Raw genomic sequence first — 46381 nt, 5'->3', positions numbered from 1 at the left:
GTTGGTCTGGCGCTGAACTTACGGGCTTACGACTTCGTGTCGCAGGAAATCCGAGCAGCGGAAGACCCCGAGTTTGAGACGTTCTACACCAAGAACATTCTGCTGAATGAGGGTATCCGTGCTTGGATGGCTCCTCAAGATCAGCCCCACGAAGGCTTCGCCTTCCCTGAAGAAGTGCTGCCTCGCGGTAACGCGCTGTAAGAGATTTCTAATCTCGACTTTTAGGGATTGCAATTCATTAGAAGTCGGTGACTCTAGCCCCTGCCATTTGGTAGGGGCTTTTTCATGGAAGGGACTTTTTTACATTAGACTTCCTGAGGACTTACGCAAGTCCGCTATATCTGGAGCATTTATGGCCCTGATTTCCCTCCCACAACCACCCATCCCATATCTGGAACACAAGCAATAAATCTCCCTTTAGAGGCTTCTTGAGGCGGCTTTAAAAACTTGAGGAGAGACAAGCATCTTTCCGGAAGTTGAGGACGTTTCTGGAAAAGGGTAGCGATGAGGGAGCTTAATCTTGACAGGTAAGCTCCGGTACGGGATTTGGAACTTTCCAGAACCCTATTTATTGTGTGCCTGAACCTATGAGAACGGCTCTTTGCGTAGAGGATTTGCAGGGTTTACAGGAAACCTTGAGGGGTCTGTTGGAAGGGCTACCCCTGGAATTTCAGTGTAGTGCTCAAGAAGGAGCACTGATGATCCTGGGGAAGCATTCCGCTGATTTGGGGCTAGAACCTCAAGACATTTTCCGTCGCTTGGAGCGACATATCCAGGCATTACAGTTGCACTTTGTGCAGCAGGCACGCCTGTATTTACAGATTGCGGGAGAATCTCAGCCCTACGCCTATCGTTTTTTTTTAATTCAGCCGCCACCACCGCCCCGTCCCACCACTCGACATCCTTTGGCTGTCGGGGCAACGCCTGTGGAGGAAGCCTGGGGTTTACTGGATGAAGAATTCGCCAGAATTGCTACACCGACAGCAACGCCGTTGGGGGAGGAAGAACCCTGGGAGCTATCGGACGAAGAACTAGACGGTTGGATACATGAGCTAGTGGGCGTAGCAGCATCTGATGCAAGGGTATTTGCTCCCGATGTGGAGGATTCGACAGACGAGCCAGAAAAGCTTGCTGAAGAAACCGTGAGCCTGATTCCCTGGAAAGACCCCGAGGATCGGTTGGCGGAACGCGAAGTGGGATTGCCGTTAGTATCTGACACCCCTTTATTGACTCCGTTGCCGCCACGAGAGTTTCCGCTGAATTCTCGGTGGATGGTGGCTGGAGGGGCGATCGCCCTCGGTATTGCAGGCGGCACTTATGGCCTCAGCCGGCCCTGTGTGTTAGATACCTGCCCAGAATTGCAGAGTGTTCAGCAGTGGAACCAGGAGGCCATCCAGCGAGCCGAGCAGGCTACAGATGCGGAAGATATTGAGGAAGCCAAAGCGACGATGCAACGGGCGATCGCTACCCTGGAAACCATCCCTACCTGGTCACGATTCTCTGGAGAAGCCCATACCCTGCGGCAGAGCTACGGAGAGCAGCAGCAAACTCTGGAGTACCTGAGCCAAATTGCCGAAATGGCGCAAACTGCGAGCGATCGCAGCCAGAAAGGCCCCCATAACTCTGAAACCTGGCAGGAAATTACAGCTCTCTGGCACGATGCCATTAATCGTCTGGATGCTATTCCTCCGGAGAACCCTTTCTATCGCACAGCTCAACGGCAAAAACAGCAGTATGAGGAAAATCTGGAGCGCCATCGCCAGAGTTTAACGTCAGAGGAAGCGGCCCAAGCTTTTCTCAACATGGCCAAGCAGGCGATTCAGATAGCCGAAGCTCGGCAGCAAATTGCCCAATCGTTGGACCAATGGCAGTTGGTTCGCGTGACCTGGCAGGTGGTAGTCAACCGTTTGCGAGAAGTGCCCGCCGGAACCTATGCGGCTATGGATGCTCAGCGTTTATTAGAGAGTTACCAACCCCGATTGATAGCCGCGATCGCCCAGGTAGACCAGGAGCAAAAAGCAACCGGGCTGTTGCAGCAGGCAACCCAGGCAGCGCAAGCCGCTCAACAGGCAAGCCAGCAGTCAAACTGGCAGGGAGCGATCGCCGCCTGGACTGATGCCTTGCGCTATACAGAGCAAATTCCTCCCAATACGGCTTCATCCGTTCAAGGTCAAGAGTTAACTCGCACCTACACGACATCGATGGAGCAGGCTAAAGCCCAGTTGGAGACCTCTATGGCGATCTCCCTGGACGTGGATCGAGCTTGCCATCAGGAACTCCAGAAATGCCGTCTCTTAATAGCGGGTAATGCCATTCAGCTGCAGCTCAGCCCTGAGTACATGAGCGCGATTACAACAGCTCGTGCATCGGGTAACCGTAGCCTGCAAGCCGTGGTAGCTGAGCATCAGCTCGCTCTGCGCCATACTCTAGAGAGCCTAGCTGCGCGATTTCGGCGTCCTGTAGAAGTGTATGACGACCAAAATGCGCTACTGGATCGTCATTTACCGCCATCTGCAAGTGCAACAGGTGCAGTAACCCCCTTATTACCATCGGCAGCGATGACCCCCTCACCGCCACCGGCGGCGACGAGCGCAATGGCCCCCTCGCCGTCTACAGAACCAACGCCTTCACCGTCATCTGCAACGGCGACGAGCACACCTCTTCCTTCATCCACAGAACCGGCACCTTCACCGTTATCTACGGCAGGAACGGGCACACCACTTCCTTCACCCCCATCAGCAAGGGCAGCAGGTGCAACGGTTCCTTTTGGGCTGTAGGGCGATTGTCGCTTACACCGGTGCCTACGGTCAGTGTAGGGTGTAGGGTGTTGCCTGTTTAGAGGATGATGCCTTGCTGCAAAATGATGGCTCGCCTGGATTAGATATTCGCGTTTATAGCCAGTTGCAGTCTGGGTTGGCATGGCTTGCTCAATGTCAGGGACAGCGGGCACAGTTTGCCTGTGTGTTGGGATTTACAGAGACGGGAGTGCTCCCTGGTATTTCGGCAGCAGGCGCAACGCCAGCCGATCGAGAATTTACAGCGATCGCCGATGCAGAATTCCTCGTTCAGGGAGTACAACCTAATCCCCAATTTCCATTGCCTCCTCTGGTAGCAGGGGCATCTCCCGCCCTCATTTCACGGGCAGTGGTTGCAGGTTTAAACCTGCCCCTAACGTTATTCAATGCTGGCCTGCGTCATGCTCCTACCGTTCCATGTATTGATTTGGGAGGAGAGGTCGCTTGCTGTGTGAGTACGGGGCGATCGCTTTCGCGCCACACTGTAGCCCACCTGTTTCAGCAGGGGTTGTACTGGGGCGAAACCCTGGCTCGGCAATTTCCTCAGCATGTACTTGTGCTGGGGGAATGTGTGGTTGGCGGGACGACAACTGCGTTGGGCGTGCTGACGGGCCTCGGTTGGGAAGTACAGGGCAAGGTCAATAGTAGCCATCCTACCTGTAACCATCAACAGAAGTGGGAGTTGGTGCAACAGGGCCTGGAAAAAGCCGGGCTGTTGCCAAATTCAGAACCTTTTGAGGTGGTAGCGGCGATGGGAGATCCAATGCAGCCTGTCGTAGCGGGAGCGGCGATCGCCGCCAGCCATCATGCTCCTGTGCTGCTAGCAGGGGGAACCCAAATGCTAGCAATCTACGCGCTAATGCAGGCGCTACGCCCGGTTTATCCCTGGACATCGGAACAGGTAGTGGTGGGCACAACCCGGTGGGTGGCAGAGGATGCAACGGGTGACACGGTGGGATTGGCTGATCTGCTAGGGGCTCCTTTGTTGGCAACCCAACTCAACTTTACAGGTTCCTCTCTGGAACCCTTGCGGGCCTATGAGCGGGGCTTTGTCAAGGAAGGGGTTGGAGCGGGAGGATGCGCGATCGCCGCTCATCTTCAGGGGTGGGATGCTTTAACCCTGATGGCTCAAGTTGAGGCCCTGCTTCAGGCGCGCTACTGTGTGGAGCAAGCAACGGCAATGTCGTAGCGATCGCAAATTCGTTTGCTATAAGTCCTGAGAAGATTCATAGAGAAGGACGGATGCTTAGCATCCGTCCTTCTCTATGAAAACAACTACACATAGGTCAGCTCAAACGATTCCACGAGCGAACCCTTCATTGAAAGGGTTGCTGGCAGATGTGACTCATAACTTGTGCTAAATGATAGAAACTAACCCATGCTTGGAGTGAGGAAATGCGTAGCATCTCTCACTTTCAACCACAGGCAAGCTCAAATTGTCGAGTACAAGCCAGCAGCGTTAATGGCTAACACGCCTGGCTAGAAGCTGTTCTTCTAATGCGGCAATGCGATTGTATGCAGCCGTTAATTGAGCAGTTAAGCGTTGAATTTGTAAGTCGGGGGATAGAGTTTGATGATCGCCCGAATGCGTTTCGCTATCGACCAGATCAACATCTGCCAAAATATCTTTGTGATCGAACTCTGATTCAAGAGCACTTTGATGACGGAGAGATTGGTAACCTACCATACCGTCCTGAACCGCTGTGCGGTGAGAACCGCCTCCAGGAACCCACCGATCGCCTGAACCTGTAGACAAAAGCTTACTGCTCAGCTGCTCAATCAATTGCTGAAGTGCGTCAATTTTTGTGCTTAGGTTTGCTATCTGCGTATGGAGTGAATCCATGTTGACGCTTGACTCCCTAGATTGTGTTAATTCCATCTTAGGAACTCTTCTTAGATACCCTGGGTTTGTTCTGAATCATTTAACGTTCTAATGATTCGAAGCGATCGCGTTGATCCGCGAAAGTCATTTACCGTCTGGGATTAACAGAATCGTCTGGAAAGCAAGCTCATGAGCTTATAGCTATAGCCTTGCGCCTGCCTATACTACCAAGAAAGCAAGGAATCCTCAGTGACGATCGTGCTTTTAAGAAACGAGCTTAAGTTGTTGGATAGGCTTATTGTACCCATCGATTTGCACCAACTTGAGATTCAAAAGTTAAATAAAACTAAAGCTCTAATTAATAATGTTTCATTTGGTTACTTATTTTACCTTCTGTTGGAACATTTTTAGGTTTCCTAAAACGTGAAACTACTGAATCTTTGATAGCTTAACGCAAGGCCAAAATAGGCTAGAAACCTTCTATTCCGGTACGTTTATCTATGAAAATAGAACCCCTATCGCATATTAACCCCTTAAAAATGAGAGGAGGCTGAATGTTATAGGTTCTCTCATCGTCATGGAATTGTGAGACAAAGAATTAGCCTGGATTGGCGTTTTATGAAAATAATTTTTTTGATAATTCTGATTAGAAAATTAACCGACAGGAAACATTTCAGTAATTCTCATCGCTTGTATCTGAGAATTTGTTAAAAAGGTTAATTTCTGCGTACGAATTCTAGAAGAAGCTTAGCTCCTCCATTTGCTTTTACAGTTGACGCACTTTTTGTGGGATGTAATGTCTGAAACACCCTATAACCGGCAAAGTACGTAACCCTGAGCGACAGGTTGAAAAGTTACGAAATGGATTTATTTTCTATGCCAGAAGGGTTAAGAAACGAACCTATTCAAAGGAGTTTTGAGCTTCTTCAATAAAAAATAGGCAGGAACAGCACCGCTTAACCGGATCGAAAGCTGTATCGCCTGCGAGAATGGAGAGGACGCATGGGTTTGGGTGAACAGGTTATGAAACGGCGATCGCTGCTTATCGGTTCAGGTGGGCTTATGCTGGCCGCCGCATTGGGGGGCTGCCAATCGCAAACCACCGGGTTGCGGGTTGACCTGCTACAAGAATCCATCCCAACCGCTGTGCTGACAGATTTGCAACAGCAAATTCGACCCACTGCCTTGCAAGTGCGCTCGGTAAGGAGTCTGGATGCTCTTTACCAGGCCCTCAGAACGTACCACCAAGTCGAGGCAACGGAGGGTGATCCCCCTAAACCGTCGCAGCGAGCAGATATTCTTTCCCTGGCGGATGGTTGGCTGACGTCGGCCATTCGCGAATCCCTGATTCAACCGTTGACGCTTCAGCAGGTGAGCGGCTGGGATCGCCTACCGGAGCCCTGGCGCAAGCTCGTGTTACGCAACTCTCAGGGGCTACCAGATACCAAAGGCTCGATCTGGGCGGCTCCTTATCGGTGGGGGAGTTTGGCGATCGCCTATCGCAAAGACAAGTTGAAACAGCCCCCGACGGATTGGAGTGATCTTTGGCAACCAGAATTGACCGGGCGCATTTCCCTGCCCGACCAGGCACGTGCGGTGTTGGGGTTGACCTTGAAATACTTGGGGCATTCCGTCAACACGACAGATTTGGGGGCGATCGCAGATCTCCCGGATGCCCTGGCGGCTCTCAACAAACAGGCCCGTTTCTACAGCTCGACCACTTACCTTGAGCCCCTCATTTTGGGCGACACCTCAGTCGCTGTTGGCTGGTCAATGGATATAGTGCCGTTGCTAAAGAAAAATCCGCGATTGGGCGCAGTGGTGCCCCAGTCAGGCACAATCCTCACATCGGATTTATGGGTGTTACCTGCTGCTCCCAAGACTGCATCCTCAGAAACCACAACGGTACAAAGCCTCATTGACACCTGGGTGCAGTACTATTGGCGGCCTGAGGTAGCAACCCGTCTGACGCTTCTGGGTAGTGGAGCATCCCCAGTTCTACTCGATGGCCGCACTGAACTTCCCAGTAGCTTAAAGAACGCCTTTATTCTGCCGGATGCGACGATCGTGAAGCGTAGCGAATTTTTGGAACCTCTCTCAGCATCTACTGCTGAAACCTACCGTCGCCTCTGGACGGCGATGCGAGAGGCGTAGAGCGGCCCATCATGCCATTATTGCCCTGAAAATCGAGAAGAATTTGGCATCGGTCGTTGACCTGGATTTCGGCGCTGGCGATGTCACTAAAGTCGCACACATAGGCCGAGAGTGGGTTTCCGGCGCGATCAAAGACGCGGGTGATATAGCCGTATTCCTCAGCTTCAGAGCCGAGGCGGTTCACGAAAGTATATCGCTCAATGTAGTTGTAGATGTCCCAAACTTGCTCATTCACCACCAGATCAACTCGGCGGGGCAGCCCGTCTCCTGCGGGGAAAGCCGCCCAATTTTCGAGGAGTCGTCCACCATAGAGCTGCTGTGCCCACCACAGGCTTGGAATCGTGAGCCCCACCTCTGAAACATTCATAGATGTGACGATATTGGGATCGTCTGATTGGTAATCCAACGCAAACATATCCATATCCGGTGGATTGCTGAGTAGTTGATTCCAATAATCGTCTCTGGGTTGAGCAGAAGCTGCCCCTGTCCACCCCATTAAGGCGATCGCCAAGCTCACTGCGCCTATTTTCCAGCTCCAGCAGCCCATACCCGACTCCCTAGCTTTCTGAAAGATACCTATGACAGTCTTAACCCCTGTCTCTTCATCCTGACAATCCGTTTCAAAAACTGCAATGGCAACGACCAATATTTCACCCGGTCGAACTCAGTAGGGCGCCTAGTAGGCTACGGCCTAAGTCCGTAACCTATTTTTCTGTGGGGGTGCTTCGCACCCCCACAGAAAAATAGGTTATATATTTACGCCTCAGCGTACTAGTACCAGGGCCTGGCTTCAAAGGTTGTTTTTTGTGCTGCCTATATACAAAACCTTTATACAAAACCTTTAAAGAGGCTCCCACTAGTTGTTGTTTGAGCCAGGCTCAGCGAAATTCGAGCGGCAAAAGCCGAGAAGGATCCCTCTAGAAGGCACAATATAAATCAGGAATTTAACCCCCCTCCGATGCTATGGCTTCTGTACTGCATAATGCCTTTGATTTGCTGAGCGATCGCATCCAACGCTATAAGGCCAGGGTCGATTACCTGGCCATCCGTCTAGAGGAATCTGAGGGAACGGACATACTATTGCGGCGAGGGCAGGTGGAAACCCTCAGCGAAGGCGTTTCCATTGGGGGGCAGGTGCGAGCTTGCTTCCGAGGTGGGTGGGGGTTTGCTAGCTTCAATCAGCTTGACCAGCTAACCGAGCGGATTGAGGAGGCGATCGCTGCTGCTCGGATGGTGGGTGAAGAGGAAACCCTGCTGGCTCCCATTCCCATCATTCAAGACAGCCGGCCCCTGCAACTGTTTGGTTCCGATCCTCGCAAGGTTCCCCTGGCTGAGAAAAAGGCTTTGTGTAGCCACTATGCCGATATTCTTCGCAGCGTGAACGATTGCATCACCACCACATCGGTGCGTTACGGGGACAGCACTCAGCACATCATTATTGCTACCTCGGAAGGTACGCTGATTGAGCAGTCCTGGGTGGATATGGAAATGCGCTTTGCCGCTACCGCCCGTAATAGCGAAACGGTGCAAACAGGTCGCGAAACCACTGGCTCCCGTCGTGCTTACGAGGATTTGATGAATCTGGACGATCTGGTGCAGAGTGCAGCCCGGAGGGCGGTGAATGCTTTGGAACTGCCTCCTGTGAAAGGCAATACCTATACCGTTGTGATCGATCCCATCCTCACCGGGCTGTTCGTTCATGAAGCTTTCGGGCATCTCTCCGAGTCGGACATGATTTACGAAAACCCCGACTTGATGGAGGTGATGACCCTGGGCCGTAGCTTTGGTCCCAGTGAATTACAAATCCTCGATGGAGCGGCCCCAGAGGGACATCGGGGCAGCTATGCCTACGATGACGAAGGGGTGCCTGCAACGACGACACAGTTAATTAAGGATGGGGTGTTGGTGGGACGTCTGCACTCCCGTGAGACGGCTGGCAAGCTGGAGGAGCCCGTGACGGGGAATGCTCGCTGTTTGAATTACCACTACTCCCCCATCGTGCGCATGACCAATACCTGGATTGAACCGGGTACAACGCCTGTGGAAGATTTGTTCGAAGGGATCCAGGAAGGGGTCTACGCCAAGAACTGGATTGGTGGCATGACCAACGGCGAAATGTTCACCTTTACTGCTGGGGAGGCCTGGATGATTCGCAATGGTAAGGTGGCGGAGCCGGTGCGGGATGTGTCGCTATCGGGGAATGTGTTTACGACTCTGGAGGATATTGAGGCGATCGGCAATGATTTCTTCTGGGATGAGTCGGGTGGCTGTGGCAAAGGGGGCCAGAGTGGTTTGCCTGTCGGGTGTGGTGGCCCTAGTCTACGCATTCGCAACGTAGTTGTAGGTGGCGAAACCGACGAGGATAGCGGCGACACCTGGCGCGAGTAAGCCTATGCCACTGACCCGCTGTGCCTGGGTTACGTCTGACCCGCTTTATCTTGACTATCACGACCACGAATGGGGTGTTCCTGTTCACGACGACACCCGTCTGTTTGAATTCCTAATTCTGGAAGGAGCGCAGGCGGGGCTGAGCTGGTTGACGGTGCTGCGGAAACGGGAGGCCTATCGAGAGGCGTTTGATGGGTTTGATGTAGAGGCGATCGCCCACTACGACGACGCAAAAATTGCCACGCTCCTGACCAACGCCAGCATCATCCGCAATCGCCTCAAGGTAGAAGCGGCGGTACGCAATGCCCGTGCTGTGCTGAAAATCCGCCAGGAATTTGGGAGCCTCGATCGCTATCTCTGGCAGTTCGTCGATGGCCAACCGATCGTGAATGCCTGGAAATCGATAGCCGAAGTCCCAGCAGAAACGCCTGAATCTCGTGCCATGAGCAAGGATTTACGGAAACGAGGCTGCAATTTTGTGGGGCCGACGATTTGCTATGCCTTGATGCAGGCCTGTGGGTTTGTGAATGATCACACGACGGACTGTTTCCGCTACTTGGAAATGAAAAGCTGAATAGGAAGGTGGACGAAGTACACCTTCCTATTCATTCCAGTAGCGCTGAGATTATTGGCTGGCTTGGCTTAGAGCTGCAATAAGCTCGTCTTTTTTCATTTTGCTATAGCCATAAATTTTCTGTTTCTTGGCTAACTCCTTCAACTTGGCGGCTGTCATGCTTTGAAGAGAGATGGTATCGCCAGTGGCTTTTAAATTGCCTTCTAGTTTGTCTTCTGGTTCAGGTTCTGGCTGTGGTTCTGATTTGAGCTGTGGAGTTAGATAGAAGACTTGCTTGAGTACATCTAGCTTCTTCCCTTTTGTAATCCCGCACTTTAAGGTGACAACTGGATCGAGTGTCTTCCAAAATTGTCGGGGAGCTTCATCGATACGATTGGTGGCTACGGCTAACTTAATGGTTTTGAGAGGGCTGCCGGGTTGTTCCATGACATATTCCAGAGCTGCCATAATTTCATCTCTCGATGCTTTCGAGAGATTTACTTTTGGTATCTCTTCACCCGCTAATACGCGAGTAACTTCGGCGGTGTTATCGCTGTCGTCAGCAATAATGCACCAAACTCGTTCTAAGCCTGCTTCTTCTGCAACGGCATAGACAAAGGTGTTGCCAATGACCTCGTAGCGATCGCCTCCTACTTCTCTCACAATTAACGGAACCCAATTTCGCCTACCCTTTTCGTTCAGCAAATGAGCAGAAGCCTGAATGAGAAATTGAGGAGTATTCGTTCCTTTACCCGGATCAATTTCATCGAGATAAAGGTGCATTAAATTTCCAATATCTTTTGGATTCGCCATTATAGAAAATACTCCTTCACTAAGTTCTTGTAGTACTCAAGGGCTGATTTATCTCGAAAAACGGCAGGAACACGAAAGAACGCTGAACTCGAAATACTTGCATGGCCGGGTACACAGAGAACATGCGTGTCTTCTCCAGCACGGCGTCTCTTAGGAAAGAAATAAGGAGCTAAATCAAATCCATCGTTCCTTTTAGCCGCCTGAATCATGCTCTCCATAACTTTTTCTACGGCAGCTTTCTGAGGCTCCGTCATTCTTTCGCCATTAAAGAAAATGGGTAAAGCAATTGGACTGCCATCACTCTTTTCCTGTTGTATTTCAGGAATAAAATCCTTAATTGCAGTAACAGCATTTTCTAAAGAGAACAAGTTGTTGTGTTTTGTCGGAAGTAGAACAACATCTGCTGCATAAACTGCTAGTTTGCTGAAAAGACGCCAATTAGGAGGCGCGTCTATCAAAATATAATCGTATTCGTTTCTTAGAGATTTCAGTTTGCGATGAAGTAAGCCATTGCCTGGCTTATAACCATGTATCTTCAGCTCATTTTCGGCTTCAGAAACTAGCCTTTTATCTGATGGGATGACATCAAATCTGGTTTCCAGTTTTTTACTTCTAAATAAGAACTTATAAGGACGGATAGCAGTTTTTAACTCTGTATCGCGATTGATGAGAGCTGTGAAGAGAGCGTCTTCACTCAGTGGTAATCCTAATGCACTTGTTAAATCCTGTTGGTTGGGATCAAAGTCAATGACCAAGATCTTTTTTCCAAGCAGTGTAAGAATACCCGCAAGATTGACTGTAGTCGTTGTTTTTCCTACGCCACCCTTGTTATTGTATAGAGCTATTGTTAGGGCCCTGGAGGGAGACTCGATTTTCTCTCGAATTGTAGCTGTAATATCCTCGATATTATCCTTGTTAATGGGATGGCACGGAGTTGCAGGAAAAACGACCTTTCCATGTTTTCGGAAAAGTTGTATATGGCATGAATTGGTAATGATTCCCCATGCCGCTGAATGACATTCAGGAGCTAGCAAATACCGTTTCAACTGTTGAACAGTATTCTTATAGGGTTGGCTTCCTTCTGTCAGATTGACGTCCCTACCTTTTAGTTCGACTAAAAGATAGGGATTCTTTTTAGTGTTAATAAAAATGTCATCCCCAACATTCTTCCGGGCCGCTATATCGACAGCCATTCTGCGAATGGGATACTCAGGGTAAATTTCCTCAGCCTGAAAGCCTAAAGCTTCTAATAACTTGGTTGCAAACTGTCGATTAACAATCGCTTCCAGAGCATTTTCGGGCAAGCTTTGTAGTGCAGAGCGAAGGCTGATAGGTGTCATGCTTATAATCCGGGAGACTGCCAGGCATGTTTTTATATGTGCCCAGTTGGGGACAATTCTCCTTTCTAATAACCAATTCCCTATCAGGAAGCCCAAGTAAGCTTCATATGTTATTTATGAAATCGCAGCTGCACTTTAAGTGATCTACGCACACAACTGAAAGTCTTTTATGGTTCTTGTCAGCTTCTGCGGGCTTTGCACCATTTGCAGCTGCCCTGTCCAAGATTGACGCCGCAGGTGTTGCAGAAGGGGATCGATGGTTCTTTGGGTTTGTACTTTTCGGGGTCGAGGGCTTGTTTAGCGCGGCAGCGTTTGCAGCGACCGTAGCCGAGAGGGCGATCGCACGTCCGGCACCAGAATGCTTCACTAACGGGCTCAAAACGTACGGGTTTTCCTTTGGGAGTTTCAGTCGGATGAATCGTTAAATCATCATCGTGAATTCTTTGGCGTGCCTGTTCCAGAGCCGCGACCACTTTCTGTCGTTTGGGTTCTTTCCGTAAATAGAGCGGAAGCCGTTCATACCAACGCTGAATTAAAGACCGATCGATCTTTTCAAGAGACCGATCTAAGCGCGGAATGATGGAACTGGGATGAATTTTCTGCCTGTAGTATTCAAGCACCTGTTCAAGTTGCTCTATGGAATCAAATTTGAACGTGAATCCACAAACTTCAACGAAGTAATTCCATACAGGTTGCAAGGTTGAATGTTGGGTTCGGCGTTCTAAATTCTCCTCCTTCCAAACCTTTACCATCTTGCAGACCTTTTCAAAAATATCTTCGTAGAACAGGAGTATTAGAATAAGTAGTGCATTTAGAAGGCACAATTCTTACTAAAAGTTTCCAATAATATTTTCATTTCTCCAATACTCAGGGCTGGTGATTGATGGTGAATCATAGCATGACAGTTTGGGCAGACAGGGCGTAGATCTTTAACTGGATCAACTTCATACTCTTCTCCTATTTCCGCAATAGGACGCAAGTGATGGATATGAATAAAACCTTCGCCCAGGGGGCCAAAAATCTTACCAAAATTGAAACCACACACTACACAGCTTGAGCCGTAGTGATCGATACATCTCTGTCGAGCTTTAGGATCTCGCTCGTAAGTGTTGACTAGAACCTGCTTCACTGCCCCTTCACGGAATGCCTGTGTTGTGTCTACTTCGTCTGGGAAATGATGAGATGAGGGTTCAGTTTTTGGAGTTTGGTGCTTGCTTTGCCAGCGCCAAAAGCGCTCTGTATAGTCTCTAAAACAATCATCTTTTCCATTCAATACATTGGCTGCGGCACGGAAGATAGGAAAAAGCACTATAAAGTCGTGAAGTGCTGGAAGAATTCTGTCAACATTTTTAACCGGAAGATGAATAGGAGTTCCGCTAATGTAAGTGCCCTTCCATTCCCTTTCGGGAACCAACTGTAGTCTACTGATCAATTCAATAAAGTTTATACTCTGATCTTCATTAGGAGATTCAATTGTCTCCGAATAGAGTTCATATTCACCATATTCTAATAGTCGAATGGCTTCGCTCGGATACTTTTTAAGCACCTGAATGATCGGATTACCCTCTAACCCTCTTAACCCAAAAAAGTTGACATAAAGCCTGTCTTGGGCGCACTCAAACCTTTGCTGAAAAAACCATGCTTGGCCTTCTATCGCTAAACCAGCAGTTGCGACTTCAAACGGTTTAGTTTGTTTTGCGTTTGGACGGTGAGCCGGAGTTGTTGTTGTTCTGCACGATGAGAGTGTATGTTCGCCATAAATTTCATTAATCAAGCTGCAAGCCTTTGTAAGAAGGGTTTTAAGTTTTGGAACTAGTTGTTCTTGCAGTTGATCAGCACGTTTACGGGTGTCTTCAATAGTAAAAAGTAGCTGTTCGCGATCGCTAATTAACGGTAAGTCGCTAGAGGACAATGATCCTATTGCTCTGGCTAAATTCATGATTCCCCTTTTTGAAACAATATGTTTGGCAAAAAATCAATAGCTGTTTATGTTCTGTAAATTCATAAGGACTATGCTCACTCAGTAATTGTTGAGCAAACATTTATTTGAATGCACCTTAAACTTATTTAAGAGAAGTATTTAGAAGCTAGCTTCTCTAGGACGTCATAATATAAGACTGGAAAGCCTTGTTCTAAGGTAGCTTTCGCAAAGTTGAAACAACCTGCTCTTTACAAAAAGTTTAATTTTCTGAAAACTCTTCTCTGAATTCTGTAAATACTATCAATGAAGGCTTATTAAAGCCAAAAAATCGATTGGTTTGTGCTGTCAATGAATGAGTGTGTGACCACAAGAGTACTAGTGGTAGATACCTCTGGGATGTGTTTTAACTGAAATACCATTAACCGAGAGACAAATTCTCCTACTGTTTTATAGGGAAACACCCATGAGCCAGAATACGCAAGCTGAAGCGATCATCCGTACCCATGTGTTGTGGGCGATGGGTGGTGGATTGATTCCGATTCCTCTGGTAGATTTTGCGGCGGTTACGGCAATTCAACTGGAAATGCTTCAGCAATTGGCCCAGCTTTATGGCGTGGATTATTCCAAAAGCAATGGCAAAGCGTTTGTCTCGGCATTGACGGGAACAAGCCTGGCGCGGCTGGGAGCCAGCTTCCTCAAAGCCCTTCCTGGCGTTGGAACGCTGGTGGGTGGGGCTTCGATGGCGCTGACCTCCGGAGCATCAACCTATGCCGTGGGGCAGGTCGCTGTTAACCATTTCTCAAATTCGGGTACGCTGAACAACTTTGTAGAAGACCAGCTCAAAACGATTTACGATTCAGCCTTCGAGCGCGGAAAAACCTACGTATCTGATTTAGAGAATGATAAGGGCGATGATGCCGCCAAGATTTTTCAGACGCTAGAGCAGCTCGGCAAGTTGAAGGAACAGGGCGTGCTGACGGAGGAAGAGTTTCAGGCGAAAAAGCAGGAGTTGCTGTCTCGGCTTTAGAAAAGCTTGGCTGAAGTTGTAGAGGTTAGGAGATTTCCAACAATGAAATTACCCCCAGGATGTTGGTGCTTTGCCCGCGAAGCGGGCAAAGCACCAACATCCTGGGTAGATTCTTATGCAGAAACCTCCTTAGACACCGGGTGTTTTGAGAAACACTTGGTGTCTGAGTTTTGGGGTGAGTGAGCGGCGATCGCCCCACTTTACACAACTTCACAAAAAACCGTTACGCTACAAAATGGATTCCTAACTCACCATTTCCTATGAGTACCGTATCGGATATTGCTGTAAACACCATCACTGGCACTTCCAAGACATTGGGTGACTATGCCGGAAATGTTCTTCTCATTGTCAATGTAGCTTCCTATTGTGGCTACACTCCACAGTACGAAGGGCTGGAAGAACTGAACCAGAAATACAAAGACCAGGGCTTGCGAGTGCTGGGTTTCCCCTGCAACGACTTCGGGGCACAGGAACCCGGCAGCAACGAGGAAATCCAACAGTTTTGCTCGACCCGCTACGGTGCCAGCTTTGAGATGTTTGACAAGGTGCATGCCAAAGGAGCTGACCAGCATCCCCTATACGCGACTCTGACCCAGTCTTCCAATCCCCCTGGAGATGTTGCCTGGAACTTTGAGAAGTTTCTCATTAGCAAAACGGGGGAAGTGGTGGGCCGTTTTCCCAGTCGGGTTGCCCCAAATTCGCCTGAGCTGATTTCGGCGATCGAGGCAGAATTGGCGAAGTAGCGCGATCGCCCCACCAGATTCCTTTCGCTTTTCATTAGACCTTCTGCATGCATCGTTTTTGAGGACGTGAATCGTTGCGCAGCTTTGTTGCGCAACGATTCATGCAAGAAGTCTATTCTTTAGCTTGCCCCATGCCTGATGCTGATACAACCAGAGTATTCAGTCCGCTGGTTACCGGAGATGAGCTTGGCGAGCGCCCTGCTGACTCTACATTGCTGCCTCATTTCAAGCAGCGGTGATTCGGGTGTTGGGCGATCGCCTCACCTCTGCCTACAAGGAAATCGCTGATCTATTGAGAGCTTGATAAGAGGTGAGGCGAAATACAAAGGACCATAAAAGTCTCTAAAAAAAGCCCCTAAAAAGTATTGCTACTAATCAGAGACAAGGAATAATTCATCGGTCAAGTATAAGCCACTATTTATAGCTTTAGGGAATGTAATTCCGTAGGATTAAGGTTTACAAATAGTTGGAAAGCTGCCTTGACCGCCCTCTTCAGTAACCCAGAAATTCTCATTTTGAATTAAGCCAAGAATACAGTCTGCCGAAGCGGGCTGTTTCTTAGCTTAAAGGTGAGAGTTCATGCCCTACGGGTACAAACTCTTACCTTTTAAGCCCATAACAAGAATTACTGTCAGCGTTATCTTAAGGACCCTTTCAGTGATTTTTTGTGGTAAATTATGGCTTAATTTGTTGAGAGCTTGAATCGGGTTTTTGTCGCTTTACTATCTTTCATACCTTTTGTGCGATCGCCACACAGTACTCTCGGTGAGGGGTTGTTTGATTGAACGCTAGAAACGGTAGTTTTTGATAAAGAAGCTGTGTAAGAATCAGCCTTTCAAGCATTCCCTGACCCAATATTTAAGGACAAGCAGAGTTATATGAGCGGCAACGAGTCACGCTTCACCGCCATTTGTCAGATTACCGATCGCGAAAAAGTACCCGCCAAGCTTCCCACTCGTTTGGAAGAGTTGTGGGCAACCGATGTCTTCACTCTGAACAAAATGCAGGCGTGTCTGCCTAAAGATGTCTTCAAAGCGATTCAGAAAACAGTAAAAACGGGCGGCAAACTAGACGTCTCGGTGGCGGGGGTGGTCGCTGCCGCCATGAAGGATTGGGCCATTTCCAAGGGGGCGCTCTACTATGCCCACGTCTTCTACCCGATGACCAACATCACCGCTGAGAAGCACGATGGCTTCGTCTCAGTGCAAAGTGACGGCTCCGTAATTACAGAATTTACCGGCAAAGTGTTAGTGCAGGGCGAGCCGGATGGCTCCTCGTTCCCCAATGGCGGCATCCGCTCCACTTTCGAGGCACGCGGTTACACAGCGTGGGATGTCACCAGCCCCGCCTACATCATGCAAACGGATAACGGGGCAACTCTCTGTATCCCAACGGTTTTCATCTCCTGGACAGGTGAAGCCCTTGATAAAAAAACTCCGCTCCTCCGCTCCAATGCTGTCATGAGCAAAGCGGCTACACGGCTGCTCAAGCTGTTGGGTCATACCGACGTCGCTCCCGTCAACTCAAGCTGCGGAGCTGAGCAAGAGTATTTCCTGGTGGATACTCATTTCGCCAACAGTCGCCCTGACCTGCTCCTCACGGGGCGGACGCTGTTTGGTAGACCCGCCGCTAAGGGTCAGCAGTTTGACGATCACTACTTCGGCGCTATCCCCGAGCGGGTGCAAATCTTCATGCAAGACGTGGAAGAGCGCATGTATCGGTTGGGCATCCCGGCCAAAACCCGCCATAACGAAGTAGCTCCTGGCCAATTTGAAATCGCGCCTGTCTTTGAAGCGGCCAACGTTGCCAGTGACCACCAGCAGATGACCATGACGATTCTGCGGAACACGGCCAAGAAGCACGGCTTTGTCTGCCTGCTCCATGAAAAGCCGTTTGCAGGCATCAACGGTTCTGGCAAACACGTCAATTGGTCAGTGGGCAATGCCACCCAGGGCAACCTGCTCGATCCGGGCGACACTCCCCACGCCAACCTGCAATTTTTGCTGTTCTGCGGCGCGGTCATTCGTGGCGTTCACAAGTATGGGCCACTCCTACGGGCGGTGGTCGCATCCGCCAGCAATGACCATCGTCTGGGGGCCAACGAAGCACCTCCCGCCATCATCTCGGTATATCTGGGTTCCCAACTGGAGGATGTGTTCGAGCAAATTAAACAGGGGGATGTCAAAGCCTCGTCCCATCCTGGGGTGATGAGTCTGGGTGTGGATACTCTGCCAGAGTTTCCGAGGGATCCGGGCGATCGCAACCGCACCTCCCCCTTCGCCTTCACGGGCAACCGCTTTGAATTCCGTGCCGTGGGCTCCAACCAGGCGGTATCTGGCCCCCTCGTGGCCATGAATACAATCCTGTCCGACTCCCTCACCTGGGTTGCTGACGAGCTGGAAGCCGAGTTAGCGAAAGGGGCTGACTTGAATCAGGCCGCTTATACCGTGCTGAAAAAGGTTATGGAGCTTCATAGTGCGGTCATCTTCGGAGGCAATGGCTACTCCGAGGAATGGCACAAGATGGCAGTAGAGCGGGGGCTAAAAAATCTCCCGACCAGCGCCGATGCGTTGCCCGTCTTGAAGCAGCCTGACGTTGAAGAACTGTTCGAACGGACGGGTGTGTTGACAGCCAAGGAGCTAGAAAGCCGCTTTGAGGTCTATGGCGAGCAATACATTCAAGTCATTGCTATGGAGGCCAAGCTGGTTATCAGCCTCGCCAAAACGGTGATTTACCCGGCAGCGTTCCGCTATCTGACAGAACTCTCTAGCAGCATTGCCAGCTTGAAGGCGATCGGCATTGAATTGGAAAAAGAAAGCGCTGAGAAGGTGGCTGCGCTAACCAAATTGATGATGGATACCGTCAGCAAATTGGAAAGTGCCCTGGATAACCATGATTTCTCCAGCACTGAGGAGCACATGCAATATTCCGCCACAACCCTCCGTCCGCTAATGGATAAGGTGCGCGAGTATGCTGATGCCCTGGAGGGCGAAGTTGCAGATGATCTGTGGCCGTTGCCCAAGTATCAGGAAATGCTCTTCATTAAGTAGGGTGGTGGGCGATCGCCCTCATTCTAAAAGGCCAGACACCGGGTGTTTCCAAAAACACCTGGTGTTTTTTTGCCCTGAAGCCTTCAACAGGACTTACGTGTTTGTGTTGGGTGTGGTGTGCGAAGCACACCACACCCAACACAAACACGTAAGTCCTAAACAAAAAGGGATACCGATTCGGTATCCCCTCAACGTTGTTGAATCAAGTCTCAATTACTCAGGTCATCCCTTTATTTTTCCGGGTGCGAAACACCCGGAAAACTAGAAACAAACCTTAGGCATCAAGTCATCCCTTTAGTTTTTGAGGTGCGAAGCACCTCAAAAACTAGAAACAAACCTTAGGCATCATTCAGTGCTGAGATACCGGGAAGGACTTTGCCTTCCAGCAGTTCGAGGCTAGCACCGCCACCCGTGGAGATGTGGCTCATCTTCTCGGCAACACCCACTTTCTCAACCGCCGCTACGGAGTCGCCACCGCCGATGATGGTGGTGGTGCCGGTGCCGGTGAGTTCAGCCAGGGTGTGGGCGATCGCCTCAGTACCCTGTGCAAACTTGTCAAACTCAAACACACCCATGGGGCCGTTCCAGACGACGGACTTGCACTGCTTCAGGGCATCCTGGAACACCTTCACCGAGTCGGGCCCGATATCCAGACCCATCCAGCCATCCGGAATTGACTCAACGCTAACAGTTTGAGCGTTGGCATCGGGAGAGAAGTTATCCGCCACAACCACATCGGTGGGCAGCAACAGATCAACGCCCTTCTCCTTGGCTTTGGCTTCCAGGGTCTTCGCCAGTTCCAGAAACTCGTCTTCTACCAGAGACTTACCGACGCTCAGGCCACGAGCTTTGTAGAAGGTGAAGATCATACCGCCGCCGATCAGCAGCTTGTCGACTTTCTCAAGCAGCGCTTCGATAACGGTAATTTTGCTGGATACTTTGGAGCCACCGATGATGGCAGCTAGGGGACGCTGGGGATTGTCGATCGCATTCTGGAGGTACTCCAGCTCTTTCTCGATCAGGAAGCCAGCAACCGAGGTGGAGAGGTACTTGGTCACACCTTCTGTGGAGGCGTGGGCGCGGTGGGCTGTACCGAACGCATCGTTAACGTATAGGTCCGCAACAGAGGCCAACTGCTTGGCGAATTCAGGGTCGTTCTTTTCTTCTTCGGGGTGGAAACGCACGTTTTCCAGCAGAATGACCTGACCAGGCTTCATAGCGGCAACAACGCTGGCGACTTCATCCCCAATACAGTCAGAAGGCTTGATCACCTCTTGCTCCAGCAGCTCCGACAGGCGCTTAGCAACGGGGGTGAGGCGGAACTTGTCGGTCACGCGGCTGGCGAAATCATCCCCTTTGGGACGGCCGAAGTGGCTGCTGAGGATTACCTTCGCACCATTCTTGGTGAGGTAATTAATGGTCGGCAGCGCCGCACGAATGCGGGTGTCATCGGTAATGTTGCCCGCGTCATCGAGGGGAACGTTGAAGTCGTTCCGCACTAAAACACGTTTGTCTTGCAGGTCAGCCGCCGTCAGGCTGGAAACGGATTTCTTAGACACCTCTCTAACCCCCTAGGTGAGTGTTTATACCTATTATTATTGTAAAACGTAACGGTCTTATCTGAAATCCTTTACAAAAAAAGGGTAAGAATTGGGGATCGCACCCCGCTCTGTCTTTTTTGCTTCAGTCGCCAGACTGTGCCGTATTGGGGAGTTTATGGGTTTGGTGCCGACTTTGGGAATCGCTACTGTGGGGGGAACCGCCCCTACCCAAGCCATTACCATCCCAATAACGTTCTACACTCGTAGTGGGTGCGGCACCACCGTTCGGTAGGCTGTCAACACCCACGCCCCATTCAAAACTCTACAGGAATCTGGAACCCTGGCGAGGTAAAGCCATGTTTAAGACCGTTTTATTTCCGATCGATCACAGTCGCGAATCTCAGGAGGCTGCTGAGGTTGTTACCGATGTTGTAAAAAATTATAAAAGCCGTCTGGTGCTGCTCTCTGTCGTTGAAGAGCCTGATGATGCCACTACGGTGGAGGCCGATATGGTGTCACCCGAGGCGATCGCCGCACTTCTCCAAAACGCTCAAGAACTCTTTGCCAATGAAGGCATCAAAGCCGAAGTTATCGAACGGACAGGCAAGCCTGCCTTTGTCATCTGCGATGTAGCCGACGAACTCAATGCCAACCTCATTATTATGGGGTCCCGGGGTACGGGCCTGACGGATGAGGGCGCAGCTCATAGCGTTACAAACCGGGTGATTAACCTGTCGCCCTGTCCTGTGTTGGTGGTTCCTTAGCCACTATTTCGAGGCCAAGGCAGAAGCTAGTAGGCTGCGGCCTAAGTTCGCAACCTATGTTTTGTGTGGGGTGCTTCGCACCTCACACAAAACATAGGTGATGGATTTCTGCCTCAGCGTACTAGTACTCGACAGTTTAAGTCTGCCCATGTTTAAAGGTGGAGGGTGCCCGGTATCCCCCACCTTTAAACATGGGTTGATTTTGCCGCAAGGCTAAACCAGTTCCATTAAGTCCTTCACGTCGTGTACTAGCTCATCGATGCGTTCGCGTGTGCTACTCCACGAGCAGAGGAACCGCGCTCCACCTACGCCAATGAAGGTGTAGAACAGCCAGCCGCGATCGCGCAATCCCTTAACCACTCTCTCCGGTAACGTGACAAATACCGCATTGGCCTGCTGCGGAAACATCAACTCAACTCCTTCAATTCGAGTGAGCTCGTGAGCCATATATGCAGCACACTCGTTAGCATGTTGTGCGTTGCGTAGCCAGGCACCCGTTTCCAGTAAGCCTAACCAGGGGGCAGCAATGAAGCGCATTTTGGAGGCGAGTTGACCCGCTTGCTTACAACGGTAGGCGAAATCTTCTGCCAGATCCCGTTTGAAAAAGATGATGGCTTCCCCAACGGCCATACCATTTTTGGTGCCGCAGAAGCACAGTACATCGACCCCCACTTTCCATGTGAGTTCGGCGGGAGTGACATTGAGAGCAGCGATCGCATTGGCAAAGCGTGCTCCGTCCATGTGGATCTTCAGGTGATAGCGATCGGCTATGTTCCGGATAGCACGTAATTCTTCAATGCTGTAGAGAGTGCCCAGTTCGGTGGTCTGGGTGAGGCTGATGACCTTAGGTTTGGGGTAATGGATGTCGGTGCGGCGGGTGGCGATCGCGGCGATCGACTCTGGCGTTAGTTTCCCGTTTTCCCCCCGCCCCAGGAGTAACTTTGACCCATTGGACGCGAACTCGGGCGCACCACATTCATCCGTCTCGATGTGAGCTAACTCATGGCAAATAACGCTGTGATAGGACTGACACAAGCTGGCTAGAGACAGGGAATTGGCGGCGGTGCCATTGAAAACGAAAAACACTTCACAATCGATCTCAAACAACTCCCGAAAGCGATCGGTGGCTTGTTGTGTCCACTCGTCGTTGCCATAGGCTGGAGCGCTGCCTAAATTGGCGCGGTGGGTGTAGTCCATTGCTTCCGGGCAGATGCCGGAGTAGTTGTCGCTGGCAAATTGTTCAGGGAGTATGGAGAGCATAGGATTTGCGTGCGAGGTCAAAATCTATTGTTAGAGTGTCAAATTTCTGCAGATTCTAACGCTACAGCAAAAGCTAATTCGCCAATGTAAGAACAATAGCGCTGCTGGAAGACCTTCTGTATTCCACAACGCGATACTGTGTTCTAGGCGGGGGGTGAAAAGGGCACGAAGTACCTCTTCCACCCCCCCTATCCACTGTTCAAACTCTGCCTAGAGTGACCGCCTCAGAACCCCCACTGGTCAGCCACTTCATTCAGGATGCGCGTCAAATGCCTCCCTGCGGCCTGGTCTGAGAAGTATTCCTGGGCATAGCGTTGGGCGGCTTGCCCAAGGCGTTGCCGTAGGGCCGTATCGTTCCAGAGGGTGTCGATCGCCTCCAACATGCTCTCCGTAGAGTTGGGCTCGACCAACCAGCCGGTTTCGCCGTGAATAATATAGTCTTCAACCCCATTACAACGGGTGGCAATCAACGGCCGGCCCATAAACATGGCTTCTACGATGGTGACCTGCCCCGCCGCTGTAATGCCGTCCTTGGGTTGTAGAGGCACGACATTAATGCGGCCCTGCTGCGCTAACCGGAAACACTCAGTACGAGCAATTCCCAGAGGCGTTTGTACGTTCGCAGGAATTTGCAGCCCGGCCAGGGCTGATTTACCCGAAGCCACAATAGTTGGAATGTTTAGTCGCTTAACCGCCTCAAATAAGGTAGGAAAGTCGCGATGGGCTGACCCCAGGGATGCCACGAAGGGATGCTCCATTTCCTCCTCATAGGTCACGGAAATAGGAGCGCTCTGGTAGGGCACAAATTCAAATCGTTCGATTGGCAAATTCAACCAATCGCTATAAATTTGCCGTTCTCGCCGGGTGTGAACGACGAAGCGGTCAATATGCCGTAAGCTTGCGCGGGCCATCCATTTCCGCAACCCATCGGAGCAAGTACCGACGTTAAAAAGCCAGGCTACAACAGGCTTCCCATGCTGCCGTGATAGGTTTTGCTGGATGCCAACGGCTGAGGCCAGTTGAGGAAATACGGTGATGACCCCATCGGCACCCTCCTGTAGAGCTCGTTTTGCCTGATCTAAATAGACGAGCCACTCATCAAGGGAGGTAAATTTGCTTTTGCGATCGTGCCATTTTTCCAGGGGTTTTCTACGGGGAACATGGCGTAGAGTATGGCGATCGCTCTCCATAAACAGCTCTAGCCATTGGCTCTGAGCAACGTTGTCGTAGTGAACAAAGGGTGCAGCAATTGTCCATTCCATTGGGCAGGTCTCTCAAAATGCGGTTTCGGTAGGCAGCCAAAGGTAACGGCGTCTCTGGGTAAAATGTAAAACTTCATGACCGAGCCCGGCCATAGGAGGTAGCCCCGCTCCTATCTCTCAATCGAGAGTGAATAATTTGCCTGAGTTCTGGGCTTTGAGTGGCTTAGAGCATCTTTTAGGGGTCAAGTGAATGGCGCACTCAACTGCATCTACGCACTGGGCTTTCTGCAGCCATAGAGTTTGAGAACGATAGGGTTTGTACGTTAGGTGGACGAACCATGCCTCGTTTCGAGATTTTTTAGTCATCCTCCACGAGCTGATACCCCTGTTTTGCACCCATAAATTCAAAAGAAAACTCGTAAAGTTCTGCATGCACTCCTAACCCAATATATGCAGAGTAATGAGTCAAAAACTAAGGGGATCTACGGAACCGTCATAGTAATTAGAAGTTTAAACACATTAAATCACCCATTTTTTTATCATGACTACTAAAAGAACCCCTGGTTTTTTCGTAGAGCTTATCCATTTCTTTAAATACTCATCAATTTCTACATTTGTATACCCGTAAATTTAAGGAAACTTCAGCGAAAGAATAGAATTCCAGAGCTTTAAGTTCTGTACACATGAAGGGTGCAAAAAATCAACTTTTTGAATGCCTGTGAGAGCCAAAAACTGTGGCGATCACTTAACGAATGGCACAGCTTTTGGCTCTCATGCTTAACTGGGCAGAGCCGCTGATAGGATTTTGGAAAACGGTAGGGCGATCGCCTCTTCTCAATTCAATCAATCAGCATTGATAAAACGCTGTCCTACATAAAGCGGTAATTTTGTCTAGAAAAAATGCTGCAATCTGTACAAAACTCAGTTTTGAGAATCGCAAATTTTAGATAGCACCCTGTACAAGTCTGGAATCTCTAAATGCCTAGTACGCTGAGGCGGAAATCCATCACCTATGTTTTGTGTGGGGTGCGAAGCACCCCACACAAAACATAGGTTGTGAACTTAGGCCGCAGCCTACTAGTGAAGTGTCAGAGCATGAAACCCTGATGCTTGAACTGCAAGATGATGTCAAAAAATAATGTCTTTACCTTCTGGTCAATAGCTCAACTTAATTAAGCACAAAGCTAAAATACTGTGCGATCGCTCATATGCGACACAACGTGGCAAATCTATCTGCCTGGCAGCGAGGTCTACGGTAATCCCGTTTTCAATCAAGTTGGGGGGCTGAACCGTAGCAATTCTCATTTTGGAATGAAGTCCCGCAGCTCATTGAAGGTGGGCTACGGCGGTTTAAGCCTGGAGTTCGTGCCCTATGGGCGCGAACTCCAGGCTTAAACCTCATAATGAGAATCGCTGGCTGAACCGTACAGAAGCACCCTAGAATAGCATTGCCCCATCCAGGCGGAAGTTTGGATTTTGATGTAAATCCAACGTTCCCGATAATTGTGTTATGACCTCTCCTCCAATTCAGTGGTATCCCGGCCATATTGCAAAGGCTGAGCGGCAACTGCTGGAAAATTTGAAAAAAGTTGATGTCGTGCTAGAAGTGCGCGATGCCCGCATTCCGCTAGCGACCCAACATCCCCAGCTGAGCCAATGGATTGGCGAAAAAGAGCGGGTGCTGGTCTTGAACCGAGTGGATATGATCCCGGCCGTGTTTCGTACTGAGTGGGAGCGTTGGTTTCAGCAACAGGGGGAAGCCCCTGTCTTTACCAATGCCAATCAAGGAACGGGGGTGAATGGGGTCGCGAAAGCAGCTCAAGTGGTTGGCGATCGCTTGAACCAACGCCGCCACAACCGGGGTATGCTGCCTCGTCCAGTGCGGGCCGTTGTGATTGGTTTCCCCAATGTTGGTAAATCAGCGCTCATCAATCGCCTTCTCAAACGTCGGGCTGTAGAGAGTGCCCGTCGGGCTGGGGTCACGCGACAACTCCGGTGGGTGCGCATTTCCGATCAAATGGAATTGCTCGATGCTCCTGGTGTTCTACCTTCCCGCCTCGCTAACCAGGAGGCTGCTCTTAAGCTGGCCATTTGTGATGACATTGGCGAAGCGGCCTACGATAATCAGCGCATTACGTCTGCCCTGATTGATCTTTTAAAGGGGTTGCAGGAACACGCTCCCATGGGTGTGGAAGGATTGCGATCGCGCTACACTCTAGATCCCGAAACCATGACAGGCGAAAGCTATCTGGCCTCTCTGGCTGAGCAACGCCACAATGGCGATCAAGAACGTACGGCCCGCGAGATCCTCAACGATTTCCGCAAAGGTTTACTGGGTGCGATTCCCCTCGAAGTCCCTCCGATCAGCTAACTGCTGCAAGTAGGTTTGGTGACGTAGAGAATCCGAGCCCTAATTTTGCCGCTGTGAAGCGACGGCAAAATTAGGGTTTTGGCAAGATATTGATTTATACTCCTGGCCATTTTTGTTAGGACATTTGGCGAGAGTGAGTGCTCCGTACTCGCTCTCGCCGAATGTCTTAGCGAAAATGGCTGTAGCTACGAATAGAGGGAGCAGTTTGCGCTCCCCTATTCGTAGCTATGAGTGTGATGGAGATGATCTCGATAATGTATTAATGAAGGCAATCATAAATAGAGTCTAAAGATAAGCGCTCGTCGGCATTTTCGTGGGATAGTTCTAGGACTGAAAATGGAGCGATCGCCCTAAAATTGATGGCTACTTTCCACAGTTATAAACTGTAATCCTCCTCTCGGACTGTACTCTGTTCTGGAAGCAGGCAGTATAATCGACAAGACTTTGAGCGTTCCTAAGTAACAGGATTGTTGCCCTTAGATGCGGCTTCGTAATGGAATGAAATCAATTCTTCAACGATTTCTTTGATTTCATAACCTAAGGAACTGCAAGAAGTATAAATACCTTTTTTGATCCCTTCTTTTAATACTAGTTTTTAATTCGGTTTTTGGTTGATCCCTCACCTTATTGCGTGATCCCCGGTCAACATTGTCCACCGTTCTTCTGATCTCTATGACCTCCTCACACTTTTCCGATTCCATAACTGATCACGCGTCAAGTTCTGCCTCTCTGGCTACCCAGCCTGCTTCGACACGGGGGGGTGCCACGGCAACAGGTGTCTACGTTACGGTTCATGGGCACTTTTACCAGCCCCCTCGTGAGAACCCCTACCTGAATGCCATTGAGCGGCAACCCAGCGCGGCTCCCTATCACAACTGGAATGAGCGGATCCATCACGAGTGTTATCGTCCCAACGCCTTCGCTCGGGTGCTCAATGATCATGGAGAGTTACTGGGGGTCGTCAATAACTTTGAATACCTTAGCTTTAATATCGGCCCGACGCTGATGAGCTGGCTGGAGCAGGCCGATCCGGAGGTCTACCAACAAATTCTAGAGGCTGACCGCCGCAGTTGTGAGCGGTTAGGTGGGCATGGAAATGCGATCGCCCAGGTCTACAACCACATCATCATGCCCTTAGCCAATGAGCGCGACAAGTATACTCAAATTCGCTGGGGTAAGGCTGATTTTCGCGCCCGGTTTGGTCGTGAGCCCGAAGGCATGTGGCTGGCAGAAACCGCTGTCGATTACCCAACGCTCAAAGCTTTAGTGGATGAGGGAATTCGCTTCATTATCCTGGCTCCCTCTCAGGCTCAGCGGTGCCGCCCTCTGCCCACGAATGAGCATCCTCAGCCTAACTGGACTGAAGTTGGCGGTAGCCAAATTGATCCCAGCCGCCCCTACCGCTGCTATCTGAATGAGCCCTCGGGCGATCGCTACATCGATATCTTCTTTTATGACGGCCCTATTTCCCGTGACATGGGCTTTGGTGAAGTGATGAACAGCTCTCAGCACTTCGCTGCCCGTTTAGGACAGGCGGTGCGGGGAGATCATCGAACGGCGCAGTTGGTTTCGGTAGCCACTGATGGCGAGACCTTTGGCCATCACAAAGGCGGCAGTGAAAAGGCCCTTGCCTATGCCTTTACCCGCGAGTTTCCCGCTCGGGGCTGGATGGTGACAAACTTCGCTCATTACCTGAGTCTGCATCCGCCTACCTGGGAGGTTGTGCTAAAGCCTGTAACGGCTTGGAGTTGCTCCCATGGTGTGGATCGCTGGCAGGAGGACTGTGGCTGCGGCGGTGGTGGTTTGTGGAACCAGCAATGGCGGCGGCCTCTACGGAGTACGCTCAATTGGTTGCGCGATCGCCTCATCGATATCTATGAAACGGAAGGGCGGCGCTTCTTCCTTGATCCCTGGGTGGCGCGGGATGAATATATTGCGGTGGTGGGCGATCGCTCTTCCACGAACATCAGTCATTTCCTGACTCGTCATCAAACCCACCGCCTCAACCATGCGGAACGGGTAGATGCCCTGCGGCTCCTTGAAATGCAGCGCCATGCCCTGCTGATGTTCACCAGTTGCGGCTGGTTCTTTGAGGAAGTGTCGCGGCCTGAAGGCACGCAAATCCTGCGCTACGCTGCCCGCGCGTTGGAATTGGCTGAAGAAGTGACCGGGACGCAACTGGAACGGGAGTTTATCCAACGACTGGGAACGATTCCCAGCAACGTGGATCTCTTTAGTTCGGGTGCCGACATTTATCATCAACTGGTCTCCCCCAGCCGCATCAACATGAAACAGGTTGCGGCCCACTACGCCATCAGTTCCCTCTTCCAGACCTACCCGCAGGAATCCCGCATCTACGCCTACCGCACCCAACAGTACGATTACCAGTTACGGCGTATGGGGGCGATGACCCTGGCAGTAGGCCAGCTACAACTGACGTCCGAGATCACCAACGAAACGGCTTATCTCGTTTTTGCCGTACTGCATCTGGGCGGGTGGGATTTCTATTGCTGCATCCAGCCCTTCGCAGGTCGTCGCCTGTTTACCCAGCTGAAGGATGAACTGTTTGAGGCTTTTCAACTGGCTAGTGCGGCTCAAACCATCCAGGTCATGAACCGTACTTTTGGGGATCAGTCCTATAATCTCCAACACCTATTTGTAGAGGATCGCCACCGGATTATGCGGCAACTCAGTCAGGCTACCCTGACCCGGTTAGATCAGCTCTATACCCAGGTGTATCGCGATAACTTTGGGGTGTTGATGGCCTTCCATCGGGATGGTCTGGACGTGCCTCAGGAACTTCAGGTTGCTGCCGAAATTGCCATCAGCCATCGAGCGATGGTGTCGCTGCAAGCCCTGGAGCGAGAAACCAGTGATTGGCCCCTGACGAATTTGCAAATGTGCCACAGCCACTTAGGTGAGTTGGAGGCGATCGCAAATGAAGCACGCCAACTCCGCTGCCAAATTCGCACGGCTGAAATGCGTACCATTCTGGAGCGCGTTATTCTTCGTGCCCTCTGGCACTTGCTCTATGAGCTGGATCTGGAGACAGCGATCGAAGAAATCACTATTCTGGAACGGCTACTAATAGTTGGGCGGGAGGTCTGTGCTGGGCTATCGTGCGATCGCGCCCAGGAACTCTACCTGCGCCGTCTACAGGCAACCATCCTACCCCTATTACAGGGAGATGAGCGGCAGCGGGCGATCGCCCAACGCCTGATTCACCTGGGCCAATGCCTCTCAGTCGATGTAACTTCCTGGCAAGTACCAGATGCACTGCGTACCTCCAGCCCGAACTCAATGTCGCTATCCTAGGGGTTATCTTGGGGTTGCTTTTACACGCGTAAAGTGCTGAAAAAGTGATCTTAAGCCGCTGAGCATTTGCCATTTTGCTTCGGACATCGGAAGAGGCTTGGTGTAAAGCACCAAGCCTCTCTCCATTGCAAAGATAAGAGGCTGCTGTGCATTGCACAGCAGCCTCTTATCCTGATGAGTCAAACGTATTATGCGTGGGATTGCAGTGCCAGGATGACTCCATCCAGGTAGGGGCGAATGATAGAGCTGCTCGCTGGAATGCGGGCATCGATCATTTCCTGAAGGAAACGGTAGGAGCTGGCGCAGTGGTCATTGCGTTTGTAGGCCAACAACACCGTATCCAACCAGGACATCATCATTTCTTTGAAGAACACTTCGTCGTTCCGCAGGATGGACAGCGCAATATAGCGCAATACCTGGCTCATGTCATACAAACACCGGGGGCGATGCTTCTGAATCACCTCCGGGTGGAGCTGGGCCATCTTGTCCAGAGCGTCATTAACGAGCTGAGTGCTATGTTCCCGTAGAGCATTGTACGCTTCCAAACGGGTTGTGTAGCTCTGGGCAAATTGCTCCAGAGTTTGCAGTCCTCGCGCATCCAGGTAGGCCCCATCGGCATCCAGGAAGCATTCGTCCATGTCGTGATTGAGCGTGTGCATAGTGTTAGTCGGTATTGGGTTGATGTAGGTTGGTCGGGTTCATTCCCTTACAGGAAGGCAACGTGAGAATTCAAAACCCTTCAAGATGGACACAACGTTGAACAAATCCATAGCGGATGATCGCGCCAGCATCTCAACCATTGGAGAGTTAGATGGGCAGATGCGGTGTGGCTCTTAGCCTCTAATTTCAGACTGCCCTAGCCTGTGAAGTGATACAACATCCTTGATTCATTTCTTAACTTTCGGGAAACGGTAATTCGTGAAGTCATACCAAATCAATGGGAAGCTGCACAGCATGAGAGTGGCGGCGCAGCTTCATAAAAAACGGTATCAGTAGGAGAGTTCTTGGTTTTACTACAAAGATTTGACGGCCAATAGTACGATACGGGCAGTCGGCTTAGGTGTTGGTGTGGATGTATTTATCCAGGCGTATCAATATGCCTTCAACAATTTAGATACCCTTTTGAAGGAGTTGCAGCAGCATCTCTTGCTGGTATCCGTGCCGTTGGCCTGTGGTTTACTCCTGGGGTTACCCCTGGGGTTATGGAGTGCGCGATCGCGCTCTGCTTCCACTGTCCTGATCAACGGCTTTAATGCCTTGCGAGTCATTCCCAGTTTGGCGGTGTTATTCCTGCTGATCCCTTACTCGGGTTTGGGGTTTCAGTCGGCGGCGATCGCTCTCACGCTCCTCGCCATGCCCCCTATTCTGATTAGTACTGACGTCGCTTTCCGTACCATTGATCCGATGATCCGCGAAGCTGCCTTCGGTATGGGTATGGATGCCCGTCAGGTACTGCGTCTGGTCGAAGTTCCTCTCGCGTTGCCAGTGATTATTGCAGGCATCAAGACGGCAACGGTAGAGGTTATTGCCAGTGCAACCTTGGCGGCGTTCATTGGTGCTGGAGGGCTCGGCAGCTTTATCGTGCTGGGCTTCTCGCTATACGACAACGCCATTTTGCTGGTTGGGGCGATTCCCGTAGCGATTCTGGCTCTGGTGGCTGAGGTGATGTTGAGCCGCCTTCAAAAATCTCTTCAACCGCCCCTTCGCTAGTTGAAGGCGAGGTCGTACCGGAAGGCAGGATCAAGCATAAGGAAATTAGAGGGGCGTGAAGTGGGCGATCGCCGAAAGTTCCCTCACCTTCTGGTCATAAACGTCATTGCTAAGAACAGGCATACATCCAGCCGCTCCTGCTTCCATGGGGGGCAACGGTAGTTTTAACCAGGACTTGCACCCACCATAGGCTGGTTGATCCTCTAACTCCAGCCCCTGTTCCAGTCGATAAACTCGTAACAGAACGCCGTAGAGAGGCTGTTGAGGTTTCCACGTCAGCCGCTTGCTGACTAACTCTGGGCTCCACACATGGAAGGGATATAGAGCTTCGGCCACGTCCTCAGTGGTGATTTGGGCTGTGTGAGTGACTTCTGCCCAACTGGCAACGACATGGGGTGGCGGTACAGGAGTTCCTGTTGGTGGAGCAGCAGGGGCAGTTTGAAGCAGGTGCCCATATTCTGGCTTCAACCACTGGGCTTTCTGATGTTCATAAGTTGGAAACAACCAGAACTGGGGCTCCTGAATTGCAAAAGTCCCTCCTGTTTCCCGAATGCCGCCTTTTCGAAGTAGCAAAATCGTGTGGCCATATTCTAATGCTGCAACGACCACGGCCCATTCTTTCAAAGTTGGCTGAGTCATAGCTTGGGCAGGGGCAAGAGAAGACATACTTAATCTCCGTCTACGCAAACGGGTGTTTTTGACTTCAAACTGACTCAGGAATGCGTTTGATCCAGAATCTACGTGTACAGCAGCGGCTTGTCTTTGGGTAAGAGGCTCGTACAGATTCTCAACCTTCGACGTGAAAGCCGTCAGGCTCTGCTACTTCCAGAGCCTGACGGCTTAAGAGATTGAGCAAAGGTGCTCGTTAATTGGACAGCCGATCGCCCAGGATCTGCTCTTTCAAGCCGTTGAAATCGCTGACTAGCTCGCTCCGGGTGGAAGCTTTGAGCAGATAACGATAGACAAACCAGGCAGAATAGCCAATCCCGATCAGCTCGAAGCTGGGGGACAGCAACGGAATATCATTGATGGACTTGAGAATCGCCAGGGTCAGGCGAACTGCAATAATCGCCCCAATGACAAGGCCGATGGTGACAATAGGACGACGGTATTGACCAAAGAAGGTCGTTAGGTAATCGGGCAAATCGCCTAAGAGCGCTGTCGCTTTGTCGATGATTTGCTGATATTGCTGACCAGTGCTGTCCTCGGTGGCTGGAGGCAGTTCTCCCACAATCTCATCGGTCGTTGTCCCTGAAATGAGGACATCATCTTGTTTGACTTCAGGCTCCATAGCAGTACCTTAAACGACAATAAACAGTTGAGAGTGCAATGAGTGCTTGTCAGATGTTGAGCGCAAAAACCGAGCGCAAAACTCAAATTTACATATTAAGGACAAATCTTCAGGATTATCCCATTGTTTTCCAGATATTTGCTAAATTTACCCGGACACCAGGGCAGAGTTCGTAGAATTTCAAGGGGGATCAGCCAGGAGCTGAGCCAATTTTCTCAAGGCATTGGTTTTACTTACGCCTCACCCTCTGCAAAATCAATGCCTCTAGGAAACTGGTGAGTACGCAGACAAAAAGAAAAAAGCCACACCGAGAGTGTAGCTTTCCAAGGAGCATGGCTAAATCTAGCTGTGGGTAGTAGGTCAGTAAATGTGGCGAGCTAATCTACCACGTTGAGTAGGCCATGGCGCATGCCATAGAAAATGCGCTGAATGGCAGCTTGTAAGTCTTCATCCATGGCGATACTGCCGGACAAGGCACTAACCAGACGATGCTCTTCGTCACGAGTGATGCTGTGAGAGTTGAGAATTTGTTCGATCAACTCTTCCAGGGGCATGGAATGGGTAGGTGTGCCAGACTGCATAACGTCCTGCAATAACTCCAGTAGGTAAAAGTATGGAGTGAATTGCGTGATTTCTCTGTGATGTGTATCAATCGCAATTGTGATCATGGGACAGGTTGTGAGGTGATCCACATCACATTAGGTGCGATTCTTGCGTTGAAGCCAATGTCGAAATGCAGTGCTGTTCTAAACGTGCGGTTGTTGTGGGAGAGACGTTTAGCTCCTCTCACAACCACTACTAAATATCAGCTTCCATAAGAAAAGCGATCGCCCGAAAGCGATCGCCGATTCCACAAGTGGCTAAATCAGTGCGCCAGGATAACCCTTAGGGAGCCAGAGCATTACCTCTCAGCAGGCTACCAATGGTTTTGGCGGTAATCTTGAGCTGAGTCAGGGGGTTCGCGGGAACCACCGTCTTGTACAGGTAGCTGTCAAAGGTGAGCTTCTGTACATCGATGTCATCGCACATTTCCACAAAGGCTTCGCGCGTCGCATCGGAGCGATAGAACACGCGTTGCAGCAGATCGAGTACCAGATAAGTAGCTCCGTAGGTACGATCCCACTTCTTCAGATACTGCTTCAGGTCTGCTTCGGTTGGAATGCGAGCGCCATTCTTGGATAGTTCCACAATGGTTTCAGCACACATCCGGCCCGACTTGGCTGCGAAATAAATGCCTTCGCCAGAGGACTTGGTCACATAGCCAGCAGCATCTCCTACCAGCGCTACCCGACCGACCACACGGCGTGGTCTGGGATGCTCAGGGATGGGGTGAGCTTCGACTTTGATGATTTCGCCGCCTTCCAGCTTAAGAGCTGCACGAGCACGAATGCCCGCTTGTAAATCTTTGATCTTGGCTTTGTTGATCTTCATCGTGCCGGTACCGACCGCCACGTGATCATATTTGGGGAAGACCCAGGCGTAAAAGTCGGGGGAAACATCGTTACCCACGTACATTTCGGCCAGTTCTTCGTAGTAAGCCATCTTGTCCTGAGGCAACCGGATGCGCTCCTGGAAGGCGATCGCATAGTTGTAATCCCCAGCGTCAATAGCCTTCGCTACGCGGGAGTTGGCGCCATCTGCACCAATGACCAGATCCACCTGAAGAGACTTCATGGTGCCTTCCACACCACCATCCGAGTGATCGGCGTAGTGGAGGGTGTAGGGTTCAGAGCTGGTTTTGGGTAGATCCATGCCGTACATGGTGCCGTTGATAAGCTTCGCCCCGTGTTTGGCGGCGCGATCGCGCAGGAAGCCATCGAGCACTTCCCGGCGGCACATCCCAATGTACTCGTCGTTCTTGAGGGTGCTACCAATGTTGACCTCGACATTGGATGGCGAGATCATTTTCATTTTCCGCACCCGCCGATCGATGATCTCGGGGGGGAGCTGAAATTCGTCCACCATGCAGAGAGGGATGGCTCCACCGCAGGGCTTAGCGTTGTCTAACTTACGTTCGATTAAATAGGTTTCGATACCCGCTTTTGCTAACGTCTCGGCAGCGGAGGAACCTGCCGGACCTGATCCAACTACAGCTACCCGCAGTGTCAAAGGTCGTCTCCCAAATTCAGAAGGCATTACGAAACGAATCCTATCACGGAGGTTTGAACCAATTTGCGCCACTTCCAAGGATGTGATCGAAATGAAACAGAGCTTAATGTACCGTTACAATTTTTGCGCTAAGGAAGCTAAAACCTTGATTTTCTCCGGGGTTGAAATAGAAAACATTTCGTGAACTTTCCATCACACAACCAAAGCAATTCCGATTTCGAGAGCGATCGCCTCAACTCAACATAGAAGCGGGTTTTGCCCTTAGCCCAACGACCCAACCCAAGATCGTCACTCAAGCCCGCCTTCTAAATAATTGCGATCGCAAGGGCGAGTTTTATCGTCAAAGAAACCTCATAAGCAATGGGATGCACCCTAAACAATGTGGGTAGCGGAAACAATGTGGGTAGCGGAGAAAAGCCGCTACCCACAACATGCATTAGATCCAGGGGGTATTACCCGCAGGGGGAAGCTTTGGTGGTGCTGGCGCTACGGGCGGTATCTCTTCCGGTTCTGTAGGAACGACAGGTTGCGGTTCGCTAGGCAGATGCTCGGGTGTGATGTCAGGTGGGGGCAGAATAGGCTGCTGTGCTTCTGGCGTAGCTTCTACAGATGGTTTTGCAGATGGATTAGCTCCTTTCGTGCGTTCTTTTAGGGTTTCTTGTAAGCGCGATCGCATCCTCTGAAAACGCTCCTGCAACTTTTGAGCCGGTTTTTGCTTTTGAGGTGTAGCCGGAATTGGAGTCTCTTCAGGGCTTACTTCCGGAGCCGGTTCAGGGGTAGATGGTGCCACCAGAACCTCAGGCACATCCTCATCCGTTACGGCGGGTTCCTCTATTGCTTCTGGCTCTGTTTCCGTAGGTGCTTCCTCTAGCTCTGCCGCTTCTGGTTCGGTTGAGGGCTTCGTGTCTTGAGGCACTTCTACTGGAGCCGGTTCCTCTACAGGTGCTGCCTCCGGTTCCGAAATCACGGGGGGTAGTACTGGCTCAACCTCAGGCTCTTGCTCCTTGTCCTCGGGCTCGGCCTGCTCTTCAGTCGCCTTATCTTCTAAATCCGATTCGGGTAAAACGTCCGAAGATTCATCAAGAGGTGTGGCTTCGATATCTTCGGGTTCTTCGCTCGGTTCTAAGGGCGGTGCAATTTCCTCGGGAATGGCAGAGTCGAATGGCTCTCCATCATCTTCCCTCAGTTCTTCTTCCGGCTCCTGTTCCTCCTCGGGTGCCGGCTCTTCGACACTCGGTTGAGGTGCTTCGATTTGGGATTCCGGGCTCGGCTCAAGGGGCGCTATCACCTCATCTTCGGGTGGTGCGATCGGTTCGGGCTCAGGTGGAGCAGGGACAACATAGTTAGGGTCAGTGATGGCAAGAGCCTCAGCGATCGCCACTTCCCCTCGCACTAACCGAGATAAACTATCCGTTCCACCCGGCTCATAGATGATTAATCGAGCCGTGTTATTAAAAGCATTCTCGGTTGGCAGACCGTCTTCATCCAGCAGTTCTAACTGAACCCAATTTTTCCCAGGCTTCAGCCCCTTTAAATAAATGGGCCGCCATTCATCAAAGACGAAGCTCTCGCCATTGACCGTGCAACGGATCCGCCAATCTTTAATGTCGTCTTCCGTGCTTTCCTGGGCAATCAGGTGTAGGGGGGCGTTGGTCAGGTGGAAATCCAACATGACAGGCTCAGCTCCAACGGTGCCTTGAGGGCGGCTGTAAGTGAGCAGGGGACGAGTCGGATCAGGGTTATTTTTAGGGGTTTTGGTAAAGCTATGGAAGATGACTTCGGCAAAGGCTCCCTCATTCTTATAGGTTTCGTGCCAGGGACGGGCAGCGATCGCCCGAATCGTATGGGTTCCTGGCATTAATCCCTGAAAAATGAGGGTTTGGTTTGCGTCATAAACCGCCTGGGAGGGCTGATCATCCAAATAAACTTGCAGGTAAGGCCCAAGACCCAGATCCTCATCCCTAAAGACCGGTAGATCCCGAACCTGGAGTTGGACTGTTACCTGGTCATCGTCGATCACTACCCCGTTACGGGGGCTGAGAATGGTCACTTGAGGCTGGTAACTATCCAAATCTCGGCGTAGGGCTTGGAAGATTTCCGGCGGTGATACTTCCGAGACTTTCCGTGTCTGAGTTGGCTGGAAGCGGGGTGACGATGATTTAGAAACATTAGGCGGGCCATCGTTACAACCCCATAGCCCAGCCCCCAGGAAAAGCAGGAGCGTTCCTAAAACCACACTTCGTCTCATGATCTGACTGCCAAAGCTGCGCACGCCGCCTTACTCCTCAGTGTTGCGATCGCCAAAGAGCCCGATGCTTTTCCACACCGATGCTCCATGGGAACTATATCGGAAAAGAGTGGGTCAGCAGACAGCCATCGCAGTAATTTCCAAATTGGGATGAGCAGGGATTGATTTTTTCTAGGTAAAACCTAGAAAAAATCAATCCCTATTCAATACCGGGGTTGTAACAAAACGTTTGAATCACTAAAAGTGTCGATAAATATGGTACCGAGCCTTGCTCAGTCAGTAAGCCGCCCTCATCAGACAAAGATATCTATATTATGGCGGTGTCCTTAAAGAGCTGGATCATCAATGACTTGGCCCTCTATCTATAGAATTACTGGGTGGGAAAGCTTAGCGGAAGTCTTATTATTTGTGCCGAGGATTGTTCAGATATTTACACTCCTTAATGATCGCAATACTTTTTGCGAACAATTAAGCCGTGGAAGGTCGATCAGATCTCGGTTTGCACAATTTGAATTATTGTTAATCCTCTTTAAACTCCGGTAGTCTACCCCTTTATAATTTCAGGGAACCCACCCCAGGTTCCGTCGGGATCACTAATTTGGTTACGGCCAAAGGATGACTCTGACATTCAGAGATTCCAATCGAATCTCTCTCGGGAGTCTATTCCAAGTTTGCCTTCGGGTTAGCTATGGGTGGACGAACGCTCCCCCTTAGGTCTTATGCGCCTTCGTAAATTCGCTAGTAGATAGCACACGAGGGAGACCACGATTGTAACGACTGTATTAGCTTGGGGCTGGGATGCAATCCTTCGTTTCCTTGTCTAGAGAGAGGAGAGTCTCTAATGACAACTACCCCACGGGAGCGAGAGGCGAAAGCTAAAGTGGTGGTTGACAAGGATCCGGTACCTACTTCTTTCGAGTTGTGGAGCAAGCCGGGTCATTTCGACCGCACTCTGGCCAGAGGACCCAAAACCACTGCTTGGATTTGGAACCTTCACGCCGATGCTCACGATTTTGATAGCCATACCAGCGACCTGGAGGACATCTCCCGTAAAATTTTCAGCGCACATTTTGGTCACCTTGCCGTGATCTTTATCTGGCTGAGCGGGATGTATTTCCACGGAGCTCGCTTTTCAAACTATGAAGCCTGGCTCAGCAACCCAACTGGCATCAAGCCCAGTGCTCAGGTTGTTTGGCCCATTGTCGGTCAAGAAATTTTGAATGCAGATGTCGGTGGCGGCTTCCACGGGATCCAGATTACCTCTGGCCTGTTCCAGCTTTGGCGTGCTGCTGGCTTTACAAACAGTTATCAGCTCTATGTGACAGCTATCGGTGGTCTGGTTATGGCCGGCCTGATGCTGTTCGCCGGTTGGTTCCACTACCACAAGGCTGCTCCCAAACTGGAATGGTTCCAGAATACGGAGTCCATGCTGAACCACCACTTGGCTGGTCTGCTGGGTCTGGGTTCCTTGAGCTGGGCCGGTCACCAAATTCACGTGGCTCTGCCCGTTAACGCGCTGCTGGATTCCGGTGTTGCTCCTAAGGACATCCCTCTGCCTCATGAGTTCATCCTGAATAAGGACCTCATCACAGATATCTACCCCAGCTTTGCTCAAGGGCTGACCCCCTTCTTTACCCTCAACTGGGGTGTGTATTCTGATTTCCTCACCTTCAAGGGTGGCCTGAACCCGGTTACTGGTGGTCTGTGGCTGTCTGATTCGGCGCACCACCACCTGGCGATCGCCGTTCTGTTCATCATTGCTGGCCACATGTACCGTACCAACTGGGGTATTGGTCACAGCATCAAGGAAATCCTGGAAGCTCACAAAGGTCCCTTCACTGGCGAAGGCCACAAGGGTCTGTATGAGATTCTGACCACCTCCTGGCACGCGCAACTGGCTATCAACCTGGCCATGCTCGGTTCTCTGAGCATCATCGTTGCCCAGCACATGTACTCGATGCCGCCCTATCCTTACCTGGCGACCGACTACCCCACTCAGCTGTCCATCTTCACCCACCACATGTGGATTGGTGGCTTCCTGATTGTGGGTGCTGCAGCTCACGGTGCCATCTTTATGGTGCGTGACTACGATCCCGTAGTGAATCAGAACAACCTGCTCGATCGGGTTCTGCGCCACCGGGATGCCATCATCTCTCACCTCAACTGGGTTTGTATTTTCCTCGGCTTCCATAGCTTCGGTCTGTACATTCACAACGACACCATGCGGGCTCTGGGCCGTCCGCAGGACATGTTCTCCGACACGGCGATTCAACTTCAGCCTGTGTTTGCCCAATGGATTCAAAACATCCACACGCTCGCTCCTGGTAACACCGCTCCCAATGCTCTGGCGCAAGCCAGCTTGGCCTTCGGTGGCGACCCTGTAGCGGTAGGTGGCAAGATCGCCATGATGCCGATCGCTCTCGGTACGGCAGACTTCATGGTGCACCACATCCACGCCTTCACCATCCACGTGACGGTGCTGATCCTCCTGAAAGGTGTGCTGTTTGCCCGTAGCTCTCGTCTGATTCCAGACAAGGCGAACCTGGGCTTCCGCTTCCCTTGCGACGGCCCCGGCCGTGGCGGCACCTGCCAAGTATCTGGTTGGGACCATGTGTTCCTGGGTCTGTTCTGGATGTATAACTCCCTGTCCGTTGCGATTTTCCACTTCAGCTGGAAGATGCAGTCTGACGTATGGGGGACCGTTGCTCCAGATGGTTCCATCTCGCACATCACCAACGGCAACTTTGCTCAAAGTGCGATCACCATCAATGGTTGGCTGCGTGACTTCCTGTGGGCTCAAGCTGGTCAGGTTATCGGTTCCTACGGTTCCGCTCTGTCTGCCTACGGCTTGCTCTTCTTGGGCGCTCACTTTGTTTGGGCCTTCAGCTTGATGTTCCTGTTCAGTGGCCGTGGCTACTGGCAAGAATTGATCGAGTCGATTGTTTGGGCACACAATAAGTTGAAAGTTGCCCCCGCTATCCAGCCTCGCGCTCTGAGCATCATTCAGGGCCGTGCTGTAGGGGTAGCTCACTACCTCCTGGGCGGAATTGCCACTACCTGGGCATTCTTCCTGGCTCGGATTATTTCTGTCGGATGAGCACGAGGAGATTTCGTTAAGTCATGGCAACTAAATTCCCAAAATTTAGCCAAGCCTTGGCGCAGGACCCGACAACTCGTCGGATCTGGTACGGGATTGCCACCGCCCACGACTTTGAAAGCCACGATGGCATGACTGAGGAGAAGCTCTATCAAAAGATCTTCGCCTCCCACTTCGGTCATCTAGCAATCATCTTCCTGTGGACTTCGGGCAGCCTGTTCCACGTCGCCTGGCAAGGTAACTTTGAGCAGTGGCTCAAAGATCCTCTAACTGTTCGTCCCATTGCCCACGCAATTTGGGATCCTCACTTTGGTAAGGCCGCCGTTGATGCGTTTACGCAGGCTGGCGCGTCGAACCCTGTCAACATTGCTTACTCCGGCGTGTACCACTGGTGGTACACCATCGGGATGCGGACCAACGGCGACCTGTATCAGGGTGCTGTGTTCCTCCTTCTGCTGGCCGCTGTGATGCTGTTCGCTGGCTGGTTGCACCTGCAGCCCAAGTTCAGCCCCTCCCTCTCCTGGTTTAAGAATGCTGAGTCCCGTCTGAACCACCACCTGGCTGGTCTGTTCGGTGTTAGCTCCTTGGCCTGGGCTGGTCACCTGATCCACGTGGCAATTCCTGAGTCCCGTGGTCAGCATGTGGGTTGGGATAACTTCCTGTCGGTTGCGCCTCACCCCGCTGGTCTGAAGCCTTTCTTCACTGGCAACTGGGGCGTGTATGCTCAGAACCCCGACACTGTGAACCATGTGTTCAACAGCAGCGACGGTGCTGGCTCTGCCATCTTGACTTTCCTGGGCGGCTTCCACCCTCAGACTGAGTCTCTGTGGCTGACCGACATGGCGCACCACCACTTGGCGATCGCCGTTCTGTTCATCATTGCGGGCCACATGTACCGCACCAACTTTGGTATCGGCCACAGCATCAAAGAGATGCTCGATTCCAAAGCCGGTCTGTTCAGCAAGTCCTCGGAAGGTCAGTTCAACCTGCCTCACCAGGGTCTGTATGAGACCTACAACAACTCGCTGCACTTCCAGTTGGGGATTCACCTGGCTGCTCTGGGTGTCATCACCTCTCTGGTTGCTCAGCACATGTACTCGCTGCCTCCCTATGCCTTCATGGCTCGGGATTACACGACCCAAGCGGCGTTGTACACCCACCACCAGTACATTGCTGGTTTCTTGATGGTTGGTGCGTTCGCTCACGGCGCTATCTTCTGGGTTCGGGACTATGATCCCGCTCAGAATAAGGGCAACGTGCTCGATCGCGTACTCCATCACAAAGAGGCCATCATCTCTCACCTGAGCTGGGTCTCCTTGTTCCTGGGTTTCCACACCCTGGGTCTGTACGTCCATAACGACGTCATGCAAGCCTTCGGTACCCCCGAAAAGCAAATCCTGATCGAGCCCGTGTTCGCACAGTTCGTTCAAGCAGCTTCCGGTAAGGCGCTGTATGGCTTCGACTCCCTGCTGTCTAATGCAGATAGCATTGCAACCACCGCATGGCCCAACCATGGCAACGTGTGGCTGCCTAACTGGCTCGATGCCATCAACAGCGGGTCTAACTCTCTGTTCCTGACCATTGGCCCTGGCGACTTCCTGGTTCACCATGCGATCGCTCTGGGTCTGCACACCACCACCCTGATTCTGGTTAAAGGTGCGTTGGATGCCCGTGGTTCCAAGCTGATGCCCGATAAGAAAGATTTCGGCTACAGCTTCCCTTGCGACGGCCCCGGCCGTGGCGGCACCTGCGACATCTCTGCCTGGGATTCCTTCTACCTCGCCATGTTCTGGATGCTCAACACCATTGGTTGGGTTACCTTCTACTGGCACTGGAAGCACCTCTCGGTGTGGAGTGGTAACGTTGCTCAGTTCAACCAGTCTTCGCCAACCATCATGGGCTGGCTGCGTGATTACCTGTGGCTCAACTCTGCCCAGTTGATCAACGGCTACAACCCCTACGGTATGAACAACCTGGCTGTTTGGTCTTGGATGTTCCTGTTCGCTCACCTTGTATGGGCAACGGGCTTCATGTTCCTCATCAGCTGGCGTGGTTACTGGCAAGAGCTGATCGAAACCCTGGTATGGGCGCACGAGCGCACTCCTCTCGCGAACCTGGTTCGCTGGAAGGACAAGCCCGTTGCAATGTCCATCGTTCAAGGTCGTCTGGTGGGTCTGGCTCACTTCACGGTGGGTTACATCCTGACGTACGCGGCCTTCTTGATTGCCTCAACGTCAAGCCGATTTGGTTGATGTAGGCGATACTAGGTAACTAACAAAAAGCCCCCTTGCTTACGGCAGGGGGCTTTTTGTATTGGGGTGGATGTTTGTTGATGTGTTTCACACATCAGCAAATATAGCGCTATGCACGTTGATTAAGTACGGTGGTGTGGGGCACGAAGTGCCCCACACCACCGTTGCTGTACTTAACGCACTTGCACATTGCTATATCCCCCCGATCATCAGGTTAAAGTGCAAGAAGAAAGCAGTTTTTCTATCTGTCTGAAGCGTATTATCCGAATAGATTTTTTCGATTACTAGTGGATTTGTTTGGAGGTGACTACTACACCTTCATACATTGACTATTCGGAGGCTAAAAAGTATGCCAGATCGACCTTTAGAATTGGATTACTCCCGTCGGGAGGCTTTGCCAAACGTGGCTCCGCGATCGCTCCTTCGTTCTAGCCAGGAGGTGGGGTGGAAAAATATTCAGTTGGTTCGCTTCCAGGTACCCGCGAGCGAAACCCCAGAGATTGTTAATCTTCAGCATGTTATTTTCCTGGCAGATTGGAAGCATACAACAGAGGTAGAGCTTGAGTTTGCCGGAAAACGCTACCGAAACGAACACCAAGTGAATGAAACGGGTTGCATTGAAATTCTTCCAGCCAATGCACCCATGAGTGCCCGTTGGAGCCATGGGGGTGATTTCATTCACTGTTATTTGGAACCCACCTTCTTAAACCATGTAGCTCATGAATATGTAGATCCGGATAACGTCGAAGTGGCACTAACGCTAAAAAAGCCTGATCCTCTGGTTTGGCAAATTGTTTCAGCACTGAAGACAGTTCTGGAAACCGATCCGGAGGATAGTTCCTTTTATGCGGAGGCGATGGCTACGGCTCTTGCCGCTCATTTTCTGAGGTATTACTCAACCCGGAAGCAGGTCTTACGAGAGCATGAAGATGGATTGCCAGGATATAAATTAAAACAAGCACTTGACTACATCAACGCACACCTTTCTGAGAACGTTTCGCTAGCAGAAATTGCAACTGAATTGGGAATGAGTCAGTACTATTTCTGTCGCTTGTTTAAGCAATCCACCGGCATTACTCCGCATGCTTACTTAATACAGCAACGGATAGAGTTATCGAAGCAGTTGCTGAAACAGAAAGAAAGCACAGTTAATGATGTGGCGATCGCTTGTGGGTTTGCTAACCCCAGCCATTTTGCGAGATGCTTCCGCCGATCCACGGGTGTTTCCCCAAAACAGTTTCGCCAGATGTAACCATCACCCTGCAACCCAGAGATTAAAGAAATGCCACGACCTTTAGAACTAGATTACGCTCAGCGGGGAGACTTGCCTGAATTTGCTGCACCATCGCCCCTTTGCTCTAGCCAGGAAGTTGGTTGGAAAACTATTCATCTAGTGCATCAACAACTGCCTGCAAACGAAACTCCAGAAATCATTAACCATCAGCATGTAATTACCCTATCGGGTTGGGGGCATCCAACTGAGGTAGAGTTGATTTTTGCAGGGAAACGCTACCAAACCCTGCATGACAAGAATACATCTGGTCATATTGAGCTTTTGCCGGCCTATGTACCGATGAGTGCACGATGGAATCAAGATATTGATTTTATCCATTGTTACCTTGAGCCTGACCTTATAACTCATATTGCTTATGAGTCTGTAAACCCTGATATTGTTGAAGTGCAGCTTTCTCTGCAGAAGCCCGATCCACTGGTTTGGCAAATTATTTCAGCATTAAAGTCGGTTCTAGAAACTGGGGCAGAAAATAGTTGCTTCTATGCAGAATCAATGGCAACAGCTCTGGCTGCTCATGTGCTGAAATATTACACAACCCGGAAGCATGTCTTACGGGAGTACGAGGATGGATTGCCAAAATATAAATTAAAACGAGCGCTTGACTATATCAACGAACACCTTTCTGAGAACGTTTCGCTGGCCGTAATTGCAACTGAGTTGGGTATGAGCCAATTCTATTTCTGCCGTTTATTCAAACAGTCTACTGGAATCACGCCCCACGCTTACTTGATGCAGCAGCGGGTAGAGTTATCCAAGCAATTGTTGAAAAGCGGAAAGCGCACTATAAATGATATTGCTCTGGCCTGTGGTTTTGCTAACTCCAGCCATTTTGCGAAATGCTTTCGGCGATATACTGGCGTTTCCCCAAAACAATTTCGCATGATGTAATATTGCACCTGCTGCTCTCACAAAACAGGGATGCGCATGGCCCAAAAGGTCATGCGCATCCCTGTTTTGTAGAGGAGTATGGTCTTGAATGGCGATCGCAAGGATATGTTCTAATCGCAAAAATGTGTTCGCTTTGCGTTGGAAAAGCTGGTACATATTTTCCTGTAGCCTAAATCACTCATGTCTGAGCTTTGGGTCGAACCCTTTCAAGTTTTAGTTCATATTCGAGCCGTTGAATTTCTGTGCGCTAGGCCCACAGAAGTTCAACCCTCTAATGGGCATCTCTACCTGGCCAGGATGACTGCTCTCGCATTGTCTCATTCAACCCCCGCTGAGCCGTGTCTACTGCAAGCCCATGATTATTTGCCAGGAAAAACCATTAAAATCGTTTGCTACTTTCCTCGAAAAAGCCCGTGCTCTGGATTGGTCACCGATTGTCTATCAATTAATGCAATCGAGAAATGGTCCTCAATGGACGCAGACCAAGACATTTAATGTATTGACTCAGTACATCGCGTTTCTTTATCTAGTGGATGCTTATCCTCAATATGGTTTGGTTCCATCCTCAGATGTGGATCAGATATGGCATTACCACATCCTCGATACACAAAAATATGCTGAGGATTGTGAAACGTTATTTGGTCGAATGGTTCATCACTCCCCATATCTGGGGCGTCACGGTGAGCAAGACCGTCGCTATCAGCGCAGTGCTCATGGCGTAACCCAAGCATTGATCCAGAATATTCTGGGAAAATCTTCGGTTTACCACGGAACCCAACCTGCTGACTGCGAACCAATTCGATAGCGGTCAAGTTCATATCGTACAAGCGTCTGGTTGGAAGGCTTAAAACTCTAGCCAGGCGCTTTTTTCAACGCTTATGCATACTGATACCAGTTCGATATAAAGCTGCATCTAATGTTGTATGCCTTGCCCATATAAGGTATAGAACATTAGATGCAGCTTCGGGTTGAGGAGATACGATACGTTTGCGTACAGATTAGTACCGATTGCGTTTTTTCCTTCTCTGATTTTTCTGAGCGGCTTCAACGATCGCCAATGCAGAACCCAAAATCACAGCAACCACGCTGGGAGAACTGGTTGAGGCACGCCGGATTGGGGTAGTCTCCGTTGGGGCTGAGGTGGAGGAAGATTCGGGTTGCTTGGATTGGGCGATCGCCTCCACATACTCTTTGGTGGGGATGCCCTGTTGCACACGACCCTGCTCCGTCAGGGGCACTGCCAGAGAGGTGGGGCGAATTTGAGAACCGTAGCGGCGGGCGTATACCTGCGTGAACTCGGCTCCAAACAACAAAATTTGCGCTGAGTAGAAGACCCACACCAGAATGACGACCAGAGAACCAGCTGCACCGTAGGCCGAGCCGATCGCTGCACTCCCTAGATAAATGCCGATTAACGTACGACCAATGGTGAATAGTAAAGCCGTTACAGCAGCTCCTATCCCCACATCACCCCAGGTGATGTGTACGTCAGGCAGAACTTTATAGATTAATGCAAACAAAAAGGTAATGATGCCAAATGAGACGAGGAAGTTCACCAGTTCCCACAAGGGCGCAAGGCTGGGAGCCAGCCCGTTCATGTAAGTGCCGATGCCAGCGACAAGGGCACTAATCACCAGAGAGACCAGGAGCAGAAATCCGATCACCACTACCATTCCAAAGGAAAGGAAACGGGTGCGAATGAAGTTAATGATGCCGCGATCAGGCCTAGGAGCGACTTCCCAAATCGTGTTTAGTGCATCTTGCAACTGCCCAAATACTCCCGATGCCCCAACCAGCAGGGTGATAATTCCGATAACAGTGGCAAAACCGCCGCTCTCCACCCTGTTCGCATTAACGATCATCGCTTCCACAAAGCTGGCTCCCTCCTGGCCCAGCAAGCCTTGAATCTGCCCTACAATCTGCCCCCGAGCTGCCTCTTCTCCAAAGAAAAGAGCCGCGATGGAGATGGCGATAACCAGCAGAGGAGCCAGAGAAAAGATCGTAAAATAGGCCAGCGCGGCTGCCAGGCGCGGAACTTTATCTTCCGTCCATTCAGCGTAGGTTGCCTTAAGTAATGGAAAAAGGGCAGAGGCTCTCATCGTGGTTTTTGTTTGGGGGTGGGAGATTTGGAAGACAACCCCCTTTGTTTTGAAGGCTAGCAAGAACAGCGTTTTGAGTGCGTCTCCCACGGGAGAGAAACATTCTTTGGAGAGGGAACAAAAAAGCCGTTACTGTCTTTCTCCTGCGGGCAAGTACACTCTTTGCCATTTAACTAGTGGGTCATCTGGCGTGAGTATTGCCATTTCAGGTGGAGCATTTCAGGCCACCAAGGACTGGGTTACAGCCCCAGACCCTCCTAATCGATGCTTAGGTCGTTTAGATCGCGCTCGTTGTCGTCGTGCCGCTCGCTTGCCACCCCACTCAAACGGTGTT

The 46381-nt window shown here is 50.8% G+C and carries 35 protein-coding genes; 19 read left to right on the top strand and 16 right to left on the bottom strand.

From position 1 onward, the window contains the following. The 3 genes from H6F91_RS06950 to cobT form a co-directional block, all read left to right on the top strand. Nucleotides 1–201, top strand: a 201-nt coding sequence (locus H6F91_RS06950) for a photosystem II protein D2 (RefSeq protein WP_190772633.1), incomplete at its 5' end; no start/stop codon positions are given. A gap of 386 nt (nt 202–587) precedes the next feature. Then, a complete protein-coding gene (locus H6F91_RS06945) occupies nt 588–2777 on the top strand; it encodes a hypothetical protein (RefSeq protein WP_190789274.1) in 2190 nt (729 codons plus the stop codon). A gap of 73 nt (nt 2778–2850) precedes the next feature. Continuing rightward, entirely contained in the window at nt 2851–3984 is a 1134-nt protein-coding gene (cobT, locus tag H6F91_RS06940) for a nicotinate mononucleotide-dependent phosphoribosyltransferase CobT (RefSeq protein WP_242035669.1), read from the top strand. Nucleotides 3985–4254: 270 nt separating this feature from the next. Here the strand turns inward: cobT and H6F91_RS06935 are convergent, their stop codons facing one another. Next, nucleotides 4255–4551 (bottom strand): hypothetical protein, encoded by a 297-nt coding sequence (locus tag H6F91_RS06935; protein WP_242035668.1) that lies wholly within the window; start codon nt 4549–4551, stop codon nt 4255–4257. A gap of 1068 nt (nt 4552–5619) precedes the next feature. Here H6F91_RS06935 and H6F91_RS06930 point away from each other — a divergent pair. After that, complete coding sequence (locus H6F91_RS06930; protein ID WP_190772636.1) at nt 5620–6771, top strand: extracellular solute-binding protein; 1152 nt, start codon at nt 5620–5622, stop codon at nt 6769–6771. Here H6F91_RS06930 and H6F91_RS06925 read toward each other — a convergent pair. Further along, the gene (locus H6F91_RS06925; protein ID WP_190772637.1) at nt 6722–7417 is read right to left on the bottom strand and encodes a hypothetical protein; all 696 of its coding nucleotides are present in this window, start codon (nt 7415–7417) and stop codon (nt 6722–6724) included. The genes H6F91_RS06930 and H6F91_RS06925 overlap by 50 nt on opposite strands. Nucleotides 7418–7734: 317 nt before the next feature. Here H6F91_RS06925 and H6F91_RS06920 point away from each other — a divergent pair, with 317 nt between their 5' ends. Together H6F91_RS06920 and H6F91_RS06915 are read left to right on the top strand one after the other, a co-directional pair. Next, nucleotides 7735–9159 carry a TldD/PmbA family protein gene (locus tag H6F91_RS06920; protein ID WP_190772638.1) on the top strand — a complete coding sequence of 475 codons (1425 nt, stop codon included), beginning with the start codon at nt 7735–7737 and terminating at the stop codon, nt 9157–9159. Nucleotides 9160–9163: 4 nt separating this feature from the next. After that, nucleotides 9164–9733, top strand: coding sequence for a DNA-3-methyladenine glycosylase I (locus H6F91_RS06915; RefSeq protein WP_190772639.1), 570 nt, complete (start codon nt 9164–9166; stop codon nt 9731–9733). Nucleotides 9734–9784: 51 nt separating this feature from the next. On the opposite strand, the gene H6F91_RS06910 is transcribed toward H6F91_RS06915, so the two are convergent. From H6F91_RS06910 to H6F91_RS06895, 4 genes are all read right to left on the bottom strand, one after another. Continuing rightward, entirely contained in the window at nt 9785–10525 is a 741-nt protein-coding gene (locus H6F91_RS06910; RefSeq protein WP_190772640.1) for a Rho termination factor N-terminal domain-containing protein, read from the bottom strand. Beyond that, complete coding sequence (locus H6F91_RS06905; protein WP_190772641.1) at nt 10525–11865, bottom strand: AAA family ATPase; 1341 nt, start codon at nt 11863–11865, stop codon at nt 10525–10527. Before H6F91_RS06905 ends, H6F91_RS06910 begins: the two co-directional genes overlap by 1 nt. 179 nt (nt 11866–12044) lie before the next feature. Beyond that, on the bottom strand, nt 12045–12617 hold the full coding sequence (locus tag H6F91_RS06900; RefSeq protein WP_190772642.1) for a hypothetical protein: 573 nt from the start codon (nt 12615–12617) through the stop codon (nt 12045–12047). Nucleotides 12618–12676: 59 nt separating this feature from the next. Then, the gene (locus H6F91_RS06895; protein WP_190772643.1) at nt 12677–13804 is read right to left on the bottom strand and encodes an HNH endonuclease; all 1128 of its coding nucleotides are present in this window, start codon (nt 13802–13804) and stop codon (nt 12677–12679) included. A gap of 415 nt (nt 13805–14219) precedes the next feature. Here H6F91_RS06895 and H6F91_RS06890 point away from each other — a divergent pair, with 415 nt between their 5' ends. The 3 genes from H6F91_RS06890 (at nt 14220) to H6F91_RS06875 (ending at nt 18606) form a co-directional block, all read left to right on the top strand. Next, nucleotides 14220–14813: a DUF697 domain-containing protein gene (locus tag H6F91_RS06890; RefSeq protein WP_347280015.1), complete on the top strand. Its 594-nt coding sequence runs from the start codon at nt 14220–14222 to the stop codon at nt 14811–14813. A 260-nt stretch (nt 14814–15073) separates the two neighbouring features. Next, nucleotides 15074–15556, top strand: a complete 483-nt coding sequence (locus tag H6F91_RS06880; RefSeq protein ID WP_190772646.1) for a glutathione peroxidase — start codon at nt 15074–15076, stop codon at nt 15554–15556. Nucleotides 15557–16434: 878 nt separating this feature from the next. Further along, entirely contained in the window at nt 16435–18606 is a 2172-nt protein-coding gene (locus tag H6F91_RS06875) for a glutamine synthetase III (protein ID WP_190772647.1), read from the top strand. A 338-nt stretch (nt 18607–18944) separates the two neighbouring features. Here the strand turns inward: H6F91_RS06875 and H6F91_RS06870 are convergent, their stop codons facing one another. Next, on the bottom strand, nt 18945–20165 hold the full coding sequence (locus tag H6F91_RS06870; protein WP_190772648.1) for a phosphoglycerate kinase: 1221 nt from the start codon (nt 20163–20165) through the stop codon (nt 18945–18947). 338 nt (nt 20166–20503) lie between these two features. Here H6F91_RS06870 and H6F91_RS06865 point away from each other — a divergent pair, with 338 nt between their 5' ends. Continuing rightward, nucleotides 20504–20911: a universal stress protein gene (locus H6F91_RS06865; RefSeq protein WP_190772649.1), complete on the top strand. Its 408-nt coding sequence runs from the start codon at nt 20504–20506 to the stop codon at nt 20909–20911. Between the two features lie 213 nt (nt 20912–21124). Here the strand turns inward: H6F91_RS06865 and H6F91_RS06860 are convergent, their stop codons facing one another. Both H6F91_RS06860 and H6F91_RS06855 read right to left on the bottom strand, forming a co-directional pair. Further along, nucleotides 21125–22171: a low specificity L-threonine aldolase gene (locus H6F91_RS06860; RefSeq protein WP_190772650.1), complete on the bottom strand. Its 1047-nt coding sequence runs from the start codon at nt 22169–22171 to the stop codon at nt 21125–21127. A 224-nt stretch (nt 22172–22395) separates the two neighbouring features. Beyond that, nucleotides 22396–23433 (bottom strand): glycosyltransferase, encoded by a 1038-nt coding sequence (locus H6F91_RS06855; protein WP_190772651.1) that lies wholly within the window; start codon nt 23431–23433, stop codon nt 22396–22398. A 1134-nt stretch (nt 23434–24567) separates the two neighbouring features. On the opposite strand from H6F91_RS06855, the gene H6F91_RS06850 reads away from it, so the two are divergent. The 3 genes from H6F91_RS06850 (at nt 24568) to H6F91_RS06840 (ending at nt 29059) form a co-directional block, all read left to right on the top strand. Next, on the top strand, nt 24568–24768 hold the full coding sequence (locus H6F91_RS06850; RefSeq protein WP_190772652.1) for a hypothetical protein: 201 nt from the start codon (nt 24568–24570) through the stop codon (nt 24766–24768). 115 nt (nt 24769–24883) lie between these two features. Next, nucleotides 24884–25744, top strand: a complete 861-nt coding sequence (gene ylqF, locus H6F91_RS06845; RefSeq protein WP_190772653.1) for a ribosome biogenesis GTPase YlqF — start codon at nt 24884–24886, stop codon at nt 25742–25744. Between the two features lie 672 nt (nt 25745–26416). After that, the gene (locus H6F91_RS06840; RefSeq protein ID WP_190772654.1) at nt 26417–29059 is read left to right on the top strand and encodes a DUF3536 domain-containing protein; all 2643 of its coding nucleotides are present in this window, start codon (nt 26417–26419) and stop codon (nt 29057–29059) included. A gap of 188 nt (nt 29060–29247) precedes the next feature. On the opposite strand, the gene H6F91_RS06835 is transcribed toward H6F91_RS06840, so the two are convergent. After that, nucleotides 29248–29718, bottom strand: coding sequence for a phycobilisome protein (locus H6F91_RS06835; RefSeq protein WP_190772655.1), 471 nt, complete (start codon nt 29716–29718; stop codon nt 29248–29250). Between the two features lie 409 nt (nt 29719–30127). Between H6F91_RS06835 and H6F91_RS06830 the strand changes: the two genes are divergently transcribed. Further along, nucleotides 30128–30769: an ABC transporter permease subunit gene (locus H6F91_RS06830; protein ID WP_190772700.1), complete on the top strand. Its 642-nt coding sequence runs from the start codon at nt 30128–30130 to the stop codon at nt 30767–30769. 45 nt (nt 30770–30814) lie between these two features. Here the strand turns inward: H6F91_RS06830 and H6F91_RS06825 are convergent, their stop codons facing one another. From H6F91_RS06825 to H6F91_RS06805, 5 genes are all read right to left on the bottom strand, one after another. After that, nucleotides 30815–31435 carry a DUF1802 family protein gene (locus H6F91_RS06825; RefSeq protein ID WP_199307676.1) on the bottom strand — a complete coding sequence of 207 codons (621 nt, stop codon included), beginning with the start codon at nt 31433–31435 and terminating at the stop codon, nt 30815–30817. Nucleotides 31436–31634: 199 nt separating this feature from the next. Then, on the bottom strand, nt 31635–32060 hold the full coding sequence (locus H6F91_RS06820) for a CAAD domain-containing protein (RefSeq protein ID WP_190772656.1): 426 nt from the start codon (nt 32058–32060) through the stop codon (nt 31635–31637). Between the two features lie 377 nt (nt 32061–32437). After that, nucleotides 32438–32641 (bottom strand): hypothetical protein, encoded by a 204-nt coding sequence (locus H6F91_RS06815; protein ID WP_190772657.1) that lies wholly within the window; start codon nt 32639–32641, stop codon nt 32438–32440. A 304-nt stretch (nt 32642–32945) separates the two neighbouring features. Next, complete coding sequence (gene chlP / locus H6F91_RS06810; RefSeq protein WP_190772658.1) at nt 32946–34169, bottom strand: geranylgeranyl reductase; 1224 nt, start codon at nt 34167–34169, stop codon at nt 32946–32948. Between the two features lie 436 nt (nt 34170–34605). Beyond that, entirely contained in the window at nt 34606–36417 is a 1812-nt protein-coding gene (locus H6F91_RS06805) for a hypothetical protein (protein ID WP_190772659.1), read from the bottom strand. 841 nt (nt 36418–37258) lie between these two features. Between H6F91_RS06805 and psaA the strand changes: the two genes are divergently transcribed. The 5 genes from psaA (at nt 37259) to H6F91_RS06780 (ending at nt 44753) form a co-directional block, all read left to right on the top strand. After that, nucleotides 37259–39514 carry a photosystem I core protein PsaA gene (gene psaA / locus H6F91_RS06800; RefSeq protein ID WP_190772660.1) on the top strand — a complete coding sequence of 752 codons (2256 nt, stop codon included), beginning with the start codon at nt 37259–37261 and terminating at the stop codon, nt 39512–39514. 23 nt (nt 39515–39537) lie between these two features. Then, entirely contained in the window at nt 39538–41766 is a 2229-nt protein-coding gene (gene psaB, locus H6F91_RS06795; RefSeq protein WP_190772661.1) for a photosystem I core protein PsaB, read from the top strand. 349 nt (nt 41767–42115) lie between these two features. Then, entirely contained in the window at nt 42116–43018 is a 903-nt protein-coding gene (locus H6F91_RS06790; protein ID WP_190772662.1) for an AraC family transcriptional regulator, read from the top strand. 141 nt (nt 43019–43159) lie between these two features. Then, a complete protein-coding gene (locus H6F91_RS06785; RefSeq protein ID WP_347280014.1) occupies nt 43160–43948 on the top strand; it encodes an AraC family transcriptional regulator in 789 nt (262 codons plus the stop codon). Between the two features lie 355 nt (nt 43949–44303). Continuing rightward, nucleotides 44304–44753 (top strand): glycine-rich domain-containing protein-like, encoded by a 450-nt coding sequence (locus H6F91_RS06780; RefSeq protein WP_199307675.1) that lies wholly within the window; start codon nt 44304–44306, stop codon nt 44751–44753. A 193-nt stretch (nt 44754–44946) separates the two neighbouring features. On the opposite strand, the gene H6F91_RS06775 is transcribed toward H6F91_RS06780, so the two are convergent. Continuing rightward, entirely contained in the window at nt 44947–46047 is a 1101-nt protein-coding gene (locus tag H6F91_RS06775; RefSeq protein WP_190772664.1) for a YihY/virulence factor BrkB family protein, read from the bottom strand. Between the last annotated feature and the right edge of the window lie 334 nt (nt 46048–46381).

The organism is Leptolyngbya sp. FACHB-8, assembly GCF_014695575.1.
In the GTDB taxonomy this organism is placed as follows: domain Bacteria; phylum Cyanobacteriota; class Cyanobacteriia; order Elainellales; family Elainellaceae; genus Vacuolonema.
The sequence above is the reverse complement of the archived record's forward strand: the minus strand, read 5'-3'. Positions and strand labels throughout refer to the sequence as shown.

What these genes read in the sequence shown, in the direction of transcription:
- H6F91_RS06945 (WP_190789274.1), top strand. Translation starts at nt 588, where the DNA reads ATGAGAACGGCTCTTTGCGTAGAGGATTTGCAGGGTTTACAGGAAACC.
- H6F91_RS06930 (WP_190772636.1), top strand. Translation starts at nt 5,620, where the DNA reads ATGGGTTTGGGTGAACAGGTTATGAAACGGCGATCGCTGCTTATCGGT.
- H6F91_RS06920 (WP_190772638.1), top strand. Translation starts at nt 7,735, where the DNA reads ATGGCTTCTGTACTGCATAATGCCTTTGATTTGCTGAGCGATCGCATC.
- H6F91_RS06915 (WP_190772639.1), top strand. Translation starts at nt 9,164, where the DNA reads ATGCCACTGACCCGCTGTGCCTGGGTTACGTCTGACCCGCTTTATCTT.
- H6F91_RS06910 (WP_190772640.1), bottom strand. Translation starts at nt 10,525, where the DNA reads ATGGCGAATCCAAAAGATATTGGAAATTTAATGCACCTTTATCTCGAT.
- H6F91_RS06905 (WP_190772641.1), bottom strand. Translation starts at nt 11,865, where the DNA reads ATGACACCTATCAGCCTTCGCTCTGCACTACAAAGCTTGCCCGAAAAT.
- H6F91_RS06900 (WP_190772642.1), bottom strand. Translation starts at nt 12,617, where the DNA reads ATGGTAAAGGTTTGGAAGGAGGAGAATTTAGAACGCCGAACCCAACAT.
- H6F91_RS06895 (WP_190772643.1), bottom strand. Translation starts at nt 13,804, where the DNA reads ATGAATTTAGCCAGAGCAATAGGATCATTGTCCTCTAGCGACTTACCG.
- H6F91_RS06880 (WP_190772646.1), top strand. Translation starts at nt 15,074, where the DNA reads ATGAGTACCGTATCGGATATTGCTGTAAACACCATCACTGGCACTTCC.
- H6F91_RS06875 (WP_190772647.1), top strand. Translation starts at nt 16,435, where the DNA reads ATGAGCGGCAACGAGTCACGCTTCACCGCCATTTGTCAGATTACCGAT.
- H6F91_RS06865 (WP_190772649.1), top strand. Translation starts at nt 20,504, where the DNA reads ATGTTTAAGACCGTTTTATTTCCGATCGATCACAGTCGCGAATCTCAG.
- H6F91_RS06860 (WP_190772650.1), bottom strand. Translation starts at nt 22,171, where the DNA reads ATGCTCTCCATACTCCCTGAACAATTTGCCAGCGACAACTACTCCGGC.
- H6F91_RS06855 (WP_190772651.1), bottom strand. Translation starts at nt 23,433, where the DNA reads ATGGAATGGACAATTGCTGCACCCTTTGTTCACTACGACAACGTTGCT.
- ylqF (WP_190772653.1), top strand. Translation starts at nt 24,884, where the DNA reads ATGACCTCTCCTCCAATTCAGTGGTATCCCGGCCATATTGCAAAGGCT.
- H6F91_RS06840 (WP_190772654.1), top strand. Translation starts at nt 26,417, where the DNA reads ATGACCTCCTCACACTTTTCCGATTCCATAACTGATCACGCGTCAAGT.
- H6F91_RS06835 (WP_190772655.1), bottom strand. Translation starts at nt 29,718, where the DNA reads ATGCACACGCTCAATCACGACATGGACGAATGCTTCCTGGATGCCGAT.
- H6F91_RS06825 (WP_199307676.1), bottom strand. Translation starts at nt 31,435, where the DNA reads ATGTCTTCTCTTGCCCCTGCCCAAGCTATGACTCAGCCAACTTTGAAA.
- H6F91_RS06820 (WP_190772656.1), bottom strand. Translation starts at nt 32,060, where the DNA reads ATGGAGCCTGAAGTCAAACAAGATGATGTCCTCATTTCAGGGACAACG.
- H6F91_RS06815 (WP_190772657.1), bottom strand. Translation starts at nt 32,641, where the DNA reads ATGCAGTCTGGCACACCTACCCATTCCATGCCCCTGGAAGAGTTGATC.
- H6F91_RS06805 (WP_190772659.1), bottom strand. Translation starts at nt 36,417, where the DNA reads ATGAGACGAAGTGTGGTTTTAGGAACGCTCCTGCTTTTCCTGGGGGCT.
- psaA (WP_190772660.1), top strand. Translation starts at nt 37,259, where the DNA reads ATGACAACTACCCCACGGGAGCGAGAGGCGAAAGCTAAAGTGGTGGTT.
- psaB (WP_190772661.1), top strand. Translation starts at nt 39,538, where the DNA reads ATGGCAACTAAATTCCCAAAATTTAGCCAAGCCTTGGCGCAGGACCCG.
- H6F91_RS06790 (WP_190772662.1), top strand. Translation starts at nt 42,116, where the DNA reads ATGCCAGATCGACCTTTAGAATTGGATTACTCCCGTCGGGAGGCTTTG.
- H6F91_RS06780 (WP_199307675.1), top strand. Translation starts at nt 44,304, where the DNA reads ATGATTATTTGCCAGGAAAAACCATTAAAATCGTTTGCTACTTTCCTC.
- H6F91_RS06775 (WP_190772664.1), bottom strand. Translation starts at nt 46,047, where the DNA reads ATGAGAGCCTCTGCCCTTTTTCCATTACTTAAGGCAACCTACGCTGAA.